51 protein-coding genes, 1 tRNA gene and 1 pseudogene (2 of these 53 running past the window's edge) are annotated in these 57,671 nt (G+C 29.2%); 27 read left to right on the forward strand and 26 right to left on the reverse strand.

All coding sequences use genetic code 11. The annotated features are described in order from the left end of the window. The 6 genes from AWN65_RS06405 to AWN65_RS06430 form a co-directional block, all read left to right on the forward strand. Nucleotides 1-2 carry a 2-nt sliver of an SPOR domain-containing protein gene (locus AWN65_RS06405; protein ID WP_060382407.1) on the forward strand. It extends 1,825 nt beyond the left edge of the window, so just 2 of its 1,827 coding nucleotides fall inside the window; its start codon lies off the left edge, out of view; the stop codon is cut by the window's left edge — 2 of its three bases fall inside, at nucleotides 1-2. A gap of 68 nt (nucleotides 3-70) precedes the next feature. Then, the gene (gene hemN / locus AWN65_RS06410) at nucleotides 71-1,435 is read left to right on the forward strand and encodes an oxygen-independent coproporphyrinogen III oxidase (RefSeq protein WP_060382408.1); all 1,365 of its coding nucleotides are present in this window, start codon (nucleotides 71-73) and stop codon (nucleotides 1,433-1,435) included. Between the two features lie 118 nt (nucleotides 1,436-1,553). Beyond that, the gene (locus tag AWN65_RS06415) at nucleotides 1,554-2,213 is read left to right on the forward strand and encodes a hypothetical protein (RefSeq protein ID WP_060382409.1); all 660 of its coding nucleotides are present in this window, start codon (nucleotides 1,554-1,556) and stop codon (nucleotides 2,211-2,213) included. A gap of 340 nt (nucleotides 2,214-2,553) precedes the next feature. Continuing rightward, nucleotides 2,554-3,564 carry a DHH family phosphoesterase gene (locus AWN65_RS06420; RefSeq protein WP_060382410.1) on the forward strand — a complete coding sequence of 337 codons (1,011 nt, stop codon included), beginning with the start codon at nucleotides 2,554-2,556 and terminating at the stop codon, nucleotides 3,562-3,564. Continuing rightward, a complete protein-coding gene (gene gldI / locus AWN65_RS06425) occupies nucleotides 3,561-4,157 on the forward strand; it encodes a gliding motility-associated peptidyl-prolyl isomerase GldI (protein WP_060382411.1) in 597 nt (198 codons plus the stop codon). Before AWN65_RS06420 ends, gldI begins: the two co-directional genes overlap by 4 nt. Nucleotides 4,158-4,176: 19 nt before the next feature. Next, on the forward strand, nucleotides 4,177-5,292 hold the full coding sequence (locus tag AWN65_RS06430) for a peptidylprolyl isomerase (protein ID WP_060382412.1): 1,116 nt from the start codon (nucleotides 4,177-4,179) through the stop codon (nucleotides 5,290-5,292). 397 nt (nucleotides 5,293-5,689) lie between these two features. On the opposite strand, the gene AWN65_RS06435 is transcribed toward AWN65_RS06430, so the two are convergent. After that, complete coding sequence (locus tag AWN65_RS06435; RefSeq protein ID WP_060382413.1) at nucleotides 5,690-7,858, reverse strand: S9 family peptidase; 2,169 nt, start codon at nucleotides 7,856-7,858, stop codon at nucleotides 5,690-5,692. Nucleotides 7,859-7,987: 129 nt separating this feature from the next. On the opposite strand from AWN65_RS06435, the gene AWN65_RS06440 reads away from it, so the two are divergent. The 4 genes from AWN65_RS06440 (at nucleotide 7,988) to AWN65_RS06455 (ending at nucleotide 10,845) form a co-directional block, all read left to right on the forward strand. Continuing rightward, nucleotides 7,988-8,440, forward strand: a complete 453-nt coding sequence (locus AWN65_RS06440; RefSeq protein WP_060382414.1) for an Lrp/AsnC family transcriptional regulator — start codon at nucleotides 7,988-7,990, stop codon at nucleotides 8,438-8,440. After that, nucleotides 8,430-8,870 carry an META domain-containing protein gene (locus tag AWN65_RS06445; protein ID WP_060382415.1) on the forward strand — a complete coding sequence of 147 codons (441 nt, stop codon included), beginning with the start codon at nucleotides 8,430-8,432 and terminating at the stop codon, nucleotides 8,868-8,870. The genes AWN65_RS06440 and AWN65_RS06445 overlap by 11 nt, the downstream gene beginning before the upstream one ends. Before the next feature lie 86 nt (nucleotides 8,871-8,956). Continuing rightward, nucleotides 8,957-10,360 carry a dihydrolipoyl dehydrogenase gene (lpdA, locus tag AWN65_RS06450; RefSeq protein ID WP_060382416.1) on the forward strand — a complete coding sequence of 468 codons (1,404 nt, stop codon included), beginning with the start codon at nucleotides 8,957-8,959 and terminating at the stop codon, nucleotides 10,358-10,360. A 404-nt stretch (nucleotides 10,361-10,764) separates the two neighbouring features. Next, a tRNA-Tyr gene (locus tag AWN65_RS06455) sits at nucleotides 10,765-10,845 on the forward strand. Nucleotides 10,846-11,235: 390 nt separating this feature from the next. On the opposite strand, the gene AWN65_RS06460 is transcribed toward AWN65_RS06455, so the two are convergent. The 4 genes from AWN65_RS06460 to prfB form a co-directional block, all read right to left on the reverse strand. Continuing rightward, nucleotides 11,236-12,195: a hypothetical protein gene (locus tag AWN65_RS06460; protein WP_060382417.1), complete on the reverse strand. Its 960-nt coding sequence runs from the start codon at nucleotides 12,193-12,195 to the stop codon at nucleotides 11,236-11,238. A gap of 246 nt (nucleotides 12,196-12,441) precedes the next feature. Next, nucleotides 12,442-13,242: a pyrroline-5-carboxylate reductase gene (gene proC, locus AWN65_RS06465; RefSeq protein ID WP_060382418.1), complete on the reverse strand. Its 801-nt coding sequence runs from the start codon at nucleotides 13,240-13,242 to the stop codon at nucleotides 12,442-12,444. A 164-nt stretch (nucleotides 13,243-13,406) separates the two neighbouring features. After that, nucleotides 13,407-14,027 carry an L-threonylcarbamoyladenylate synthase gene (locus AWN65_RS06470; protein WP_060382419.1) on the reverse strand — a complete coding sequence of 207 codons (621 nt, stop codon included), beginning with the start codon at nucleotides 14,025-14,027 and terminating at the stop codon, nucleotides 13,407-13,409. 257 nt (nucleotides 14,028-14,284) lie between these two features. Next, nucleotides 14,285-15,380, reverse strand: a protein-coding gene (prfB, locus tag AWN65_RS06475) for a peptide chain release factor 2 (RefSeq protein WP_123862016.1) whose coding sequence is annotated in 2 segments (ribosomal slippage) — nucleotides 14,285-15,316 and nucleotides 15,318-15,380 — 1,095 coding nt in all. Because the reading frame shifts where the segments join, the coding sequence is not laid out codon by codon here. A 123-nt stretch (nucleotides 15,381-15,503) separates the two neighbouring features. On the opposite strand from prfB, the gene AWN65_RS06480 reads away from it, so the two are divergent. Next, nucleotides 15,504-16,529, forward strand: coding sequence for a threonine aldolase family protein (locus AWN65_RS06480; RefSeq protein ID WP_060382421.1), 1,026 nt, complete (start codon nucleotides 15,504-15,506; stop codon nucleotides 16,527-16,529). A 23-nt stretch (nucleotides 16,530-16,552) separates the two neighbouring features. Here the strand turns inward: AWN65_RS06480 and AWN65_RS15430 are convergent, their stop codons facing one another. The 10 genes from AWN65_RS15430 to AWN65_RS06530 form a co-directional block, all read right to left on the reverse strand. Further along, nucleotides 16,553-17,167, reverse strand: a complete 615-nt coding sequence (locus tag AWN65_RS15430) for an acyltransferase family protein (RefSeq protein ID WP_060382422.1) — start codon at nucleotides 17,165-17,167, stop codon at nucleotides 16,553-16,555. Nucleotides 17,168-17,171: 4 nt separating this feature from the next. Continuing rightward, the gene (locus tag AWN65_RS06490; protein WP_060382423.1) at nucleotides 17,172-18,002 is read right to left on the reverse strand and encodes an IS982 family transposase; all 831 of its coding nucleotides are present in this window, start codon (nucleotides 18,000-18,002) and stop codon (nucleotides 17,172-17,174) included. 63 nt (nucleotides 18,003-18,065) lie between these two features. Then, nucleotides 18,066-18,503: an acyltransferase family protein gene (locus tag AWN65_RS06495; protein WP_060382424.1), complete on the reverse strand. Its 438-nt coding sequence runs from the start codon at nucleotides 18,501-18,503 to the stop codon at nucleotides 18,066-18,068. Between the two features lie 211 nt (nucleotides 18,504-18,714). Next, on the reverse strand, nucleotides 18,715-20,187 hold the full coding sequence (guaB, locus tag AWN65_RS06500; RefSeq protein WP_060382425.1) for an IMP dehydrogenase: 1,473 nt from the start codon (nucleotides 20,185-20,187) through the stop codon (nucleotides 18,715-18,717). 393 nt (nucleotides 20,188-20,580) lie between these two features. Then, entirely contained in the window at nucleotides 20,581-20,769 is a 189-nt protein-coding gene (locus AWN65_RS06505; RefSeq protein ID WP_060382426.1) for a hypothetical protein, read from the reverse strand. Between the two features lie 207 nt (nucleotides 20,770-20,976). Beyond that, nucleotides 20,977-21,279 carry a thioredoxin gene (gene trxA, locus AWN65_RS06510; RefSeq protein WP_060382427.1) on the reverse strand — a complete coding sequence of 101 codons (303 nt, stop codon included), beginning with the start codon at nucleotides 21,277-21,279 and terminating at the stop codon, nucleotides 20,977-20,979. Next, complete coding sequence (locus AWN65_RS06515; protein WP_060382428.1) at nucleotides 21,272-21,472, reverse strand: hypothetical protein; 201 nt, start codon at nucleotides 21,470-21,472, stop codon at nucleotides 21,272-21,274. The genes trxA and AWN65_RS06515 overlap by 8 nt, the downstream gene beginning before the upstream one ends. A gap of 8 nt (nucleotides 21,473-21,480) precedes the next feature. Then, complete coding sequence (locus AWN65_RS06520; RefSeq protein WP_060382429.1) at nucleotides 21,481-22,893, reverse strand: MBL fold metallo-hydrolase; 1,413 nt, start codon at nucleotides 22,891-22,893, stop codon at nucleotides 21,481-21,483. A gap of 86 nt (nucleotides 22,894-22,979) precedes the next feature. Further along, nucleotides 22,980-24,401 carry an MBL fold metallo-hydrolase gene (locus AWN65_RS06525; RefSeq protein ID WP_060382430.1) on the reverse strand — a complete coding sequence of 474 codons (1,422 nt, stop codon included), beginning with the start codon at nucleotides 24,399-24,401 and terminating at the stop codon, nucleotides 22,980-22,982. 66 nt (nucleotides 24,402-24,467) lie between these two features. Further along, nucleotides 24,468-25,094, reverse strand: a complete 627-nt coding sequence (locus AWN65_RS06530) for a Crp/Fnr family transcriptional regulator (RefSeq protein ID WP_060382431.1) — start codon at nucleotides 25,092-25,094, stop codon at nucleotides 24,468-24,470. 108 nt (nucleotides 25,095-25,202) lie between these two features. On the opposite strand from AWN65_RS06530, the gene AWN65_RS06535 reads away from it, so the two are divergent. The 3 genes from AWN65_RS06535 (at nucleotide 25,203) to AWN65_RS15185 (ending at nucleotide 28,760) form a co-directional block, all read left to right on the forward strand. Beyond that, nucleotides 25,203-26,804 (forward strand): class I SAM-dependent methyltransferase, encoded by a 1,602-nt coding sequence (locus AWN65_RS06535; RefSeq protein ID WP_060382432.1) that lies wholly within the window; start codon nucleotides 25,203-25,205, stop codon nucleotides 26,802-26,804. Between the two features lie 73 nt (nucleotides 26,805-26,877). Further along, nucleotides 26,878-27,252: a YchJ family protein gene (locus AWN65_RS06540; protein ID WP_060382433.1), complete on the forward strand. Its 375-nt coding sequence runs from the start codon at nucleotides 26,878-26,880 to the stop codon at nucleotides 27,250-27,252. Nucleotides 27,253-27,398: 146 nt separating this feature from the next. Continuing rightward, nucleotides 27,399-28,760 carry a hypothetical protein gene (locus tag AWN65_RS15185; protein ID WP_063744209.1) on the forward strand — a complete coding sequence of 454 codons (1,362 nt, stop codon included), beginning with the start codon at nucleotides 27,399-27,401 and terminating at the stop codon, nucleotides 28,758-28,760. Between the two features lie 265 nt (nucleotides 28,761-29,025). On the opposite strand, the gene AWN65_RS06550 is transcribed toward AWN65_RS15185, so the two are convergent. Both AWN65_RS06550 and AWN65_RS06555 read right to left on the reverse strand, forming a co-directional pair. Further along, complete coding sequence (locus AWN65_RS06550; protein ID WP_060382434.1) at nucleotides 29,026-30,285, reverse strand: mechanosensitive ion channel family protein; 1,260 nt, start codon at nucleotides 30,283-30,285, stop codon at nucleotides 29,026-29,028. Between the two features lies 1 nt (nucleotide 30,286). After that, complete coding sequence (locus AWN65_RS06555; protein ID WP_060382435.1) at nucleotides 30,287-30,565, reverse strand: DUF3817 domain-containing protein; 279 nt, start codon at nucleotides 30,563-30,565, stop codon at nucleotides 30,287-30,289. Between the two features lie 193 nt (nucleotides 30,566-30,758). Between AWN65_RS06555 and AWN65_RS06560 the strand changes: the two genes are divergently transcribed. From AWN65_RS06560 to AWN65_RS06590, 7 genes are all read left to right on the forward strand, one after another. Continuing rightward, nucleotides 30,759-32,297: a DEAD/DEAH box helicase gene (locus tag AWN65_RS06560; protein ID WP_060382436.1), complete on the forward strand. Its 1,539-nt coding sequence runs from the start codon at nucleotides 30,759-30,761 to the stop codon at nucleotides 32,295-32,297. A gap of 681 nt (nucleotides 32,298-32,978) precedes the next feature. Then, nucleotides 32,979-33,431 carry a nuclear transport factor 2 family protein gene (locus AWN65_RS06565; protein WP_060382437.1) on the forward strand — a complete coding sequence of 151 codons (453 nt, stop codon included), beginning with the start codon at nucleotides 32,979-32,981 and terminating at the stop codon, nucleotides 33,429-33,431. A 182-nt stretch (nucleotides 33,432-33,613) separates the two neighbouring features. Further along, nucleotides 33,614-34,342, forward strand: a complete 729-nt coding sequence (locus AWN65_RS06570; protein ID WP_060382438.1) for a DUF4184 family protein — start codon at nucleotides 33,614-33,616, stop codon at nucleotides 34,340-34,342. A gap of 316 nt (nucleotides 34,343-34,658) precedes the next feature. Beyond that, nucleotides 34,659-35,951: a TIGR00341 family protein gene (locus AWN65_RS06575; RefSeq protein WP_060382439.1), complete on the forward strand. Its 1,293-nt coding sequence runs from the start codon at nucleotides 34,659-34,661 to the stop codon at nucleotides 35,949-35,951. Nucleotides 35,952-36,166: 215 nt separating this feature from the next. Next, the gene (locus AWN65_RS06580; protein WP_060382440.1) at nucleotides 36,167-37,567 is read left to right on the forward strand and encodes a tetratricopeptide repeat protein; all 1,401 of its coding nucleotides are present in this window, start codon (nucleotides 36,167-36,169) and stop codon (nucleotides 37,565-37,567) included. A gap of 12 nt (nucleotides 37,568-37,579) precedes the next feature. Next, nucleotides 37,580-38,317, forward strand: a complete 738-nt coding sequence (locus AWN65_RS06585) for a shikimate dehydrogenase family protein (protein WP_060382441.1) — start codon at nucleotides 37,580-37,582, stop codon at nucleotides 38,315-38,317. Between the two features lie 112 nt (nucleotides 38,318-38,429). Beyond that, nucleotides 38,430-38,993 (forward strand): DUF4494 domain-containing protein, encoded by a 564-nt coding sequence (locus AWN65_RS06590; protein ID WP_060382442.1) that lies wholly within the window; start codon nucleotides 38,430-38,432, stop codon nucleotides 38,991-38,993. Between the two features lie 185 nt (nucleotides 38,994-39,178). Here the strand turns inward: AWN65_RS06590 and msrA are convergent, their stop codons facing one another. The 4 genes from msrA to AWN65_RS06610 all read right to left on the reverse strand — a co-directional run bounded on the left by msrA (nucleotide 39,179) and on the right by AWN65_RS06610 (nucleotide 42,770). Beyond that, nucleotides 39,179-39,787, reverse strand: a complete 609-nt coding sequence (gene msrA / locus AWN65_RS06595; RefSeq protein ID WP_060382443.1) for a peptide-methionine (S)-S-oxide reductase MsrA — start codon at nucleotides 39,785-39,787, stop codon at nucleotides 39,179-39,181. A 4-nt stretch (nucleotides 39,788-39,791) separates the two neighbouring features. After that, nucleotides 39,792-40,307, reverse strand: a complete 516-nt coding sequence (msrB, locus tag AWN65_RS06600; RefSeq protein WP_060382444.1) for a peptide-methionine (R)-S-oxide reductase MsrB — start codon at nucleotides 40,305-40,307, stop codon at nucleotides 39,792-39,794. Nucleotides 40,308-40,477: 170 nt separating this feature from the next. Further along, nucleotides 40,478-41,860: a hypothetical protein gene (locus AWN65_RS06605; protein ID WP_060382445.1), complete on the reverse strand. Its 1,383-nt coding sequence runs from the start codon at nucleotides 41,858-41,860 to the stop codon at nucleotides 40,478-40,480. Between the two features lie 4 nt (nucleotides 41,861-41,864). After that, entirely contained in the window at nucleotides 41,865-42,770 is a 906-nt protein-coding gene (locus tag AWN65_RS06610; RefSeq protein ID WP_060382446.1) for a hypothetical protein, read from the reverse strand. Nucleotides 42,771-42,978: 208 nt separating this feature from the next. Here AWN65_RS06610 and AWN65_RS06615 point away from each other — a divergent pair, with 208 nt between their 5' ends. Continuing rightward, nucleotides 42,979-44,181, forward strand: coding sequence for an LETM1-related biofilm-associated protein (locus AWN65_RS06615; protein WP_060382447.1), 1,203 nt, complete (start codon nucleotides 42,979-42,981; stop codon nucleotides 44,179-44,181). Here AWN65_RS06615 and AWN65_RS06620 read toward each other — a convergent pair. Further along, entirely contained in the window at nucleotides 44,178-44,660 is a 483-nt protein-coding gene (locus AWN65_RS06620) for a Dps family protein (protein WP_060382448.1), read from the reverse strand. The genes AWN65_RS06615 and AWN65_RS06620 overlap by 4 nt on opposite strands. A gap of 386 nt (nucleotides 44,661-45,046) precedes the next feature. On the opposite strand from AWN65_RS06620, the gene AWN65_RS06625 reads away from it, so the two are divergent. Beyond that, nucleotides 45,047-45,988, forward strand: a complete 942-nt coding sequence (locus AWN65_RS06625; RefSeq protein WP_060382449.1) for a LysR substrate-binding domain-containing protein — start codon at nucleotides 45,047-45,049, stop codon at nucleotides 45,986-45,988. A 619-nt stretch (nucleotides 45,989-46,607) separates the two neighbouring features. Here AWN65_RS06625 and AWN65_RS06630 read toward each other — a convergent pair. After that, nucleotides 46,608-47,645 carry a PLP-dependent cysteine synthase family protein gene (locus AWN65_RS06630; RefSeq protein WP_060382450.1) on the reverse strand — a complete coding sequence of 346 codons (1,038 nt, stop codon included), beginning with the start codon at nucleotides 47,643-47,645 and terminating at the stop codon, nucleotides 46,608-46,610. A gap of 49 nt (nucleotides 47,646-47,694) precedes the next feature. Next, nucleotides 47,695-49,755, reverse strand: a complete 2,061-nt coding sequence (locus AWN65_RS06635) for a S9 family peptidase (RefSeq protein ID WP_060382451.1) — start codon at nucleotides 49,753-49,755, stop codon at nucleotides 47,695-47,697. An 81-nt stretch (nucleotides 49,756-49,836) separates the two neighbouring features. Between AWN65_RS06635 and AWN65_RS06640 the strand changes: the two genes are divergently transcribed. The 4 genes and pseudogenes from AWN65_RS06640 to AWN65_RS15190 all read left to right on the forward strand — a co-directional run bounded on the left by AWN65_RS06640 (nucleotide 49,837) and on the right by AWN65_RS15190 (nucleotide 55,675). Further along, nucleotides 49,837-50,163 carry a YbaB/EbfC family nucleoid-associated protein gene (locus tag AWN65_RS06640; protein ID WP_060382452.1) on the forward strand — a complete coding sequence of 109 codons (327 nt, stop codon included), beginning with the start codon at nucleotides 49,837-49,839 and terminating at the stop codon, nucleotides 50,161-50,163. Between the two features lie 391 nt (nucleotides 50,164-50,554). Further along, on the forward strand, nucleotides 50,555-52,243 hold the full coding sequence (gene recJ, locus AWN65_RS06645) for a single-stranded-DNA-specific exonuclease RecJ (RefSeq protein WP_060382453.1): 1,689 nt from the start codon (nucleotides 50,555-50,557) through the stop codon (nucleotides 52,241-52,243). Nucleotides 52,244-52,617: 374 nt separating this feature from the next. Next, nucleotides 52,618-53,858: pseudogene (locus tag AWN65_RS06655) on the forward strand (MFS transporter). A 455-nt stretch (nucleotides 53,859-54,313) separates the two neighbouring features. After that, nucleotides 54,314-55,675, forward strand: a complete 1,362-nt coding sequence (locus tag AWN65_RS15190; RefSeq protein ID WP_063744209.1) for a hypothetical protein — start codon at nucleotides 54,314-54,316, stop codon at nucleotides 55,673-55,675. A 515-nt stretch (nucleotides 55,676-56,190) separates the two neighbouring features. On the opposite strand, the gene AWN65_RS06665 is transcribed toward AWN65_RS15190, so the two are convergent. Further along, a complete protein-coding gene (locus tag AWN65_RS06665) occupies nucleotides 56,191-57,228 on the reverse strand; it encodes a S66 family peptidase (RefSeq protein WP_060382455.1) in 1,038 nt (345 codons plus the stop codon). Between the two features lie 331 nt (nucleotides 57,229-57,559). Continuing rightward, nucleotides 57,560-57,671 carry the 3' portion of a HopJ type III effector protein gene (locus AWN65_RS06670; protein ID WP_060382456.1) on the reverse strand. Its footprint extends 221 nt past the window's final position, so only the last 112 of its 333 coding nucleotides appear in the window; its start codon lies beyond the right edge, outside the window; its stop codon occupies nucleotides 57,560-57,562.

A 57,671-nucleotide genomic window follows, 5' to 3' on the forward strand; every position in this document is an offset into this window, starting at 1 on the left:
AATAAAACTGACAAATATCATTTTACTTAGCTTTACTGTAGACTACCTTTGATAATGTAATTTATTAGGTATGTCAACATCATTAATACAAAAATATAATGTACCTGGTCCTCGATACACCAGTTATCCAACCGTTCCTTATTGGGAAAATCATGAATTTACTGCTACAGAATGGACAAAAACAGTATTGAAATCATTTCACGAAAGCAATAAGAAAGAAGGCATCAGCCTGTATATTCATCTTCCCTTTTGCGAAAGTCTTTGTACTTTTTGTGGTTGTCACAAACGTATTACTAAACGTCACGAAGTAGAAAAACCTTATATAGAAGCCCTATTAAAAGAATGGGATTTATACTGCTCTCTTTTTAGAGAAACCCCAATCGTAAAAGAAATTCACTTAGGTGGTGGCACGCCTACTTTTTTCTCTAATGAAAATCTCACTTTACTTATTAATGGAATTTTATCAAAAGCTCAAATAGCTCCTGATCATGAATTTAGTTTTGAAGGACACCCTAATAACACAACACGAGCTCACTTACAAACTCTTTATAATCTAGGATTTCGTAGAGTAAGCTTTGGCGTTCAGGATTATAGTGAAAAAGTTCAAAAAGCTATTAATAGGACTCAACCTTTTCAAAATGTAGCCAAAGTAACTTTATGGGCAAGAGAAATAGGATATACCTCTATATCACACGATTTAGTATTTGGGCTTCCCTTTCAAGGAATAGAAAATATAGTAGACACTATTGAAAAAACCAAATCACTTTTACCTGAACGATTAGCCTTTTATAGCTATGCTCATACTCCTTGGATAAAAGGCAGTGGACAAAGAGGCTTTAATGACGAAGACGTACCTAAAGACGAAGAAAAAAGAAAATTATATGAGGTAGGCAAACAACTCTTATATAAAAAAGGATACCACGAGATTGGAATGGATCATTTTTCACGAAAAAAAGATTCACTCTATATCGCTTCACAAGAAGGAAAATTACATCGTAATTTTATGGGATATACGGCATCTAAAACCCAATTAATGATAGGTCTAGGAGTTTCTTCTATTAGCGATAGTTGGTATAGTTTTGCTCAAAACGAAAAAACGATTGAAGACTACTATAACGCTTTAGCAAATAATACACTTCCTATCTCTAAAGGTCATATCCTATCAAAAGAAGATTTAGTAATCCGCAAACACATACTTAATCTAATGTGTCAATTTACTACCTCATGGGATACCAATCATTTATATCTAGATGATATGCCTCAAATTCTTATTCAATTAAAAGAAATGGAGTTAGATGGACTAGTTGTTCTTCAATCCAATGCTATAACCGTAACAGAAAAAGGAAAACCTTTTGTTCGTAATATCTGTATGGCATTTGATTTAAGATTAAAAAGAAAAGCACCTCAAACCCAATTATTTTCTATGACTATTTAATATCATTAAACAAACAAATTTTTCAGTATTAAATTTTTCTACATTTAATTATTCATTTTTAGAAATCATAAAATAATTAAAAAGGCTTAAATTTGTAATAACTATAGATAACAAAAATATGAAAAAACTAACATTGAGCTTAGGCCTTTTATTATGCCTTTTAAATTGTAAAAAAGAAATTACTCCTGAAACAAATAATACTAGTAAAAATGATACACTCTCAAAAGTAGATACTACAAACACTGAAAAAACAGCTACCAATAATGAAATTATCGAAAAAGCTAGTAATACTTATATTTACAAAGCTCTTGATGGCAAAAACTACTCCATCTATCATACTGAAGAAGAAGGCAAAAGAGTGGCTATTATATCATTAGACGAAAAAGAATTAGTTATTCTACCACAAAAAGAAGCATGGTCTAAAGGAGCCATTTACCAAGACAACAAATATAACTTAGAATGTAATGGAGATAATGCTATTCTAAAAATAGATAATAAAGATCAAAAACTTGTTTTAATAAGTCCTATAAACACAATAGCAATTAACGGAAAAGACAAAAATGATCAAATTGAATTAAGTTATATAAATACAGAAAAAATAAATTTATTACGTATTACAAAATCTGGAAAAACAACCATATATAATCAAATTGAAGCTTGGTCAAAAGGCGCAAACTATACAAATGGAATCGATACCATATCCTGTCAAGGAAATAAAACCCCAACCCTCATTAAAATAAAATCTAATGGAATAGAAACTGATTATTTTCAAAAATAATTCGAAATAAAAAATCTTTAACAATTAATTAAAATAGGGGATCTAAAAAACAGTAACTTAACGTCAGTCTCTCACCTAGACGAAAGGAAAAATCTCTTGATCAGTATCATATTTTTTTTCTATTCACTTCGTTCGAGTTTTCCTCAAATCAAGATGAAATTACGCTCTTTTATCCCCTTTTTTCACATAGAAAATATACTCCAATAAATGTAAAAAATACCAAAAATAAGATCAAAAAAAATGATTTTATGATTGCACTTCAAAATAAAATTATAAAAACTCTATAATCTTTATAAATCCATAGTACATATTTGAATAAAAAAATACTATTTTTGGCATTATGATGAATGCAAATGAAATTATAGCTTTAAAAGATTTATTAGCTAGCCCAAAAAATATTACAATTATACCTCATCGCAACCCAGATGGTGATGCTATGGGCTCAACTTTAGGATTATATCACTTCCTAAAACAGTTAGGACACAAAGCTACAGTAATAGCGCCTAATGATTTTCCAAGCTTTTTAGCTTGGCTTCCTAACTCTGAAAATGTTTTGATATACGAAAAAGAAACACAATTTTGTCAAGAACAACTTAATTCTTCTGATTTAGTTTTTACACTCGATTTTAATGCCTTACATAGAACAGGTGATCTAATGGAACGTTTTTTATCTACCCTTGATAAAACATTTGTCATGATTGATCATCATCAATTACCTGATTCTTATGCTTTTTATAAATATTCTGATACTTCTATGAGTTCTACCTGTGAAATGGTATATCATTTTATACATCACATGGGATATGAAAAATTAATAGATAGTACAATTGCCACCTGTATTTATACAGGATTAGTAACAGATACTGGTTCTTTTAGATTTTCATCTACTACAAGTACTACACATGAAGTAGCTTCTAATTTAATAAAAAGAGGAATTAAAAATGCTGAAATACACAACAATCTCTTCGATACTAGTTCCTATAACCGATTACAATTATTAGGAAAAGCTCTGCAGAATATGCAGATAATGCAAGATTATAAAACTTCTTACATCACTTTAACTCAAGAAGAATTAAACCTTTTTTCACATCAAAAAGGTGATACAGAAGGATTTGTAAATTACGGTCTCAGTATAAAAGGAATTGATTTTACTGCTATTTTTATCGAAAATAAAGAAGAAGGAATCATTAAAATCTCATTCCGCTCCCAAGGTGATTTTGACGTTAATCAGTTTGCTCGAAAATATTTCAATGGCGGAGGACATTTAAACGCAGCAGGTGGAAAATCAACTTTAAATTTAGAAGAAACCGTAAATCAATTTATTAGCATTGTTAAAGACACAAGAAAATGAAAACACTAAAAATCATTCCCCTTATAATCCTTAACATGAATTTAGTTACTTGTTGTACACAGAAACAAGAAGCTAGAAAACCTATATCACACAAAACAGGGGAATTCATGAAACAATCTATTGATCGTAATAAAAAGTTAAACAAAAATGAAGAAGAAACGATCCTTAATATGATCAAAAAAGATACTGCTCATCAGTATACCGCTTCTACAAAAGGCTATTGGTATTTTTATAATATCAAAAATACAACCGAAGCCCCCAAACCCATCAAAGGTGATCTTACATTTTTTGATTATGAAATTAAAGATATAAAAGGAAAAATAATTTATACCCAAGCCGAGCTAAAACCCCAAATATATAAAGTAGATCAACAAGATTTTATAAAAGGGCTTCAAGATGGAATAAAGTTAATGCAAAAAGGTGAAAAAGTAACCTTCTTATTGCCTTCTCACCTAGCATTTGGATACCACGGAGACAATAATAAAATAGGCATCAACCAACCTTTAATCTGTACAATTACACTAAACGATATTAAAAAGGAAAAAAACAATAAAACTATTGTTCCTTCGGATATAGAAAAAAATAATAACTAAAAATCAATTATTAACTAAAATGAGAAAAATGATAAGTTTAATTTTAAGTCTTTTTACTTTTTTATTTTCTTTTTCATCTTGTAATTCAAAAGGTGAAAATCAAACAGGCGAAGGATTATTTGCAGAAATAGAAACAAATAAAGGTAAAATAGTCGTACAACTAGAATTTGAAAAAACACCTATTACAGTAGCTAACTTTGTTTCTTTAGCAGAGGGTAAAAATCCTATGGTAGATACAAAATATAGTGGAAAACCTTTTTATGATGGACTAAAATTTCATCGTGTAATTGCCGACTTTATGATTCAAGGAGGAGATCCCGATGGTAACGGAAGCGGAGGTCCTGGATATAAATTTAAAGATGAAATCGTACAAGATCTAAAACACACAGGTCCTGGAATCCTTTCTATGGCTAACGCAGGACCAGGTACTAATGGAAGCCAATTTTTTATTACACATAAAGCAACTCCTTGGTTAGATGGTCGTCATACAGTTTTTGGTCATGTTATAACAGGACAAGAAATAGTAAATAAAATTGCTCAAGATGATAAAATCAATAAAATAACTATCATTAGAAAAGGTAGTAAAGCTAAAAAATTTGATGCAGCAAAAGTATTCAAAGAAAGTGTTGATAAAGAAATAAAAGCACAAAAAGAAATAGAAGCTAAATTACTAAAAGTAAAAGCTAATAAAACTGCTTATTTTGCTCAAACAAAAACAAACGCTACCAAATCAGATACAGGCTTATTATACCAAATAGTTTCTAAAGGAACAGGCAAAAAACCAGAAACAGGATCTACTGTATACGTTCATTATGCAGGTTATTTTGAAGATGGAACTCTATTTGATACTAGTTACGAACAAGTAGCAAAAGATTTTGGTAAACTAGACGAACGTAGAGCAGCAGCTAAAGCTTATCAACCCTTCCCTTTTCAAGCTGGTAAAAAAGAAGGGTTAATTCCAGGCTTTTTAGAAGGATTAGAAAAGATGAACCTCGGAGATAAAGCTATTTTATTTATTCCTTCTAACTTAGGTTATGGAGCACAAGGAGCAGGTGGTGTAATTCCTCCTAACACAAACTTAGTTTTCGAACTTGAATTATTAGAGAAAATGCCAGAAGCAACTCCTAGTAAATAGATAAATATAAATCATACACAAGCGGGTGTCTAAAAAGTAGGTAGTAACTTAGTGCTTAAAACGACAGGAGAAGCCTATTATAAAATAGTCATTTCTCCTTTTAGAAATAAGACTGCAAACTTTTAAGACACCCTTTCCATATTATAATCCTTATTTTTATTAGATAAATTTCTATCTATACTACTGATTCTCCAAAAGTGATTTTGAATTAAAAACCATTTCCTTTTCACCTTTTAGATCTTAAAATCTTATCATTTTATTTTAAAATTGAATAACATACTAGGGAATTTAGGAAATTCACTTCTCATAACATAATCTAAAATCATAAAAAAATCCGTTTAAAATAAAACGGATTTTAGAATTTTACTCAAAAAAATATTTGCATAAAACTTATATGTTATTTCTTTAAATGTGTATCAAAATAATCAGCAATTTTAGCATATAAATGAATTCTATCCTTTCCTCCTACATTATGCTCGTGATTAGGATATAAGAAATAATCTACCTGTTTACCTGCCTTAATACAAGCTTCAATAAAATTCATACTGTTTTGCTGTACCACTACAGGATCTTGAGCTCCATGAATGATTAACAAACGTCCTTTTAAATTTTTAGCTTTATCTAACAAAGAGGTTTTACTATAACCTTCTGGATTTTCTTGTGGCGTGTCCATATAACGCTCTCCATACATGATCTCATAGTATTTCCAATCAATTACTGGACCACCAGCAACACCTACCTTAAAAGTATCAACTTGACTTGTCATTAAGCTAGTCGTCATAAACCCACCGAAACTCCATCCAAAAACACCAACTTTATCTTGATCTACAAATGATTTTGTCTTTAAGAATTTTATACCTTCCATTTGGTCTGCCATCTCATTCACTCCTAACTGGCGATGATTTACATCACAGAATTTTTTACCACGCGAATCACTACCACGATTATCTATAGTAAATACCACATATCCTTTTTGAGCCATATATAAATCAAAATAACTAGCTCCTCCTAACCAACGATTATTAACCAATTGAGCATGAGAACCTCCGTAAACATATAACATTACAGGATATTTTTTAGTAGCATCAAAATTAACTGGATAAATAATTCTTCCGTTTAAAGGCGTTTTCCCATCAGCAGAAGTTATAGTTACCAATTCTATTTTAGGCATATCAATCTTTCCTACAAAAGGATTATCAGCTTTTAACAATTGCGTTGTTTTTTTTGATTTAATATCAACTACTGAAATTTCATTTGGCGTTGTAATATTATTATATTGATCTAATACCAGCGTTCCATCTGAAGAAACGGAAGCTGTATGAGTTCCTGAAATAATTGTTAATTGTGTTGTCTTTCCAGATTGTAAATCAACTTGGTATAACTGGCGATCTAAACCATTATTAGCTGTTCCTATATAATTCACTTTTAGTCCTTTTTCATCAAAGCCTAAAAATTCTTTCACTACTACATCATTATACCCTAAATTCTTTAATAATTTACCATCCGTATTATATAAATACATTTGATTAAATCCATTAAAATCTGTTTGGTAAATAAATTGAGAAAAATTGTTAGGTACAAAAGTCAATGCGTGCTGTGGTTCAACCCAAGTAGAGGCTTTTTCTTCAAACAGAGTTTTTACAAAAGCACCTGTTTTTGCATCATATTTATTAAATTTTAAATGATTTTGCTCTCTATTTAAAATACCTATAAAAATATGTTTTCCAGTTGGTTCCCAAGAAACCATTGTCAAATATTGATCATTTGATTCTCCTGTTTGCATTGTTACTTTTTTACCAGAAGCCAAATCAAAAATAACTAAAGAAACTTTTTCGTTATTCATTCCAACCATTGGATACTTAATATCTTTATTAACCGCCTCTGGCTCATTCCAGTTTGTTAACGGATAATTACCCACCATGGTTTCGTCTTTACGATAATAAGCTAATTGTGTTCCTGCTTCATTCCACCACATTCCTCTATCAATACCAAACTCTTGACGGTGTACGTAATCAGAGCCATTTACAATGTTTTTATCTGCATCATTTGTTACCTCTATTACATTTCCAGAAAAAGATGTAACTTTTATATTATTATCTTTTAGCCAAGCTACATTTCCATTGGATGCAAATTTTACTTGATTCCCTTCATTACTATAAGTTATAACATTTATAATTTCCTTATTAACAACATCATACGTTACCTTATAATTATTTTTTTTACCGGATATTTCTGTTTCAAATGTATCAATAGATTTCCATTCTATAGACATTGGAAAACTTCTTAACAAAAAATCATCTGAATTTATTTTAGTCTTTAAAGCTGTTTCAAAATCATGCTTTGTAGTCAAAATTGTCTCTTTCCAACCATTAGAAGCACTTTTTTCTAATAAATTTGAAAAATCTGAACTTAAATAAGTAATTGCTTTTGAATTTTTACGCCATTGTTGCGCTAATTGTGTACTGGGAGCAAACTTTCTTCCTCCTGTAACTGTCTCCTCAATAGTCAACTTTTGTGCAAATGTCATACCCCCAATCAAAAGCAAACTAAAAGTGTATTTTTTCATTAATTATTTTTTTGTAAATTATTTCCAAAAATAAGAATACTTGATAAGTTAAAATATTAATCAAAAGTTTTAGTTTTTTTTTCTAAATATAAATATAAAAGAATACTTTTAACGAAAATTTTTAAACAAATGGACATCATAGATAAAAAATTATTGAAATTACTTCAAGAAGATAGTAAACAAACCACAAAAGAACTTTCTGGAAAACTCAATTTATCCGTTACCGCAGTTTACGAACGCATAAAAAAATTAGAAAAAGACGGTACCATAAAAAAATATGTAGCATTAGTAGACCGAAAAAAAATAAACAAAAGTTATGTCGTTTTTTGTCATATTAAACTAATACAACATAATCATGAGTTTATTGCTGATTTTGAAAATGCTATTCTAAAACTAAATGAAGTTTTAGAATGTTTTCACGTCAGCGGTGATTATGATTATATCTTAAAAATTTGTGTGGCAGATATGGAAGAATATAGAGAGTTTATGGTTACCAAACTAACATCTATTAAACACATTGGAAGTACTCATTCTTCATTTATGATTGGAGAAGTAAAAAGCACAACTGTTTATGATATTTAAAGAACTAATAAAAAAAAGTATCATTTTAACTTTTATCGTTTTCTTTTTTTCTTGCTACTCCAAAGTAATTAATGAAAAAGAAAGACATCTTAATAGAAAATGGATGCTTGTAGAAATGGATTCAATCCCTTCTGAAATACTTATAAAAAATAATGCGTATATTGATATGACTATAAAAAAAGGAGAAGCATCAGCCTACTTAGGTTGTAATAAATTTAGTTTTAGTTATCGTCTTAAAAACTCTAATACATTTTCTACCACTAATATTATTTCAACCAAAATGTTTTGTAAAGAAACTATAGAAATAGAAGAAATTTTTATAAAATTAATATCAAAGGTTAATAGTTTTAACACTACAAAAGCACATCAATTAGAACTTTTTATAAATGGGGAAAAAAAAATGCGTTTTGTTGCCGCTGATTGGGATTAAATATCACAAATTATCCTAATTTTTTATATTATAAATTACTAATTTTGCAATTAATTTTTTTTAAAACAACATAAAAATAAATATTTATGAGCTCATTTGACGTAGTTGTAATAGGTTCAGGTCCTGGTGGATACGTAGCAGCAATTCGTTGCGCACAACTAGGAATGAAAACGGCTATTATTGAAAAATATACCACTCTTGGAGGTACTTGTTTAAATGTAGGATGTATACCTTCAAAAGCATTATTAGCTTCTTCTCATCATTATGAAGAATTACAACACTTTGCAGATCACGGAATTGAAGTTTCAGGTGATGTAAAAATCAACCTTCAAAAAATGATTGAACGCAAACAATCTGTAGTAGATCAAACTTGTGGTGGCGTTAAATTTTTAATGGACAAAAACAATATTACCGTATTTCAAGGTGTTGGATCATTCGAAAACGCAACTACTTTAAACATAACAAAAGAAGATGGTTCTATCGAAAAAATTGAAGCAAAAAATACGATTATTGCTACAGGTTCAAAACCATCTAGTTTACCTTTCATCAAAATTGATAAAGAAAGAATTATTACTTCTACTGAAGCTCTAAAACTACCCGAAGTCCCTAAACACTTAATCATCATTGGTGGAGGAGTAATTGGTTTAGAATTAGGTCAAGTATACTTACGCTTAGGAGCTCAAGTATCAGTAGTTGAATTCATGGACAGAATCATTCCAGGCATGGACGGTGCTTTATCTAAAGAATTAACTAAAGTATTAAAAAAACAAGGCATGAAATTCTATACTTCGCACAAAGTAAAAGAAGTGTCTCGTAATGGAAATGAAGTAATTGTAAAAGCTGATAATACAAAAGGACAAGAAATTATTTTGGAAGGCGATTATGCCTTAGTAGCCGTAGGTCGTCGTCCTTATACAGATGGTTTAAATGCTGATAAAGCTGGTGTAAAACTCACAGAAAGAGGACAAATAGAGGTAAATAATCATTTACAAACATCCACTGCTAATATTTATGCCATTGGTGATGTAATTAGAGGAGCCATGTTAGCACACAAAGCAGAAGAAGAAGGTGTTATGGTAGCTGAATATTTAGCTGGACAAAAACCTCATATTGATTACAACCTAATCCCAGGAGTAGTATATACTTGGCCAGAAGTTTCAGCTGTAGGAAAAACAGAAGAACAACTAAAAACCGAAGGTAAAAACTATAAAGTTGGCAACTTTCCTTTCAAAGCACTAGGACGTGCTCGCGCAAGTGCCGACACTGATGGTTTTATAAAAATATTAGCGGATTCTACTACTGATGAAGTATTAGGAATACACATCATTGGTGCTCGTGCTGCTGATTTAATTGCAGAAGCTGTTACGGCTATGGAATTCCGTGCTAGTGCAGAAGACATCTCAAGAATGTCACATGCTCACCCTACTTTTGCAGAAGCAATCAAAGAAGCTGCTTTAGACGCTACTGGAAAAAGAGCATTACACATCTAATCTTATCATTATTACATAAAAATATCAAGATGGGTGTCTAAAAAGTACAACTTAAATACTTCGACAATATGTGATTTTTCCCTTAGAATCGAAATAATAAAATTCTGTACTTTTAAGACACCTCATTCTTATCATCAAAAGCCTAAATAACTTATACGAAGATCGTTTTACTGTATACAGTTCTAAATAAAATCAATTCAATTTTTATCAGTAAATTTTGAATAAACACTTATAAAATTCTGTTTATTTACAAAAAATACAAAACAGATTAAAAGCTCCCTAAACAATACCTCTTAAAAATCAATAACTTACAAAAAAAACAAAAAAAAAGCCACAAAAAAGCTTGTTTATCTAAAAAACAGTCGTATTTTTGCACTGCAATTAAGCAATCACGGTCAAGTGATGGGGAGATACTCAAGCGGCCAACGAGGACGGACTGTAAATCCGTTGGGAAACCTTCGCAGGTTCGAATCCTGCTCTCCCCACTAAATATTAAAAAAGCTGTTATAAAGACAGCTTTTTTTATGCAGCAAAGAATCAAGAACAAAAGTTTTAAAGAATCAAGTGGATCAAGTCCAAAACCTGTGGATTTGACAAATTAGGCATATAAATTTGCAAGTCTAAAAAAAGATTGGACAATCTGAATAAGAAGAATTTCTGAAGGCTTTTATTTTTGCATTAAAAAGATTTCTCATTATATATTTATGTTTATAAGGAGTTCTTGAATTTTATTTCTGCCGAAGCATTAAATACTCCTATTATCTCGAAATAATTGAAGACTGATTGACAATTAGAATCTATAATAAAAAAGGATAGATAAAAACCCATCCTTCTATTTTTTTACAGCTAAAAACATTATTAATCATGCGTTTATTTTATTTAATCAACTTAGATTCTAAAAATTCTATCCGTTTTTGTTGTTCTATCATATAAAGTGTTAATTCTTCTATTTTTTGTAATAACAAATTGGTCATTTCCCCTATTTGAAGGCCTTTTTCTTGAATTTCTTTAGCAGATGGGATATTAGGTAAATGGTTGTTTTCTTTAGTATATTTTTCAATTTCTGCCAGAGTAGGCATTTTATAATCAGCTTTTAAAATAGATTTTCCGTTATAATATTTTTCAAAAACATAATCTGCAGGTATTTTTTGATCAATACGTACCTCTTGTGCATGAATACTCCCTTTTACCGCAAGCATTTCATCTGGATTATTGGTACCAATTCCTATCTTTTTAAAAATTGCTGTCCCATTAACATCTAATTTTGCTGTAGGAATATTTGTTCCAATACCAATATTTCCATCAGAAGTTACTCGCATTCTTTCCTGATTAAATAAAGTATGAAATATTAAGTTCCCATCATTTCCATGAGTATACATTTCTACATCATTAGAAGTTCTTTTTAAACCATGAGAACTATTTCCTAAAAATAAACTTCCCCCTGTTCCATTTTCATTTCCAGACATAATCCCTCCTATAACCTGTAATCTTTCAGTAGGAGAATTGGTACCAATTCCTATTTTTTTATTAGGTAAAAAGGTCATATACGTATTATCCCAATCTTTACCTATAAAAGTATACGACAAGTCTAAATTTCCATTTAAAACATTTCCATACGAACCAAATGCCATTGATATAGGTTTTCCATATTCACCAATCCAAAATGCCCTAGCCCATCCTCCTGTATAATTTTTAGCATACGTATCTACATCTAAGACAACTCCATATACAGGGTCTTCTAGTCCTATCTTAACATTATTAATAGTTTGTTGTCCTCTTATATTTTCAAATCCTGACAACAAAATGCCCACTATTAAAATCTTAAATCCTTTCATTTTATTTTTTACAATTTAATTATGCAACCGTTATTGTTTATAATTATTAAAATCTTTATACTCTTTATTTATATTGATTAAGCCATAAAAATCATATTGAATAAATTCACTTAGTTTTAAACCATTCAAGTACAGTGCTTGTTAGAATTATTAAACCATATTCTCTAACATTCTTTTATCATCATTTTTTATTTTATCATCTACATTATTTCTTATAGAATTTTACAACTACAAAAACCATAAAAGTTAATCTCCTAATTCTATTGATTTTAAATTAGCTTTTTCAATAGCTTTACTGATAATGCTACTCAAACTATTTTTATTAAAAATTAGAATAGCTTGTTCTGTAGTTCCTCCTTTTGAAGCTACTTTTTTAATTAATTCATCATTAGACAATCCAAGAGATGCTTTTAGACTTACTGCTCCTAAAAAAGTTTGATGCACTAACAATTCTGCCTCTGCATCAGAAAAACCTAATTCTTTTGCCGCTTGTATCATAGCATTCATAAAATAAAAAACATAAGCGGGTCCGCTACCTGACACGGCTGTTGCTGGATTTAACATTCCTTCATTTTCTACATAAATAGATTTTCCTGTAGTATTGATTAAATTTTGAATGATAAATAACTCTTTTCTATCTATTGTATCTGATGCTGAAAATACAGTCATCCCCTGCCCTATCTGAGTTCCTAAATTAGGCATAGAACGAACAATCTTGTTTACTTGTAATAAATTAGCTATTTTTTGAATTGAAACACCTGCCATTACAGATAGGACAATTATTTCTTTATTTAACTTATCACGTAAAACCTTTGCTACTTTCTCAAATTCTTGTGGTTTTACAGCTAATATAAGAATATCTATTTCTTCAGTAAAAGGAAAATGATCTGTAGAAAAATTATTTAAAGGAATTAAAAAACAATCTTCTCTTTTTGGCAATGTACGTGTATAAACAAAAATGTCTTCTTTTCTTATAAAATGAGATTTAACAAAACTTCCTGCAAAAGTTTTCCCTAAATTCCCATAGCCTACTATTGCTATTTTCATTTTTATTATTTTTAAAATGGATATCTAAAAAGCAGTTACTTAACATTTAATTTATCTCTTCGACGACAGAAAAATCACGTTATGCAACTTGCTTCATTCATTTAATTCATTCGAGCTTCTCTTTTATTTAAATAAAAAATTTGTTAACTTTTAGGATATTTTATTTAAAAAATATCCAAACTTCCTTTTCCTTCTCGAATGATTTCGGGTTCTGAACCTGATAAATCTATTACAGTAGAAGCATAATTATCTCCATAACCACCATCAATAACTAAATCAACAATATTTTGCCATTTTTCAAAAATTAATTCAGGATCTGTCGTATATTCAATAATTTCATCTTCGTCATGAATTGATGTAGAAACAATGGGATTTCCTAATTGTTTTACAATTTCAATAGCTATTGTATTATCAGGTACCCGAATACCAACTGTAGTTCTTTTTTTAAATTCTTTTGGCAAATTATTGTTTCCAGGTAAAATAAAAGTATAAGGACCTGGTAAAGCTCTTTTTAAAATTTTAAAGGTAGTGGTATCTATTTGTTTGATATAATCAGATATATGACTTAAATCACTACAAACGAATGAAAAATTTGCTTTTTCAAGTTTAATTCCTTTTATTTTAGCTATTCGTTCTAGAGCTTTGGTATTAGTTATATCACATCCTAAACCATAAACAGTATCTGTAGGATAAATAATAAGTCCTCCTTCTCGTAGTACCTTAATAACTTTTGCTATTTCTTTTTCATTTGGATTTTGAGGATAAATTTTTAGAAATTGAGCCATATCGTTTTTATTAGCATTGTCAATTTAGTAAACTTATAAAATATAAGTTAGTCTAAATTTACTTTTTTTAGTTTCTATAAAAAAATAGAATATTAATTTGTTTAAATTTTTATTTTAAAAAAAGGCTTTCCTAAAGCTTCTTTTATCTAAGAATCGTTTATAGAAAATGATTTCCCATGGGTATTATAAATATTTCAGCAGTAAAAAGGTTGTCTTAAAATGTTCAGGACAACCTCTTTATTAATTATGAATTTATACTATTCTTCTTTTTGCCCCATCATCATCAAGTAAGCTTTTAAAAACGAATCTAAATTACCGTTCATAACACCTTCTACATCACTGGTTTCATATTGTGTTCGAACGTCTTTAATTAATTTATAAGGGTGCATAACATAATTTCTGATTTGTGACCCCCATTCAATTTTCATTTTACTGGCTTCAATATCTGCTCTTTGTTCAAGACGTTTTTTTAATTCAATTTCATATAATTGTGATCGTAACATTTGCATAGCTCTTTCACGGTTATCATGTTGTGAACGAGTTTCAGAGCATTGAATTTGAATACCCGTAGGTTTATGCAATAATTGAACTTTTGTTTCTACTTTATTTACATTTTGTCCTCCTGCACCACTTGAACGTGCGGTAGTAATTTCAATATCTGAAGGACTTATTTCAATTTCAATAGTGTCATCTACGAGAGGATATACATAAACTGACGCAAAAGAGGTATGCCGTTTCGCATTACTATCAAATGGAGAGATACGAACCAAACGATGAACACCATTTTCACCTTTGAGGTATCCAAATGCAAACTCTCCTTCAAATTCTAAAGTAACCGTCTTAATTCCTGCTACATCACCTTCCTGAAAATTCAATTCTTTTACTTTGTATCCGTTTTTTTCTCCCCACATTAAGTACATACGCATAAGCATACTAGCCCAATCACAACTTTCTGTTCCTCCAGCTCCAGCTGTAATTTGTAATACAGCACTCATTATATCTCCTTCGTCAGAAAGCATATTACGAAATTCTATATGCTCTATGTGTTCTATAGTTTGAAAGTAAAGATCATCTAATTCTTCTTCTGTAAATTCACCTTCTTTATAAAAGTCAAATGCTATTTGAAGTTCATCTGTAAAATCAACAGCTTTATTATAATCTTCAACCCATTTCTTTTTAGAACGCAAATTTCTTACAATGGCTTCTGCTTCTTTGGCATTGTTCCAAAAATCTGGTGCAAATGTTTTTTCTTCTTCATTTGTAATCTCAATCATTTTAGCATCTATGTCAAAGATACCTCCTCAACGCACCTAGGCGTTCTATAATACCTTTAATTTGATCGGCATTTGTCATAATAAATTTCTATTTTTGGAGTTTTAAAAAAAAATTAAAATACTATTTTTGTATTTACTTGGAACATTATCTGTAAACATACAGAGTCATTTCCTCAACAAAAGTACCAATCCTTTTATAATTATGGAAATAAATTTGGTAAGTGATACCGTTACAAAACCTACACAAGAAATGTTACATGCTATGTATAATGCGAAAGTAGGTGATGATGTATACAAACAAGATCCAACAGTTAATGCTCTTGAAAGTAAGGTTGCTAATTTATTTGGAATGGAAACGGCTTTATTTTTCCCTTCTGGAACCATGGCTAATCAAACCGCAATTAAATTAAACACACAACCAGGAGACGAAATTATTTGTGATCGTTGGTCTCATATTTATTTATATGAAGGAGGAGGAACTGCTTTTAACAGTGGTTGTTCTCTAAACTTGGTTGAAGGATGTAGAGGAATGATAAATGCAGATCAAGTACGAAAAGCCATTAATGATCCTGAGTTTTATCATGCTCCAAAAACCAGTCTTGTAAGTATAGAAAATACAACTAATAAAGGAGGTGGTGCTTGTTATGACATTCAAACGTTAAAAGAAATAAAACAAGTTTGTATTCAAAATAATCTTAAATATCATTTAGATGGCGCTCGTATTTGGAATGCTTTAGTCGCTAAAGAACAATCACCTAGGCAATTTGGAGAATTGTTTGATACAATATCCGTATGTCTTTCAAAAGGTCTAGGAGCTCCTATAGGATCTTTATTAATTTCAGACGAAAAAACAATTCAAAGAGCATTTCGCATTCGTAAAATACTGGGTGGTGGTATGCGTCAATCAGGTTATCTAGCCGCTGCTGGTATTTATGCCTTAGATAATCATCTTGAACGATTAAAAATAGATCATAAAAGAGCACAAGAGCTGGCCTTAATGTTAAAACAATTACCTTGGGTAGCTTCTGTGGAACCTGTAGAAACAAATATTGTTATTTTCTCTATACAATCTTACTTAGACGAAAGAATGATCCTTGAAAAACTAAAAAGCAGAGCCATACATATAAGCTCAATGGGACAAGGAAAATTAAGAATGGTAACTCATTTGGATTATCGTCAAGTCATGCATGAGTATGTTTTAGATATACTTCCAAAAGTTGCTATGTAATTTTCTTAAAAAGATTTATAAACTTAGGTACTTAAGATTCGTTTTATTAGATTATTAAACAAATTTTCAATTTTACTATAGAATAATATTGATATAAAATTTATAAGTATAAAAACCGTCCAATAATTAAAGTATTTATGAAAAAAATCATAAAAGAGGCCTAAATGAATCAAATAAAAGGCATAGGAACTCTTTCCTAAAATTTGTACTATTTGAGTTGAAAGAAAGTTTCTAATAATAGTTTTTTCTTTTATTAAACCTATAAAAAGTGGTGTAAAGGCAAATAATGGGAAAAAAATAGTATTTATAATTTTACCAAGTAAAAGATCATTACCATACAATCCCTCTCCCGGTTTTAAATATACTAATCCCAAAAGGCCAATAGAAGTAAATAGAATTCCAATATAAGTTATATTAATCGTAAAAGAAACTTTATCATTCTTTTTTAAAAATAAGGCTAGATATATTCCCGAAAAAAATTCGAAAGATCGACCAAAAAAAGTAAAATCCAACATAAAGTTTATATCATTTCTATAAAATATTAGTCCTAAGATCATAAAAATAATAGGTAAAAAATAAATAGAAAATCCTTTTTTCTTAATAAAGATAAAAAAGAAAGGTGCTAATAAATAATTCAAGTTGCTAGTTAATTGATTTATTTAATTGCAAGCCAAAGACAAATAATGTAAGTTTTATTAGAAAACCTTCTAAAGTTATTGCATGTATAGTTCTTGGAAACATTTTTTTAATATCGCTTATTGTTGTTTCTACCCTTTTTCTCATTTTTAGTTTTTCATTTTTTTGTTCTAAAGTATCCATTCTTTTAGCATTTGATTTACGCTGAATTTTTAATGAAATACATCTTCTCTTATATACAGCATCCTCTAAACTATAATCAGTATAAGCACTATCTCCATATATTGAAGCCTCTACTGGTAATTTATCAATCATTTTTCCTAGTGCTTTTGCATCTGCTGTTTTTCCTGGTGTAAAATGAAAAGCTATTGGGATTCCATTTTTTGTGGTAGGTAATTGTACTTTAACTCCATAAAAATAATTTCGCATACTTGCTGTGTAACCTCGCCATTTTTCTTCTTTGAGGATTTTGCAGTTCGAAATCCTCATATTATTGCAAACAGCAACTGGAAATGAATCTATGATATACTGCATCTCACAGCATAAATCTTTAAAATATGAACTTATTATTTCAAATAACTCATAAAGCAAACTTCCAATCTTATGTAATCTTCTATTAAATCTACTCTTGTCAAGCATCTTTGGTATAAATCCATATTGTTTCATAAACTTTATAGCTGAACTATGATTTCCATAAAAGCTTGTTGATGACACAATCGCAGTTAAAATAATTTCACTATCGCTAACCTGTCTTCTTATATCTTCTGGATGTTCGATTCCTTTTAAAATATCATCAATTAAACAAAAAATTGATATAATTTTGTCTTTGCAAAGCATTGGTGTTGTTTTTTTGGTTCACAAAACAAAATTACTTAACCTTTGCTTTGTTTTTTATAAATATCAACTAGCAACTTGAATTAAATAAAAAAATTCCTCTACTGTTAACGACCAAGTCTGAGCAATTCCTGTAAATTTTAAATTATTAAAAAAACCCTTTATAAAGGTTATATTCAGCAAATATAATTTTATATTAAATGTATTCGTTTTATAGTAGATGTATAAAAAAGTAAACGTAGTTAAAATAAAAAAACTTGGATAAATTCTTGCGAATCTATTAATAAAATAAATTTTCCAATTTATTTTTTGATCATAATATCTATCTGCAATTAAAAATCCACTTAGAAAAAAAAATAATGTAACACCAATGTGCATTTCAGTAAAACAATCGTATAAAAAAGGGAATGATGTTCTTGTTGAAACAGGATTAAAATGATGAAAAAAAACCATACTGGCAGCTATAAAGCGTATTCCAGTTAAACTAGGATAATACTCTTTCATTTAGTTAGTCTTATTTGTTTTTATTTTAGTCAAAAAGAGTATCCCAAAAAAATCAACCCATTCATTTACAAAAGAGTATAAATTAGACAACAAAATAGTTGAAACAAATTACACAATACTAAAATATTCTACCATTATCGAAATAATAAACTAGACGTTGAATTGGTACTTTTTGGGACACTCTTCCCTTTTTATTTTAAATAACTCTTTATTAGCGTGAGTAATTAGGAGCTTCTTTTGTAATGGTTACATTATGGGGATGACTTTCACTTATACCACTTGAAGTAATTCGGACAAATCTTCCTTTTTCTTGTAATTCTTCTATAGTAGCTGCACCACAATATCCCATTCCTGCACGTAATCCTCCTATAAATTGAAGCATACTTTCATTTAGTTCTCCTTTATAAGGTACTCTCCCTACAATTCCTTCTGGAACTAATTTTTTTACGTCGTCTTCAACATCTTGAAAATAACGATCTTTAGAGCCTTCTTTCATAGCTTCTACTGATCCCATACCTCTATAAGATTTGAATTTTCTACCTTCAAAAATAATAGTTTCTCCAGGAGATTCTTTGGTACCTGCCAATAAAGATCCCAACATAACTGTAGAAGCTCCTGCTGCTATTGCTTTAGGAATATCTCCTGTATAACGAACTCCTCCATCCGCTATAACAGGAATCCCAGTTCCTTTTAGTGCAGCTGCCACTTCTAGAACAGCAGAAAATTGAGGAAAACCGACACCTGCTACTACTCTAGTGGTACAAATAGAACCTGGTCCAATACCTACTTTAACGGCATCAGCTCCATTCTCAACTAAATACAATGCTGCTTCTGGTGTTGCAATATTTCCAACTACTACATCAAGTTCTGGAAATTTATTTTTTACTTGTTTTAAGACTTCTACAACTCCTTTTGTATGACCATGTGCTGTATCTATAATAACGGCATCAACACCCGCATTTACTAAGGCTTCTGCTCTTTCTACAGCATCTACTGTAACACCTAAAGCTGCAGCTACTCGTAAACGTCCGTACTTGTCTTTATTAGCATTTGGTTTTTGAGTAAGTTTTGTAATATCTCTGAAAGTGATTAGACCTACTAATTTATTTTCAGCATTTACAACTGGTAATTTTTCTATTTTATTACCTTGTAAGATTTCTTCTGCTTTTTCTAAGGTTGTTCCTTCTGGAGCTGTAACCAAATTAGTTGAAGTCATCACTTCTACGATACTTCTTTGGTTATTCTTTTCAAAACGTAAATCTCTATTTGTAACAATTCCTTCTAGCTTTCCATTTTGATCTACTATTGGAATCCCTCCTATGCCATATTCTCTCATAGCATTTTTAGCATCTCCTACATTTGCTGTAAGGTTTAATATTACAGGATCAAGAATCATTCCGCTTTCTGCTCTTTTTACTTTACGAACTTCTGCTGCTTGTTGCTGAATTGACATGTTTTTATGCAAAACTCCTATTCCTCCTTCTCGCGCCATAGCTATAGCCATTGCACTTTCCGTAACGGTATCCATTGCAGCGGAAACAACTGGTAGGTTTAGGCTAATGTTTCTAGTAAATTTTGTTTGAATACTTACTTCTCTAGGAAGTACTTGTGAGTAGTTAGGAATAAGCAATACATCATCGTAAGTTAGTCCTTCACCGATAATTTTAGTTGTGTGTGCGTTCATTGCAATTTACGATTAAATTGCGAACAAATATAAGAATTTAAGTGTAACTTTTATCAATTATTTTTTTTCCTCTAAACAGTAAGAAAATATTTCTAAAATTATTACAAAAAAAGAAGTATGGATATGTAAAATAACCGCCTAGCATTCAACTTATTCTTTTATCATCTTCAAGACCAGAAGATTGTAAAATTTCAAGATGAACTTCCATTAAAATATTTTCAAAGTAAAAAAAGAGGATGTCTAAAAAAAATAATCTATAATTCGTTTATTCATTCGATTTTAATAAGAGTATACTTTTTTTTCGAATAAAATAAAGTTAAATAACAAGATTCTTAATTTTTAGAGAACATCCTCTTTAGGTTAATCAACTTAATAATTTAAGAACTTAAATTATTAAGCTTTTTTTTCTGCTTTTTTCGTGCAACATGCTTTTTTATCAGTACATGCTTTTTTATCTCCTTTAGAACAAGTTTTTTCCATTTTTTCTTTCTTGTCTTTTTTCTCTTCTTTTACTTCTTGTGCAAATACGCTAGAAGAAAATACAAATGCTACTAATGCTACTGATGAAATTAGTTTTTTCATAATAAAAATTTTAAAAGTTATTTTTTTTGTTTTAAATAAATTTACCTGCTAAAACTCTTAATTAAAATATTACATAAATTTAGTTTTAAAGCCTAGAGGTAATATAACAAGTTTCCGATGTCCTACTTATAATAGTAGTAATAGTAACTTGCTACAAGATCAAATATACTATCTAAAATAGTAGAAAAATGCTTCTTTAACATAACTTTATAAGATTTTATCTTTTATCATTTTTATAATTTCATTTTTTTGAAGTAATCCTGATTGACGGCATATAGGTTGTCCTCTTTGAAAGAGTATTAGAGTTGGAACTCCTCTTATTTGATATTTTCTTGCTAATTCTTGGTTTTTATCTACGTCTATTTTTATTATATCAATTTCATTTCCTAATATTTCTTTTACTTCTTTTAAAATGGGAGCTAACATTTGGCAAGGGCCACACCAAGTAGCAAAAAAGTCAATTAATACAGGTTTATCTTTATTAATAATATTTAAAAATGAATCATTCATCTTTTTTATCTTCTAATTGAATTTGACAAGTGTTTGAGGTACATCCCAAATTAAAAACTGCTTGAAATAAAAAGAATATTGCAAATCCTAAAAAAATCCACTGATGAGTTTCGAATGCTTGGAATATTAAAAAAACTCCTAATGCTAAACGAAAAAAACGGATTATATTCCAATTTAAAAAAAATCGTTTCATATCTAAATTTAGTAGGTTTTACTCTTACAGACAAAATCAGTTCTTGGAAGATCAGTTTTGGAAATAGCTGTGAAACCTCCTTCTATTTCTGTAAAATTTCGATAGCCTCGGGCTTGTAGTATTGATGCTGCAATCATACTACGATAGCCTCCTGCACAATGTATATAAAAATGTTCATTAGGATTAATACTACTTATCCAATCATTAATATAAGCAAGTGGTTTGTTGTAAGAGTCTTCTAGATGTTCTGCTTGGTATTCGTTTTCTTTACGAACATCAATGATTTTATCTGTTTTAAGATTTACTTTTTGAGCAAATTCTTCTGCTTTTATTCTATTAATCTGGTCTGTTTCTTTTTCTGATTCTTTCCACGCATTAATTCCTCCTTTTAAATACCCTAAAAGATTATCAAAACCTACTCTACTAAGTCTTATTATTGTTTCTTCTTCTTTTCCTTCTTCACAAACTATAAGAATAGGTTGATTTACATCTGCAATAAGTGTGCCTACCCAAGGAGCAAAATCTCCTGTTATACTTATATTAATGGACTGAGGTATATGACCTAAACAAAATATGGAAGGAGGTCTTGTATCTAGAACAATTGCTGCTTTTCTATCTGCTAAATCGTTAAATTCTTGGGCAGACAAAGATCTCAAACCATTATTTAGTACTTTTTCAAATGCTGTATATCCTTTCTTATTCATTGCTACATTCATTCCAAAATATGCAGGAGGAGGAGTTAATCCATCTAAAACCTCAGCAACAAATTCAGACTCTTTCATATCAAAACGAAGAGCGTAATTATTATGTTTTTGTTGTCCTATTGTAGAAATAGTTTCTTTACTCATATTTTTACCACAGGCACTACCAGCTCCATGGGCTGGATATACTATTACATCATCAGCAAGTGGCATAATTTTACTTCTTAATGAATGAAATAATGTTGCTGCTAATTTTTCTTGTGTCATATTAGCTGCTTTTTGTGCTAAATCAGGTCGTCCCACATCTCCAATAAAGAGAGTATCTCCTGAAAAAATAGCATGATCTTTTCCATTTTCATCTATTAATAAATAAGTTGTACTCTCCATAGTATGACCTGGGGTATGTAAAACCTTAATAGTAATATTACCTACTAAAAATGTTTGTTCATCTTGCGCGATGATTGCGTCAAACTCTGGTTTCGCAGTGGGACCATATATTATAGGCGCTCCTGTAGCTTTACTCAAATCTAAATGTCCTGAAACGAAATCAGCATGAAAATGAGTTTCAAAAATATATTTTAAAACAACATTATCTCTTTTAAGACGATCTAAATAGGGTTGTACTTCTCTCAAAGGATCCACAATTAAGGCTTCACCATTTGAAGTAATATAATAGGCACCTTGGGCTAGGCAACCTGTATAAATTTGTTCTATCTGCATTATTATCAATTTGGTTTACAAAAGTACTATTTATTTTTATAACAAATAGTGATAATAGTTACAAACCTTTCCCTTATATATATTAGTTAAAGCATACATGTTTGAGTATAATAATCAGATAATGTAATTTTTGTATTTTTTATTCCGTTAAAACCATCTTCAATTTCTATAAAATTTGTAATTCCTATTTTATATAGTATAGAGGCTGCGATCATGCTACGGTATCCTCCTACACAATGTATAAAAAACGTATTATTTCGTGGAATTTTATCTAATTTTATTTCTAATTGATGTAGTGGAATATTTATACTATTTATTATGTGTTGAGAATTATATTCATTTATCTTACGGACATCTATTATATATGAATTTTTATTTAGGATTGTACTTAACTCAATTGCTTTTATCCTTTGAATCGTATGAAATGGTTTATTACAACTCACCCATCTTTTAAATCCATCTTTTAAATAACCAATCGTTTGATCAAAACCTATTCTAGATAAGCGAATGATTGCTTCTAAAGATTGTTCTTTATTCTCTGTTATTAGTAGTATTTTTTGTTCTATATTAGGTATTAGCTCTCCTACCCATTGTGCAAAATTTCCATTTAATCCAATATTAATACTGTTAGGAATGAATCCTTTCGCGAATTGATCAGAATTTCGAACATCTAATAGTAGAATTGTAGGATCTTCTTCTATATATTTTTCGAATTGTATTATATCTATTTCTTTATGACTTCTGTCTATTACTGAGTATAAACTTTCGTATCCTTTTATATTTAGTAATACATTTTTAGGAAAATAAGGCGGTGGTGGCATTAACCCATCTAAAACGGTTTGTACAAACGTTTCTTCTGTTAAATTAGGATTTAAGGCGTAATTTACTTTTTTTTGATTACCTAATGTATCTGTGGTTTCTTTACTCATATTTTTTCCACAAGCACTACCTGCCCCGTGATTAGGATATACAATTAAATGATCAGGAAGAGGAAGAATTTTATTTCGTAATGAATAATATAATAGACGAGCCAGTTTATCTTGTGTTAACTCTGTCATAACATGTTGAGCTAAATCAGGTCTTCCTACATCTCCAATAAAAAGAGTATCTCCTGTTAAAATTCCTTTTTCTAACTGATTTTCATCTATTAACAACAAACAAGAACTTTCTAAAGTATGTCCTGGTGTGTGAATTAGTTTAATTGATGATTTACCAAATAAAAACATCTCATTATCAAATGCTATGTGGCATGGGTATCCTGTTTTTGTGGTGGTAGGACCAATTACTATAGTTGCACCTGTAGCACGAGCTAATTCTAAATGTCCAGAAACGAAATCAGCATGAAAATGAGTTTCAAAAATATATTTCAAAACAACTTTATCTTTTTCTAAACGATCTAAATAGGGTTGTATATCTCTTAAGGGGTCTATGATAACGGCTTCACCTTCTGAAACTATATAATAGCAAGCTTCAGCTAAACATTTGGTGTAGATTTGTTCTATTTTCATTGTGCTTCTATCAAAAAAGCAAAGGTAAAATACGATTTTAAAAAAAAGGCTGACAAAAGTCAGCTCTTAGAAATTGATTTCAATATGGCTTCGATATAGCTTAACTAAACCTCGTTGTTCCATTTTTTTTAACAAACGCGACACCACTTCTCTGGAAGTATTTAGTTCGGATGCTATTTCTTGGTGTGAGAGTTTTATGTCGTTACAATTACAAGCATCTCGATGTCTTTTTAAATAAAACTCTAAGCGTTCATCCATTGCTTTAAAAGCTATGTTATCTATCACCGTTAACACTTCTTCGAAGCGACTTCTGTAAGTTTCAATAACAAATTCATACCAAGAACGGTGTTTACTCATCCATTTTTCCATTAATGCAAGAGGAATCATAATAAGTTCTGCATCTTCAACCACTTTAGCCATTAAAGCACTCGTTTCTTCTTTAGTAGCACAAATCATAGAAATAGCACAGGCTTGTCCTGGCTGGAGATAGTACATAAAATATTCATTTCCTTCATCATCTTCACGGTATAATTTTATCTTCCCTTTTACAACTAAAACGGTATGTCGAATAAACTGACCTGAACGCATTATTGTTTCACCTGCTTTCATATTCTGTATATACGCGTTTTCTTCTATTTCTTCTATTAACTGAGGATTAAAATTGGGAAAATTTAGCTTGATTATATCTTTCATAAAAAATTAAAAAAACACAATACAAATATAGGTTACTTATCTCATCTTTTAAATTTAAAAATTCATTAAAATTTACTACTTTGTGCAAGTAACCTTAATAAACTAATAATGAACACAACAGAATTAAGAGAATCTATTTTTAGGCATTTAGATGGTATTGTAATTTTACCTATAGCGGCTCTATTAAAAGAAAAAAATATAACAAATTATATCATTGAAAAAAAAGACATTACATTAAATCAATTAAAGGAAGATTTTAATTTAAATGAAGGCTATTTAAATGTTGGGTTAAGAGCTTTAGCTTCACAAGGTTTTATAGATTATTTTGTGGATAACGTTCAAAATGAAGTATATATTAAAACAAATAATGCAACAGAGTTAGCTTTTTCTTTCTTTTATTTATACGAAGATATAGCTCATACATTATTTTTAACTGATGTTTTCACTTCCAATAGTATTAACGAGCATACTATTTCTATATTAGCCCCTTTATTTGAAAAGTTTCAAAAAATAGACATTCATTCTCTTGATCTAAATTCTGAAGCAGGTAAAATACAATATCAGATTATAAAACATTTAGAAGGATTTTTAGTAGGTCCTTTAATTGTAAATCTAGGCATGACAGGTATGTTTCACAAATATTTTATGGAAACTTCATTTAGTGCTGATGAATTTCACAAAGAACCCGAAGCGTTCAATATTATGCTTGATTTCTTCACTTCATTAGGATGGTTCATAGAACGAAAAGGAAAATATCAATTTACTGAATCAGGTCTTTTTTATGCTAAAAGAGCCTCTGCCTATGGAGTAACTGTTTCTTATCTACCTATGTTAAAGAATATTGAAATGTTATTATTTGGGAATCCTAACAAATTACGAGATATTGCTATTAACGATGCTGAAATACATGTAAATAGAGAAATGAATGTTTGGGGTAGCGGAGGTGCACATAGCACGTATTTTAAAGTAATTGATGAAATTATAATAGAACTTTTTAATCGTCCTATTTCTGAACAACCTAAAGGCATTTTAGATATGGGATGCGGTAACGGTGCTTTTTTACAGCACATTTTTAATGTTATAGAAAGACAAACAATGCGTGGTAAAATATTAGAAGAATATCCTCTTTTCTTAGTAGGAGCTGATTATAATCAAATTGCTTTAAAGGTTACTAGGGCAAATCTAATTAAGGCTGATATTTGGGCTAAAGTAATTTGGGGAGATATTGGCAATCCTGACCTATTAGCAGAAGATTTAAAAGAAAATTACAATATTGAGTTAAATGAACTATTAAACGTTCGTACATTCTTAGATCATAATAGAATTTGGAATGATCCTAAAAAAGATTACGACATAATCAGCACTTCATCAGGAGCTTTTTCTTATAGAGGAAGACAATTATCAAATAACCTTGTAGAAGCAAATCTTTATGAACATCTTGATAAATGGGCTCAATACGTTCAAAAATTCGGATTATTACTAATTGAACTTCATACTGTAAACCCAAATATTGTTTCTAAAAATATAGGAAAAACACCAGCAACTGCTTATGATGTAACACATGGATTATCTGATCAATATATACTAGAAATTGAAGAATTTATTAAAATAGCTCAAAAAGTAGGGTTGTATTCTGATAAACGTTTTACACAACGTTTTCCCGATACAGATTATGCTACAGTAAGTATTCATTTATTAAAGGGTAAATAATTATTTCAAACCTAGACATCATAACAAAACATAACGCGTAATCTAGGTTAAAAACATATAATTTTAAAACAAAATGAAAAATTGTTTTTGTGGATCAAAAAAAACATATTCTGAATGCTGTGAACTTTTTATATTAGGTACTAAAAAACCCAATACAGCTGAAGAATTAATGCGATCTCGCTATAGTGCTTACTGTACCCATCAAGTAGATTATTTGCTTAATACTACTCATCTTAGTACTCGAAAATTTTATAACCGAAAGAACATTATGACTTGGGCTACTGAAAATAACTGGTTAAAATTAGAAATTCTAAAAGTAAGTGAACAAAATGTTGAGTTCAAAGCGTACTATACAGATGATAAGCTTGAATCACATTGTCATCATGAAAAATCTACTTTTAAAAAGCAAGGAGGAATCTGGTATTATGTAGAAGGAAAAATAGGTTAGTTTTTAAATAAAGTAAATTAAGGCTATCTAGGCACATTCATAATTACCCAAACACTTGCATATCAACAAAATAAGTGTTATTTTAGAAGAAACAAACCCCGAAATTGCTCAAAAAGAGTCAAAAACGGGGTTTTTCTTTAAATGCTATGCCAAAAATAATACGTTTAAGCGAATTTCAATACCAAATTCCATTTTTTACTATCAATAAAGATTTTGATGGTTTTTACGCCCAATTTTTAAAAACAGATTTGGGTAAAATTTATCTTTCGATGCCTTTTTCAGAGCTTGCTCAAGCCTTCAAACTGAAAGATTCTCAAAAAGGGACTCATTGTTATTTTAGTCCTAAAGGCAAAATTGCTCTGATGATGCTTAAAAACTACTACGGTTGTTCGGATAAAAAGTTGATTGAACTTCTCAATGGAAATATCTTTATGCAATTTTTTTGTGATATTCTGATTCCGATTGATAAACCTTTGAAAAACTTTAAAATCGTGAGTCAAATCAGAATGGAGCTATCCAAGACTTTAACCATTGGCAAAGCTCAAGAAGTACTAGCTAAGAACTGGATTCCTTATATGGGAGATTTAGATAAAATGCTTACGGATGCTACTTGTTACGAGAGTGAAGTACGCTTTCCTACGAACCAGAAATTGCTTTGGGAGTGTGTACAGTGGAATTATAAGCAAATGGAAGCTTTGTGTCATTTGTTTAAAATAAAACTACCAAGAACTAAATATTTAGATTGGTGTAAGCGATACAATCAATATTCAAAAAAGAGAAAAAAACAATCAAAACATCGCACAAAAGTTACCCGAGGTTTACTTAAATTATTATACAAACTCAATGGCGAACTTAGCCGTATTGAAGCACAAAATCCGTTTGAAGCCACTACAAAATATAGCAAACAGCGCCTGATTATCAAACAAGTATACAAACAACAAATTCAGATATTTAAAACTGGTAAAAGTGTTCCAGACAGGATTGTAAGTATTAGCAAAAGTTATATCCGCCCAATTGTTCGCGGGAAAGAAGTAAAGCAAGTTGAATTTGGAGCCAAAGTAAACAAAATTCAAATCGATGGCATTAACTTCATCGAACACATTCAATATCGAGCTTTCAACGAAGGAACTCGTCTGCAAAGCAGTGTTTTTTGCGCTCAGAATTTAACTAAAACAAAAGTAAAAATACTTGGAGCCGATGCCATTTATGCTACCAATAAAAATCGAACCTTCACGTCTACCAATACTATCCAAACCGATTTTGTACGTAAAGGAAAAGCTGGAAAAAATGAAGAACAACGCAAAATTTTAGCGCAACACATCAAGAAAGAACGAGCTACTCGACTAGAAGGAAGTTTTGGCAAGGAGAAGGAACATTACCATCTCAAGAAAATCAAAGCCAAAACCCAAAAAAGTGAGATCCTTTGGATTTTCTTTGGCATTCACACAGCCAATGCATTAGAAATAGGGAGACGGATTTATCTACAACAGCAAACTTTAGTAGCATAAAAAAAATGTAAGACCAGCATCATAGGGGAACGTGCGTCGTGTTGCGACCCAAAAACCTATTTTTAAACATTTGAATCCTTTAAAAAACAAAAATGACCCAAATTTGTAAATCAAAATGGGTCATTGTTTTATTTTTTTACAAAAGTGAGGTTACTTCTGAATGTGCCTATCTAAAGATGTTTATAAAAACACTATTCTTTAGATAGCCCTTTTTGATTCATAATAGTAAATTAGAAATTTAAGATTACAACAAAACTCTAGTTTGTTATGTTCCTAAATTATTTTTTCCTGCAGGTAATTCAAAAATTTGTAAATCAAAATAAATTACAGAAGCTAAAATATGATCAAATATATCACTCATGATATATTCATAGTTTTCAAAACGTTTATCATTAGAAAATGCGTAAATTTCTAAAGGAATACCTTGATGCGTAGGCTGTAATTGTCTACAAAGAAGAATCATCTCTTTATTTAATCCTGGATAATTTTCTAAATATTTAGTTAAATATTTCCTAAACAAACCAAAATTAGTCAAATTTCTTCCATTAATAGATAAAGTTTTATCTATTTCATGCAATGAATTATGTCGTTTAATATCCGTTTGCTTTCTTTCTATATAATCTTTAAGTAATTGTATTCTTTTAAATTCTTCCAATTCTTCTTCTCGTATAAATCGGATAGAATTAGCTTTTATTAAAATATGTCTTTTGATTCTTCTCCCTTCAGAATTAATCATACCACGCCAATTCCTAAAACTATCAGAAGTAAGACTATAAGTAGGAATAGTTGTAATAGTATGATCAAAGTTTCTAACTTTTAATGTGGTTAGATTTATTTCAACAACATCACCATCAGCACCAAATTTATCCATTGTAATCCAATCTCCTATCCGAATCAAATCATTAGCTGAAACTTGAACAGACGCTACAAAACCTAAAATAGTATCTCTAAATATTAATATTATCAAAGCTGATACAGCTCCTAGAGTTTTGACTAACGTATCAGTACTAACATTAAAAATTTTAGCTACTATTATGATGATTCCTAACCCCCAAAGCATAATCATAATAACTTGAACATAACTATCTATAGGTTTATCTACATATTCCGCTTTTGTTTTCAGATGATCTCTTATTGCTTTTAATGTAGAATTTGTAATCCATAGAGTTAATAAAACAATATAAACCCCTACTAATCGACCAAAAATAGTTTCCCATGAGGTAAAATCATTCAATATAATGGGAACTGTTTTATAAATGTAAATCAGAGGAATTAAATGCGACATATACTTTGCTGTTTCATTAGAAATCAGCAAATCATCAAATTTTGTCTTAGTTTTTTTAGCTACTACTGCCATCCCTGTAACTAAAACGAATCGACAAAATAGATATATTATATAAACAATAAAACTGAGTATTACAATATTAATGGCTAATCCTAAATAGGATGCCAGTGTATCATTAAAATCTAATTTTTTAAAAAATTTATAACACCAGCCAAATATTTTTTCAGTTTTTTCAAACATATTATTTCAGATATTTTTTTTCTATATAAAATGTCCCAAAAGGAATTAAAGAAGCTAATAAAATTATTATTGTTGTTTTAAAATTCCATTTTAATTGCCTTTGCAAAAAAAATGCCAAAAGTACATACAAAATAAAAAGAACTCCATGACTCATACCTACAGGAAATAAAAGAAATTTATATAAGGCTAAATTAAATGGTTTTATCATTAACATATTCAACATTATAACGATGTAAGATACCCCTTCTAGCAAGGCAATATTTCGAAAGAATTTAAACATTTAAATTTATTTTAATTAAAAAAATCATTTCTAGTAAACTAGTATTCTTTTGCAAAGAAAAGCAAAGTTTATCAGCTAAACTATATTCCATACTTTTTTTTGGAAAGTTAAAATTTATATAAAATTAATTTCTAAAAAAAAATATCTATAAACAGTTTTTTAAATGTAATTTTGCAAAAATTTCAAAAAAGGTATGATGCAAAGCGATATAGAAACAGTATTTGAGAATAAAAAAACACTCTATGATTATCAATCACGCGATATCAATACTATTTTTGATAGAATGGATAATACTTCTCCCAATTATCGCCTTTTATATCAATTACCTACAGGCGGAGGGAAAACGGTTATATTTTCTGAAATTGTACGTCGTTACATAGAAACCCATCAAAAAAAGGTAGTAGTACTCACACATCGCATTGAGTTATGTAAACAAACCTCTAAAATGTTAAGTAACTTTGGAGTACAAAATAAAATCATCAATTCAAAAGTAAAAGACCTACCCGATCAAGATGATTTTTCTTGCTTTGTAGCCATGGTTGAAACTTTAAAAAATCGTTTAAATGATGATTTATTACAAATTGATAATGTAGGATTGGTTATTATAGATGAAGCACACTATAACTCTTTCCGAAAATTATTAAATCGTTTTAAAAATTCTTTCATTCTAGGTGTTACTGCTACTCCATTGAGTTCTAATATAGAACTCCCTATGTATGAAAATTATAAAGAGCTCATTGTGGGGGATCCTATTAAAAAATTAATTGAAAATGGATTCCTTGCAAAAGCCACTACCTATAGTTATGATGTAACATTATCAAGCTTAAAAGTAGGTATTAATGGTGATTATACCGTAAAGTCTTCTGATGAACTTTACTCTCAATTAGATATGCAATCTAAATTATTGAGTGCTTATGAAGAAAAATCAAAAGGCAAAAAAACCTTAATTTTTAATAATGGAATCAATACCTCTTTATATGTTTATGAAACATTTAAAAAAGCTGGTTACGATATACGCCATCTAGATAATACAACTAGTAACGAAGAACGAAAAGATATTTTAAAATGGTTTAAATATACTCCTAATGCTGTACTTACTTCTGTAGGTATCTTGACTACTGGTTTTGATGAACCAACTGTTGAATCAATCATCATTAACCGAGCTACTAAATCTCTGACCCTTTATTTTCAAATGATCGGTCGTGGTTCTAGACGTTTACCTAACAAATATGAATTTAGTATCATAGACTTAGGTAATAATGCTGCGCGATTTGGTTTATGGGATGATCCTATAGATTGGCAACATATTTTTAAAACCCCAGAATATTATATTGAAAATTTACGTAGTGACGCTGAAATTGAACGCTATTTTAAATACGAAATGCCTGCTGATGTACGCGAACGTTTTAAAAACACTTTAAATGTCGAATTTGATATAGAAGAAGAGTTCAATAAAGCAATTGCTAAAAATTTACGCCCAAAAGTAGTCATAGATGATTCTATTCTAAATCATGCAAGTATGTGCGTAGATAATGCCGAAGAACTAAATGAAGCCAAACAATTAGCCAAATATCTTATAGAAGATATTGAATATAGAGTAAAAATATTTTGTCGATGCTTAGCTAACTCTACTAAAAACTATCGAGAATGGTTAGTAGATGATTATAAAACACGATTACAAGTTGCCATTGGTAAGTTATATCGCGAACGCCTGTTTGCTATGGAAGATTAGTTTTACTTACTAGAATCTTAAAAAAATAATATTTTTATATTAGTTTGCCTTTTTTTTACGACAGAAGAAGTCACATTTTCAACCTTATGTAACTTCTTCTTGTCATTAAAGGTACTTTATGTAAATCCCCTACTCCTTTTAACTTAATTTTACCCCATCTTTAATTAGGCTATTTTTATTCAAATTAGCCTCATTTGACATATACAATTCCTTATAAAACCATTTTTTATCCTTGAGACTGTCCAAAAAGTTCGCAATCCTGTCATCTTCTACCAAAGGAAGAAACCACATAATGTTGATTATGTCACTCCTCCTTACGTAGGAGTGACAAACTGTATGTTGCATAAAAACAATTTCTTTCCCTCATCTTAATTTTTTAAGCATTGCTTATTCAAATAACCGCCCTTATTTATTAGACCTTTTATTATTTCATCATTTTTATTTGCTTTAACAAAAGCAAGTATATTTTCTCAAAACGTATTTTATTATATCTTTAACACAAATTAAGTGTTAAAGTTTATTGCAGATAAAAAATGACTTTGAATTTAGAAAAGTCCTTATTTTTTTGCATCCAATGTAGTAAAATTACATCTGTGCTTTTCTCTTCATTCTATCTATCTTCATCATAAAACCTAACATATAATCTTGATTTAATTAAATACAACTTAATTCAATATTCTTATGAAACTTCTACACCCCTTTATTTACTATTCTTTTTTATTTATGTCAACTCTATGCTGTACACAAACCAAGCAAGACAGTTTAGATATAAAAAAAGTAGCTTTAGATTATATAGAAGCACAACACAATCCAAATCCTTTACAAATGGAAAATGCACTACATCCCAGAATGGTAAAAAGAACTTTTTGGAAAGACAAATCTACAGGAAAAGATTTTTTAAGAGAAACCACTACTGAGTCTATGATATTAATTGCAGAATCATATAACAAAAAAGGAGATCAATTTCCCGAAAAACCAAAAAAAGAAATTCTTTTCCTAGACGTTTCAAATCGTACTGCTTCTATAAAACTAATTGCAGACGAATGGATTGATTATATGCACATCGTAAAGTTAAATGGAAAATGGACGTTGGTAAATGTTTTATGGCAATATCATAATATTAATAAACATTAAGACCTATATTTAGAACTCAAGAAATAGTTTCATTTAAAATAGATAAAAGTTTAAAAATCAAAATATAGCATTCTTTTATCTAAACTTTAACTTTTCTTTTATTTTTGTAATTTTTCTTGTTTTCTATTATAGAAAATGAACTAATATTTAACCAACAAAAAAATTGATATTAAAAAGAAAATATGCCTTTTACTTTTTCGCATCCCGCAATAATTTTACCTCTAAACTATTTACCAAAAAAATGGATTTCATTAACAGGCTTGATTATTGGTAGTTTGACACCCGATTTTGAATACTTCCTAAGAATGAGGATTAAAAGTAACTTTAGTCATACTCTTCTTGGCATATTTTGGTTTGATTTACCCTTAGGAATTTTACTCACTTTTATTTTTCATAATCAAGTAAAAAATCAGTTGTACAAAAATTTACCTAAAATATTAAGTGAAAGATTTTTAAATATAAAAGAGGTTAATTGGAATAAACACTTTTTACAAAATTGGAAAATCATAGTAATTTCAATTCTCGTAGGAGCTATTTCTCACATCTTTTGGGATGGTTTTACACATCACGATGGTTTTTTTGTAAAAACCATTCCTCAATTATCAAAAGCAATAGAAATTAATAAATCCTCCATTAAAACATTTAAAATATTACAACATCTGAGTACGTTAATTGGAGCAACAACCATTGTCATTAGCATTTGTAAACTGCCAAAAATCAAAAATTTTAAAAACAAAATAAATCCAAAGTATTGGATTATGGTTATATTAATTACTTTCTCAATTTTTACGCTAAACACAATCACTAGCGAAAACTCAAAATTAATTGGAAATATAATTGTAAGTCTGATTACATCAGGAATGATTGGAATAATAATCGCTCCGTTCTTTTTTAATAAAGAAAAAGGCTAGGATATGTAAATTGTATTTTGTCATAGGCTTTAACTTCCCAATATTGAATATTAATTCTTTTTAAATACCTTGCTCATAACAAAACTCATATTTTCTAAAAAATACTTTTTTTTGAAGCCTACATTCTTTTACAAAATTTTAAATTTTAGCGTTTTATACGAACTTACTCAAAGTCTTTATTAAGTATTTTTAGTAAATTAAGGTTCTAAAGCTAAATTTAAAAGCATTTTTATATATTTGACTTTCATCCTAATGTAGTATTTAAAAACAAAACATTAACTTCATAAAACTAATAGGAAATTATAATAAATAGCAGATGATTGAGAAAAAAATTTACGACTTTATCAATTTAAATAAAGGTGAAGAAAAGCAAGAAAAAGTTTTAGAAACTGTAAAATCTAATATTTCTTTTAGAGGATCTAACCTATGGACATTGGCCTGTGCAATAGTAATTGCCTGTGTTGGCTTAAATGTAAATTCTACAGCTGTAATCATAGGTGCAATGCTTATTTCCCCCTTAATGGGACCTATTGTAGGAGCTGGCTTTTCATTAGCTATTTATGATTTCGAACTATTAAAAAAATCTTCCAAAAATTTATTAATTGCTACCATATTAAGTTTAACTGTTGCAACTATTTATTTTTACTTTAGTCCTTTTAAGGATACAAACTCCGAATTACTTGCTAGAACATCTCCAAATATTTACGATGTTCTCATTGCTTTTTTTGGAGGTTTAGTTGGCGTTATTGCAATAACTCGAGTAGAAAAAGGCAATCCAATACCAGGGGTAGCTATTGCTACTGCATTAATGCCTCCTCTTTGTACTGCAGGACACGGACTTGCTATTGGTAATTTTTCTTATTTTTTAGGAGCCATTTATTTATATTCTATCAACTGCTTTTTTATCTGTATCTCAACCTTTTTAGTACTTAAATACCTGAATTACAACCCCATAAAAACACTCAATCAGAAATTTGAAAAACAAATACGTTACGGTATTTCAATTCTTATTTTGATTATGATCATTCCTAGTTTTTATATGGCATATAGCTTACTTCAAGAAAATAAGTATAACCAAAAAATAGAAGAATTTTTAACGCAAGAATTAACAAATAAAGGCTATACAATTATTTATAAAAAAACAAAACATAATACCACTCCTAAAACAATAGAACTGGCTTTTTTAAGTAAAAAATTTAATGAAAATGAAACTAAATTACTAAATGAAAGACTTTCTAAATACGATATTAAGAATACTATAATAGAAATAAAACAAGATCCAAAAGATTTAAAAGATGAAATTTTGAATGAAATTGGAATTCAAAATAAAACATCTGGTCAAAAAGATCTTTTAATAAATAAATTACAAAAAGAATTAAATGAGTATAAAATTTCAAATAACGAAACTCTAGAAGAAATTGCTATCTTATTTCCTGAACTAAAAAATGTATCATTAGGAAAACATATAATGGATACAAATACGAATGAACAAAAAACATTTACTGTTTTACTGTATGAATGTGATGATAATACAATTGACACAAATAAAATAAAAAAATGGTTGAGTCAAAAATTACAAACACAAGATATTGAATTAGTAAAAAAATAACATCTCTTTTTATTTTTCACATTCAAAAACATAAAAAAATATGGCACTATTATTGATGCTAATGAAATAGCCCCAATTAACAATCAAAATTAAAGGCATAGAATAAGCAAAAACCTATTTGTTTTGTTGACTAAATTGTTCAAAACAAATCGTTTTTTAACCCATTATAAACGCTAACTTTACTATTTTAGTAAGGATAATAAAAACTTAGGAGTATGGATTTGAGTCACGATGAAGAAGATTACAGTTTATCCTTATCAAAATTTGAATCAATGTTAAAAACCAATAAAATTTTATTTTTTGATTCAGAAGAATTTGAGGATATCATCCTCCATTATATGGATATTGGCAAACCTATTCTAGCCAAAAAAGCCCTAAAACTAGGACTAGAACAACATCCTAAATCCTTTGGATTAAAGTTAGTCCAAGTAGAAATGTTGTTATTTGAAGACAAACTAGAACAAGCCGAAAAGCTACTTAATGATTTATACGCTATAGAACCCACAAATGAAGAAATTTTTATACAAAAAGCAAACATTTGTTCTAAACGAGACGATCATAAACAAGCCGTTGAGTTTCTAAAAATAGCCTTACAATACACAGATGACTATGCTGATGTTCATAACCTTTTAGGCATGGAATATTTATTCATGGATGAACTAGAACTAGCCAAAACACACTTTATAGCTTGTTTAGAAGAAGAACCCGAAGAACAATCCGGACTCTACAACGTCATCTATTGTTTTGAATTTCTAGAACAATATCAAGAAGCCATTACCTTTTTACAAAACTATATAGACACAAATCCTTATAGCGAAATTGCATGGCACCAACTAGGTAGATTAAACTCAACTATAAAACACTACCAAGAAGCCTACATAGCATTTGATTATGCAACCGTTATTGACGATCAATTTATGGGAGCCTATATGGAAAAAGCCAAAGCACTTGAACGTTTAGAACGCTATGAAGAAGCCATCTGGAACTATCAAGAAACCATTCGATTAGAAGATCCAACCTCCTATGCATTATTACGGATAGGTAAATGTTTTGAAAAAATGGGCAATGATTCAGAAGCCCTAAATTATTACAACAAAACAGTACATGAAGATCCTTTATTAGATAAAGGATGGATTGCCATAACAGATTTCTATATACGCCAAGAAAACTTTCAAAAAGCACTCTATTATGTAAACAAAGCCCTTGGTATAGATGCAGAAAATCCTTTATACTGGAAACGATACGCCTCTATAAATAAAGAATTAGAACTATTTGAAGAAGCAGAAGAAGGATATAGAAAAACAGTAGAATTAGGAGATACCCAATTAGAAACCATTCTATTTTGGGCTGACACACAACTATTTATTGGTGATCTTCAAGCTTCTGTAGAAACCTTAATAAAAGCAAATGTTTTATTTTTAGATCATTACGAAATAGAATACCGTTTAGCAGGCTTATATTATACTTTAAACAATCCTACTAAAGGATTATATCACTTAACAAATGCTTTACATCATAATCTTAAAATGAAGAGTATTTTACAAGAATTATTTCCTGTGGTATTTGATTTAGATATAGTTCAAAAAACAATAGCCAAATATGACGAGTTACAGTAAAAAAACTATTCTATGAAAAAATTAGGATTACTAGGTAAAAATATTTCTTATTCTTTTTCTAGAAATTATTTTACAAATAAATTTCAAAATGAATTTTTAACCTCCATATTTTCGTATGATAATTATGATATTCAAAAAATTGATGAATTTAAAGAGATAATTATCAATGAACCTAATTTAATAGGTTTAAATGTAACGATTCCTTATAAAGAAGAAATCATACCTTATTTAGATGAACTTTCAGAAATAGCAAAAAACATTGAAGCTGTAAATACTATTAAAATTACTTCTGATAAAAAATTGATTGGACATAATACTGATTTTTATGGTTTTCAAAAATCACTTACTCCTCTACTTCAAAATCATCATAAAAAAGCCTTAATATTAGGTACAGGAGGTGCTTCAAAAGCCATTGCTTATGTTTTAAAAAGCCTAGAAATTGATTTTTTATTTGTTTCAAGAAAACAATTTAATGATACAATCACTTATGATCAATTAAATAATTCTATACTGACAGAATACACTATAATAATTAATTGCACCCCGTTAGGAACATATCCTAATATTCAAGACTGCCCTACGATTCCCTATGAGTTCATAACTTCTAATCATCTAGTGTACGACTTAATTTACAATCCTGAAAAAACTACTTTTCTTGCAAAAGCTGAAGAAAAGGGCGCTATCATTAAAAATGGTTATGAGATGTTAGTGTTACAAGCTGAAAAAGCTTGGAAAATTTGGAATACATAAAAAATTATAAATACTATAAAATTTTGTTTATAAACCAGTAGTATATATCATCTCAAACATCTTATTATTTAGAATTAAAAAAGTACATTTGCCCTCCTTAAAATATAAAATTATGAGCGCAACTTGGTACGAATGCAAAGTAAAATTTAGAAAAATAGACGAAAATGGCATCCAAAAAGTCACAACAGAACCTTATTTAATCGATGCTCTATCTTATACCGAAGCGGAATCTAGAATTACACAAGAAATGATGTCTTATCTTAATGAGGAATTTAAAATAACAAATATTAAAGTAGCCAATTACGCTGAAATTCATCCTTTTGAAAATACAGATAGATGGTTTCGTTCAAAAGTTTCTTTAATAGTCTATGATGAAGAAAGCGGAAAAGAAAGAAAGACTAATTTATACTTATTAGTACAAGCAAATGATGTACGTGAAGCGTATGATAATACACAAATAGCTATGAAAAATACGATGGGAGATTATACTATTCCTGCTATTTCAGAATCTCCTATTGTAGATGTATTCCCTTATTTTAGTGGTGATGAAAATGACCTAGAAGCAGTAGAACGATTTAATAAACTTAAAACTTCTAGATCTGAAGTTGAAACACATTCAGAAACAACGGATCACATGGAATTTGATAATGAAATTATATCAGCGTATCAGGAATAATATTTATTACAAGAAAAATACTGATTAATCTTCTTTAGTTTTTTTACTCTTTTTTCAGACATATTGGTATATATGGAGTACAAAGTGTTTGTCATTTAAATTCATTGAAATCGCTTCGCTTTAGTCGATCAAAGAACAAAAATAACCTTAAGGTCTTCATTCGAATAAGCGAAGCAAATGACATATTACTTTTTTTTCTTTAAACGCTCTTTAAAAACTTTTTCAAATTTTTCTAATTTGGGTTGAATAACGTATTGACAATAACTTTTTGATTTATTATTTTCATAATAATTTTGATGATAATTTTCAGCCTTAGTAAAACCTTTAAATGGTTCTAGAGTAGTTAGAATTTTAGACCTGTAAGCTTTTGATTTTTCTAGTGCTGTAATAAGATCTTTAGCTGTATTTTTTTGTTTTTCGTTGGTATAAAAAATAACTGAACGGTATTGAGATCCTACATCAGCTCCTTGACGGTTTAGCGTCGTTGGATCATGCACTGTAAAAAATATTTTAAAAATTTCGTCTAAATTAGTTTTAGTAGTATCATATTTTATTTGAACTACTTCTGCAAAACCTGTTTCTCCTGTAGATACTTCTTCATAAGTTGGGTTTAAAATATTTCCTCCTGAATAGCCTGATTCAGCCGAAATAACACCATCTAGGTTATCAAAAACGGCTTCTATACACCAAAAACAACCACCTCCTAGCGTAATGGTTTCAATCTGTGATTTTGTTTTTTGAGCTGAACCTATCGTACTAAAAAAACTTATAATTATAATTGCTATTTTTCTCATTTTCTTATTTTTTATTTTTAGAATCAGGTTCAAAATCTAGGGCTATTGAATTCATACAATAACGTTTTCCTGTGGGTTCAGGACCATCATCAAACAAATGACCTAAATGTCCTTCACAACGACCACACAGTGCTTCTATCCTATCCATTCCGTGTGATTTATCACTTCTAAAAACAATGCTCTTTTTATTAACTTGTTCAAAAAAGCTAGGCCATCCGCATGAACTTGCAAATTTAGCATCTGACCGAAATAATGTATTTCCACAAGCAGCACAATAATAAGTGCCTTTTCCAGTATAATTCCAATATTTACCCGTAAAGGACGCTTCTGTATCAGCTTTTCTAGAGACTAGGTACAAATTTTCTGGTAAAATATCTTTCCATTCTTTATCCGTTAGTTTTAATTTATTAGTAGCTGTATGGGAATAATATGGATTTTTAATTTTTCCGTTTTGAGCATTTGTATAATTTAATGCAATTAGAAATAAAAACAAAACTCCTTTTTTTAGAATCCTAACCATAATTATTTTTCTTTTATATTATAAACTAAAGGTAGTTGTATTTTAATGAATTAAATGTTAACTAAATTACATCTGATTAATTTTTAACAGAATATTTTTGCTTTTTATTTAAAGTAAGCTCTTTATTAAAAATGAAAAGGTGTCCAAAAGGACACCTAATCTAAACAAACTTAACTAAAAAATAACACTCTACTATAAGAAGCATTATCCGTTTCTATTAGCCAAAAGCCTTTTTTGGAAATATAGCTTTTGAAAAATAATGATTTTGTTTTATCTAGTGAATTAAAATATTTTTGTAACGAATCAGAAGTATTCAAAAAATAAAGGGTTTCTTTATCTATTCTAAATTGTTTAAACTGATCTATTATTAAATTAGATTTAATCCCGTATTCGTAAACAACACTTTCATCAGAAGTAAATTTTAATAATTGATCTGATTTTTTTTGTCCTGTATCATTTTGAATGACAATTACATCTGAATAATTTAATTCTTTGGAATTGACAGTACATAATACCTCATCTTTACGAACTCTTAAGGACAAATTAATTTTAGATATATCTTGTTTTTGATTAAATCCTGTTATATCTATAATTTCTTGTACTGATTCCCAAATTAGTTTTCCTTTGGCATCAAATTTAAATACATATACTCCTAATGGAATATTAATGCTTTCTCCTAATTCTTTAGGTTCATTTCCAAAAATACCAAACACATATACGTTTCCTGTATCTTTATCGACTAGATAATTATTAATTGCTAATTCAGAAAGTTTTTTGTTGGCTTTAGCATCTAATATGGTTCCTCCTCCGTTATCAGCAAATAACAAATAATATTTAGGTACATCTATTAAATACGAAAAATCACCTATTTTTGTTCCGTTAAGGTTGTATAAACTCCTATAAATAGTGGCTGATTTATAATTTTTATTTATTGATTTGGTAATAAAACTAATATTATCTTCATTTATACGAACATCAAAATTTACTCCTTCTGAATAAACGGTTGTTGTTTTATTTTCAATTTTATTTAAATCAGGTTTTACTAACTTATTTTGAGTTGATTGTCCTGAAAACAGATCGACTACTTTTAAAAATAACTCATCATTTTTGAGATCTACTTTATCATTATTTTTTTGATTCACTATGGAAAGTCCGTAAATATCATTAAAATATCTAAAGTTTTCGTTAATCTTAAAAAAATTACTTGAAGAACCGTCTAAATTCAGTTTATATTCTTTTGGGAATTCATTTTTATCTGAAATTTTACCAATCAAAAAAGCTGTTTCTATTGGTGAAAAAACACAGTTAGTTAATTTCTCGTTTGAAATTAATTTTTGTGTAAATCCATCTTTATCAAAAGACCAAATGTCTTGTATCTCGTTTTTGTATATTTTATTTACGGGCTTCCCTTGAATTAAAACAACTTTATCTTGATTAGGTAGATAAACATACTCTAAAGGTTGTTTTTCTTCTTTATAGGAAATTTCAGAAATTACTTTTTGACCAAAACTGGCACTGGTTATACCACAGGCTAAAACAATTAAATTTCGCATTTTATTAAAATCCTTGTTTAAACGTTACACCAAAAGTAAGAGCTCTCGTTAATCCATCAGGGCGAACTTTACGTATTATAAAAGGTGCTGCTAAAGAAGTTTCTATACTGCTATTAGCTCCTAATTTATAATTTGCAATAATATTTCCATTAAGTGTTAATCCGTTTGAATTAGCTATTTCTATTTTTTGATTTAATTGATCTATATAAGAATCATTTCCTAAATGATAAATAAATAGTAAATTAGGTTTTAGTGTTAATTGTTCATTTGCCAATAAAATCTTATAAGTTGATCTAAACAACACATCAGGTTTTCTATGCAATAAATTAGAGGATACAAATTCTTGATTAGAAGATAAATTACTCAAATAAGAGTTTTTATTATCACTTAATGGAATTTGAGTTGCTAAATTAAAATCCCATTTTTTTAATCCTACTTCAAGACCTCCTATAATATCATAAGTACCTAAACTTGACTGATAAGGCATAGGTAGAGAAATAGTATTAATCTTATCATTTCCTTTTGTAAATGGAATTTTAAGACCTAATAATCCTGACCATTTTAATTTATCTGAATCATTTAATTTATAATTAGCTGTTATAAATAAATCTCCTACATTTGTTTTGGTTCCTAAATTACCATTAGCAGATAAACCTGTAACCTTAACATTCATGGCCAATCTATCTGTAAACAAACGTGTATAAGCTATGTGAGAGGATATAATACCTGTATTTTTCTCTCCTAAACCATAACCTGCATTAACCTCTATATAATTTTTTATATCTTTATTAACTGTTTTAAAAGGATTTCCTACAGAGCAAAATCCAGCATCACTACATCCTTGTGCTGCTAAAGGTTGACTTACAATACCTGATAGTAATAATAATGCAATTTTTAACTTAATATTCATTTTTTTGTGTTATTGGTTATTTTTTTAGTTACTAAAATTTATCTTTTTATATATTCTTTTTTATTTTAGGCAATTCAGTCTATTATTTACAGTATTCCTAAAATTTAATTTATGATTACAAAGATAATTTTGAAATTCCTAATTAAATGTTAACTAGATTACATTATTTAAATTTGTTTGAATTTCTTTTTTTCTATTAATTTGTTGTATGATAAATCCATCAGCACACGGTTGGGTCCAGAAATTTTTCTTTGAGCAATCCTCACAAGAACAATTTAATATATTTGATTTTGAAAGTTTTTATCTAGCTACAAGAAATACAGGCTTCTTAGTTGGCTATACCACTCATTTTGTAACCTCTACTCCTATTGAAATTCATTCACTTACTATAGAAGAGATTTCAAAAATTGCTTTATTAAATTCTTTATTTGGTGTTTATCAAATTGTAAAAAAAAACAATGACTGTATTCTTTTTACAAAAGAAATTGTTACTTTTTATCAAGAACTACATCCAAAAGATTCTGGTCTTTTTGATTTTTTTCTACCAAATGATAGCCTTGAAAGTAAATTAGAAAAAATTATTTCTAATCGCATTAAAACTAATGACAACATTATTAGTAAAAATTTCTCTCACATAGTAACTAATGCTTTGTTATTCATTGATGTATTAGCATTTAAAAAATATATTGAAAATGGTTTTTTTCCTAAAAAATATCTAAAAAAAATTGAAGAAATAATTGTCAATGTTATTTCATTAGCTTTAACTACTAAAACTACGAAATCAGTATACGATGACCTTCTACAAAAATTATTTGATTCATCTGTACGTTATTCTAAATTTAACAGAATAAATACTAAAACAACCTTAGAAAATATTGACTTTTCTTATTTAGTAGATGATTATGAAAAATTTTACCTCATGGATCTTACTAATATGGCATTATGGAATGATGGTAAGATGGATGAGTCAGAATATCAATTTTTAAAGCTTTTAAATCATCAATTAAATCTTTCAGAATCTTTTATTAGTAAAAGTATAAAGGATATGGATCTTTTCCTACGCCTTAATAAGCAAAATATTCCTTATTTTAATTATTCAAACCCTGTCAAACATTTTTACGATCAAACTAGTTTAAATATTCAAACTTTGATACAAAGAAATAAAAAACGACTTTTAATCGAACTTTCACAAAGCAAAGAACTTGTTGTTTTATTATCACAATCTACTGTGCGTGAATTAAATCCTGAAGAAAAGAAAAAAGTTAAAACGCAAATTTTAGACATTTGTAAAACAATCCCTTCTCTTACTATTTTCTTAGTTCCTGGAGGTAGTCTACTATTACCTATACTAATCAAGTTTATTCCTCAGCTTCTTCCTTCAGCTTTCAATGAAAACTTAGACAAAAACTAATCCATCGTTTCTTCTAACCAAGCACTCATCATCCAAATAGTCTTCTCTTGTTCTTTTATAAAATCGCTCATCATTGAACTGGTACCTTCATCATCTATAACATCTGAGTCTTTTAAGATTTTACGTTCAATTACTAACAAAGTAGTAATAGATTCTACAATAAGTCTAATTGCCTTTTCGTCATTTGAAATTTTTTTACCTACTGTAAGTTCACTATTTTTTAAATAGTCTTCAAAAGTATGATAAGGAACTCCATCTAAAGTTAAAATACGCTCTGCTATCATATCTATTTTAAGTTGTGCATCATTATAGAGTTCTTCAAATTTTAGATGCAAGTCAAAAAATCGCTTTCCACGTATATTCCAGTGTAAACCTCTCAAATTTTGATAATAAATTTGAAAGTTAGACAACAACTTATTTAGTTGCACAACTAATTCTTTTGTTTCTTCTACTGGTAATCCTAAATTATTTATTTTCATTTTAATGCTTTTTAATTAATATTATTTAAATCTTAAAAATGTTATGATTTAAATTTTTATAAATTATTTTTATGAATAAAATAGCTAACTCTTTTTCTAAATTTATAAAATATCCCAATTTTAGTTCTATTAAAAAAGTACTTTACTTTTAAATAAACTTATTATTTTAAAGCTATAAAATACTTATTAAAAAATAAAAATAATTTACTTCATTTTACTTTTATAAAATAACCCCATCGTTTTATTAACTTTTCTATGACTAGAAGGCTCTTCCTTATTAAACAAAGCAGATCGTTATTTCACTTTACAAAAGTATTTTTATTTAACTACTTTTTGTTATAAAACAAATTGATTATACTTATATTTGTATAAAAGAACTTTATAAAATGACTATTACACAATTACAATATGTATTAGCGGTTGCTGAACATAAAAATTTCACACAAGCAGCTGAAAAATGTTTTGTAACACAGCCTACACTAAGTATGCAAATTCAGAAAATTGAAGAAGAACTGGATATTATCATTTTTGATCGAACAAAAAAACCTATTCAACTTACCGAAGTTGGAAGAAAAATTGTGGAACAAGCTAAAAATATAGTGAATGAAGCGGATCGAATTCAGGATATTGTAGACCAAGAAAAAGGGTTTATAGGAGGTGAGTTTAGAATAGGGATAATCCCAACAGTAATGCCTACCTTACTACCTATGTTTTTAAATAATTTCATAAAAAAATATCCAAAAGTAAAGCTTATTATAGAAGAATTAAACACCTCTGAAATAATAACTAAGTTAAAAAATGGTCATTTAGATGCTGCTATTGCAGCCACACCTTTAGAAGAAGAAAAAATAAAAGAAATCGTATTGTATTATGAACCTTTTATGGTTTATGTTCCTGAAAGTCATAGTAAGTTTAACAAAAATGAGTTAGAAATTGAAGATCTAAATGTCGAAGAAATTTTATTGCTACAAGATGGACATTGTTTTAGAGATGGAATATTAAATCTTTGTAAAAACAGAAACCTATCTAAAGAAAACAAATTTCAATTAGAAAGTGGTAGTTTTGAAACACTAATACGATTAGCTAACGAAGGCTTAGGCGTTACGCTACTTCCTTATTTACATACTTTAGAATTATCTGATAAAGAAAAATTAAAACTACGTCATTTTAAAGATCCAAAACCATCTAGAGAAATCAGTTTATTAATTCCTAAAAATGAATTAAAAATCCATATCATAGATGCTTTGCGCAATGTAATTTCAGGAATTTTAAGAGGTGCCATTGCTTTTCAAAATGTTGAAATCATTAGTCCCCTTTCAAAAAAATAAGTCCAATAAATATTTATTTACATAAACAAATTTTAGAAAATCTTTTTTTAAATTAAGATAATGTAGTTAAAAAAGTGGGCATTTTTCATTTTAAATTGCTTATATTCCAACATCAAATTCAAGAGGAAGTTGGCTCTGCTGAGGAGCAACCAACCAGCAATAAGTTTGATGATTATACGATAATTGAAAGGATAGTTTTTTAGCTATCCTTTTTTATTAATAGATGATTTTTTATATCTATCATCGGGATATGATTCTCTTATTTTAATTTCTAGAATGCCATAAATTTGGTAAATTTTTTCAAAATGTTATCCTTTCATTTTACCCTTAAATCGTTGTTTGTTTTTCCTTATTGTTCATCTAATTATTTGAATATTTTATACGTTAGGTAACGTTTTTTGAGTTTTCATAAATAAAAAAGAGACTGTCCAAAAAGTCCGCAATCTTGTCATTTGAACCAGAGAGAGAAACCACATAATATGTTGATTATAAAATTTCTCCTTACGTCAGATTGACAAACTGCATATTGATTTATCACTTTTTTGACAGCCCCTTTCTGCAATATTCTATTTTATAATGCTTCACAGCATTTTAGACGATTATATTTAAATATTAATCTTTATTTTATAAATTCTACTTTTTGATCTTCTGCGTTTACACTATCAAAAAAGCCTTGAGATCGCATCCATTCATCATTATATACTTTACTCATATAACGAGATCCGTGATCGGGTAATATTGCCACTACTACACTCTTTTCATTAAATTCAGCTTCTTCATCATATAACCTAATAGCTTCTAAAACGGCTCCTGAAGTGTACCCTGCAAAAATTCCTTCTGTTTTAGCTAATTTTCGAGACATGTGAGCACTTTCTTCGTCTGTAACTTTAATAAAACGGTCTATAATATCAAAATCGGTAGCGGTAGGAATCAAGTTTTTCCCTAATCCTTCTATTTGATAAGGATAAATTTCATCTGAATCAAACTCTTTTGTTTCATGGTATTTTTTTAGCACTGAACCATAAGCATCTACTCCTAAAATTCTAATATTAGGATTTTGTCCTTTTAAAAATTTTGCTGTACCTGATAATGTTCCACCTGTACCTGAGCAAGCAATAATATGCGTTATCTGACCACCTGTTTGTTCCCAAATTTCAGGACCTGTTGTTTTATAATGTGCTTCAACATTTAATTCATTAAAATATTGATTTATATAAATAGATCCTTTTGTTTCTTCATGTAACCGTTTTGCTACATTATAATAAGAACGTTCATCATCTGCAGAAACGTGGGCTGGGCAAACATATACTTTTGCTCCCATACTTTTGAGCATATCTATTTTATCAGGTGAAGATTTTGAACTCACGGCCAAAACACAATTATACCCTTTAATGATACTCACCATAGCAAGACTAAAACCCGTATTACCAGAAGTTGTTTCTACTATTGTATCACCTGGTTTTAAAATCCCTCTGCGCTCAGCCTCTTCAATGATGTATAAAGCAATTCTATCTTTTGTAGAATGTCCTGGATTAAAAGCTTCTACCTTAGCATAAAAATTTCCTTTAAAGGAATCCGTTATCTTATTTAATTTAATTAAAGGCGTGTTTCCTATTAATTCTAAAATAGAGCTATAAGCCTTAATTTCTGTCTTCATACAGTTTATTAATTTTTTCTGGATAATGAACTACAAAGCTATTAATTTTTTATCGTTTGATTCCTTCTAGTTGAAACAAAAACGAAAATTCTTTTGCTATTTCTTTTAAAGCTTCAAATCTGCCTGAAGCTCCACCATGTCCTGTATCCATATTTGTGTCTAAAAATAATAATTTTTTGTCAGTTTTAGAAGCTCTTAACTTAGCAACCCATTTAGCAGGTTCCCAATATTGAACTTGTGAATCATGTAAACCTGTTGTTACTAACATATTGGGATATTCTTTTGCTTCTACATTATCATAAGGCGAATAGGATTTCATGTAATCATAATATTCTTTATGATTTGGATTACCCCATTCATCATATTCTCCTGTGGTTAATGGAATCGAATCATCTAACATAGTTGTTACGACATCTACAAATGGTACTGCAGAAATAATTCCGTTATACAACTCAGGATTCATGTTTATAATTGCTCCCATCAATAAACCGCCTGCTGATCCTCCTTCTGCATATAAATGTTGAGCTGAAGTATATTTATTTTCAATTAAAAACTTAGAACAATCTATAAAATCGGTAAAAGTATTTTTCTTTTTTAGTAATTTACCTTCTTCATACCAAGGACGACCTAAATCTTCTCCTCCTCGAATATGAGCAATTGCATAAATAAATCCACGGTCTAAAAGGCTCAAACGGGTGGTTGAAAAAGTACAATCCATAGAATAACCATACGAACCGTAGGCATATTGCAACAAAGGTCTTTGTGCATTAAGTTCAATTCCTTTTTTGTATACTAATGAAATAGGTACTTTTACACCATCTCGAGCTGTTGCCCATACTCGGTTTTCTTCGTAATTATCTTTAACAAACGCACCTCCTAAAACTTCTTGTTCTTTTTTGATTTCTTTTTCTTGTGTACGCATGTTGAAATCTATAATTGAAGAAGGTGTTTTTAGTGATTGATACCCATAACGAAGAATTTCTGTATCAAAATCAACATTCGTAGATGTATAAGCTGTATAAGTTTCACTTTCAAAAGGAAGATAATATGCTTCTGCTCCACTCCATGGTATGATTCGTAATTGGGTTAACCCATTAGAACGCTCTTCAACTACCAAATAATCTTTAAAAATTTCAATATCTTCTAATAAAACATCTTCACGGTGTGGTAAAACATCTACCCAATTTTCCTTTGAAGTAGTTGTTTCAGAAGTTTTCATTAGTTTAAAATTAGTGGCATTATCTTTATTTGTTAATATATAAAAGTTGTCACCAAAATGTGAAATTGTATATTCTAAACCTCGGGTTCGTTTTTGGAAAATCAAGAAAGATTCATCTGGTGTATCAGCATTCAAATACTGATATTCAGTGGTCATGGTACTTTGAGAACCAATTACTAAATATTTTTTTGATTTTTCTTTGTAGATGTACACACTAAAAGTTTCATCTTTTTCTTCGAAAACTAATATATCTTCTGAAACATCTGTTCCTATTTTATGTTTATACACTTTATTTGAACGAAGTGTTACTGGATCTTTAGTAGTGTAAAAGATGGTTTTATTATCATTGGCCCAAATTGACGCTCCTGTACAATTTTCTATTTTATCAGTGAGGATTTCACCCGTTTCTAAGTTTTTAATTTGAATCGTGTATATACGACGACTTACTGTATCTGTACCAAAAGTAGCAAACTTATTATTTGGGCTTACACTTACTCCTCCTAATTGAAAGTATGCTAAGTTTTTTGCCATTTCGTTACAGTTAAACAAAATTTCTTCTGGAGCTTCTAAACTTTCTTTTTTACGGGAATAAATAGGATAATCCCCCCCTTTTTCAAAACGCGTAATATACCAATATCCATTATATAGATAAGGTACAGATGATTCGTCTTCTTTTATACGCGCTTTCATTTCTTGAAATAATTCTTTTTGAAAATCCTTCGTATGCGCAGTCATTTGCTGATAGTATGTGTTCTCAGCATTCAAATAATCAATTACGTCTTGATTTTCTCGATCATTTAACCAATAATAATTATCTATACGTACATCATTATGTATTTCTAATTTTTGTGGTATAATCTTAGCCACAGGAGGTATAAAGGTATCTGACATTTTATTATTTTTTGAATTACAAATTTACACTTTCATAAATGAAATTAGTAAGTTTGCGGCTAAATTAAAACTAAAAAAATTATGTTTGGAGATATTATAGGCATGATGGGCAAATTAAAAGAAACCCAACAGAAAATTGAAGATACTAAAAAACGTTTAGATACTGTTTTAGTAGATGAAAAAAGTAGTGATGGATTATTGCATGTAACCTTAACTGCTAATCGCCAAATAAGGAGTATCACCATTGAGGATACTTTACTAGAGGATAAAGAGCAATTAGAAGATTACTTAGTAACCGTATTAAACAAAGCTATTGAAAAAGCAACAGCTGTAAACGAAGCTGAATTAGGTGCTGTTGCTAAAGATGGGATGCCTAATATTCCTGGAATGGATGGATTGTTTAAATAATTTTTTAAGAGCTAAAATATTTAAAAAAATATTATCCTAATAACTGCTCCAGAATGAGATTTTTTGAGAGCAGTTTTATATTAAAGAAGTAGTGATAAATAACATTCTATTTCATAAAAATTGTTTTGGTTCTGATTTTTACTAAAAGGCATATCATGTATATTTAAACTGAGAGCTTTAACTAATACTTTTTTCTTATAAAATGATATTAAATATGATTCTTTTTCAAAATGTAGTATACAAAATATTTTATATTTTTTAAAATTATCTATATTTGAATGAAAAGGAATATTAAAGATCTTAGTACTTTATGTAATAAAAATATTTATTATAATTCTTTTTAAACACAAAAGAAATGATATAATTTTAACAATATTATCATCTATAGTTTATGCGCTGGACATTAAAAGCTAAGCCAAATCAAGAAAAAATACAAGCCTTACAAGATGCTCTTCAAGTGGATCTTATAATCTCTACTCTATTAATACAAAGAGGAATAGAGACATTTGATGAAGCTAAAAAGTTTTTTAGACCATCTTTATCTGATTTGCATGATCCTTATCTCATGAAAGATATGGATAAAGCGGTAGATAGAATTGAAAAGGCTATTTCAAGTCGTGAAAATATCTTAGTTTTTGGTGATTATGACGTAGATGGTACAACTGCTGTATCCTTAGTTTCCTCTTATTTAAAAAGTTTTTATCCTAATGTGGCTACTTACATTCCTGATCGTTATACAGAAGGATACGGCGTTTCTTTCAAAGGAATTGATTTTGCTGAGGATCATGATTTTACTTTAATTATTGCTTTAGACTGCGGTATTAAATCTGTAGACCATGTAAAATATGCTTCTCAAAAAGGAATTGATTTTATTATTTGCGATCATCACAGACCTGGATCTGTTTTACCAGACGCTGTAGCTATATTAGATCCTAAAAGAGAAGATTGTTTTTATCCTTATAAGGAATTATGTGGTTGTGGAGTAGGCTTCAAATTAATACAAGCATTAGCCTCTAAAAGAAATCAAACAATTCAAGAATTAATTCCTTATTTAGATTTAGTAGCTACGGCTATAGGAGCTGATATAGTACCTATAACGGGAGAAAACAGAGTTTTAGCTAAATTTGGATTAGAAGTAATTAATACGTCACCTAGACCAGGAATACAAGCTTTAATATTAAATTTAAAGAAAAAACAGCTAACCATTTCAGATGTGGTATTTGTTATAGCACCACGAATAAATGCAGCAGGAAGGATAAAACATGGAAATTATGCAGTATCATTATTAACAGAATTTGATTTATTACAAGCCTCTCAATGTGCCGCTGATATTGAAATTTTTAATTCAGATAGAAAAGATCTAGACAAACAAATAACAGAAGAAGCTCTCGAACAAATCATAGAAAACCAAGAAATAAATCGTTTTTCTACCGTAGTTTATCAAGAAAACTGGCATAAAGGAGTTATAGGAATCGTAGCTTCTCGTTTAGTAGAAAATTACTATCGTCCAACTATTGTTTTTACAAAAAGTGGCGATAAATTAGCTGCATCTGCTCGTTCTGTAAAAGATTTTGATATTTATAATGCCCTTGAATCCTGTGCGGAACATTTAGAACAATTCGGAGGACACATGTATGCTGCAGGTATGACACTAAAAGAAGAAAATTATATTCCTTTCAAAAAAGCATTCGAACAAACAGTAAAAGAATCTATCCATCCTGATTTATTGACACCAGAAATCAGTATAGATGCAGAAATCCAGTTAGAAGATATTACACCTAAATTAATGCGTATTTTAAAACAATTTGAACCTTTTGGACCAGAAAATATGCCCCCTATTTTTATATCAAAATCAATACATGATACAGGTTATGGCAAAACAGTAGGTCAAAACGAAGAACACCTCCGTCTTTTTGTAAAGCAAAATATGAGTGCTAGCTATAGCGCGATAGGATTTGGTATTGGAAAAAAACAAATCCTTACGTCTAATTTACGAAGATTTGATGCAGTATATTCCATTGAAGAAAATGAATGGAATGGAAACATTTCACTACAACTTAGATTGAGAGATATAAGATGATAAAAATAGTATATTTTAAATTTCAATTTAAGTTATTCAACAGACAACTAAAAGAGTTTGGAATTTCACCTCAATTAACATATACTCTTTTAATAGTAGGGTTTGGACTCATATCTAATTATTTGTTTAAAATAACAACCTATTCTCCTTTAATCTATTTGCTTTTTAGTTTTAACATTTACTTGTCTGAAAAACAAAAAATATTATACCATTAAATCACTTGAAAACGGTATTCTTAATTTCGTTATATTATTCTTATTGTTCTTAAAAGAATACTATTTAGAATCTTTATTTGTACTATTGCGTATAAAAACATCTGGCTAGATGTAATTTGATAAAAAGTAAAACGATTAAATAACAATAAAGTGTCAAAAATAAAACATAAAGATCCTTATTCATCATTAAGAATTGAAGAATTTAGATGGTTTTTAGCTATGCGATTAGCAGTTGTACTGGCTTGGTCTATGCAATTCATAATTATAGAATGGGAAGTATATAGGATTACCCAAGATCCATGGTCATTAGGGTTAATAGGTTTGATGGAAGTAATTCCAGCTATTGCTTTAGCATTATTTGCTGGGCATATAGTAGATAAAAATGAAAAGCGAAAAATGTTGATAAGGTGTTATATTACTTTATTTGTACTTTCATTTGTTTTAACAAATCTAGTCAATCCATTTTATTCCTCTTTTTTTACAGGTAAAGAGGTCCTTTATAGTATATACGTATTGGTTTTTTTAGGAGGTATAGCCCGAGTTTTTATTTTTCCTTCGGTGTTTAGCTTATTGGGTTTAATAGTACCTCATTCAGAAAAATCAAATGCTGCCGCTTGGAGTAGTTCCACTTGCAAATTTCAGCTACTATAGGTCCTGCATTAGCGGGTTTTCTAATAAGTTGGATGAGTGTTTTTGGGGCTATGTGTATGGTACTAGTGTTTGTGTTAGTAGGATTATTTGCTCTTTTCCAAATTACACCTAAACCCGTTTTAAACACACAAAAGACAGAATCAATATATGAAAGTCTAAAGGAAGGATTGTTTTTTGTTTTTAATAATAAGACTATCTTAAACGCTATATCATTAGATATGTTTGCTGTTCTTTTTGGTGGTGCAGTAGCATTGTTACCAGTTTTTGCAACAGATATTTTAAAAGTCGGTTCTGAAGGTTTTGGTATTTTAAGAGCAGCACCTGCTATAGGCGGATTAATAACAATGTTAGTGGCAACACATCTTGATCTTAATCATAAGGCCGGTAAAAAACTATTATGGGCTGTTTTTGGTTTTGGTATTTGTATTATTATGTTTGGTTTATCTACAAATTTTTGGATTTCAGTTCTGGCTTTATTTTTAAGTGGTGTTACTGATGGAATTTCGGTAGTAATTCGATCTACTATACTCCAACTTTATACACCTGATAATATGCGTGGAAGAGTTTCCTCTGTTAACTCTATATTTGTAGGTTCATCTAATGAATTAGGTGCTTTTGAGAGTGGGTTTACTTCAAAACTTATGGGTACTGTAAATGCTGTCCTTTTTGGAGGAATCATGACACTGATAGTAGTAGGCAGCATGACTATAGCTTCACCAAAATTCAGAAGCTTAAATATTGACAAATAAAAATATTTATTGTTTTCCCCTAACTATATATAATAAACTTAAAATAAAGTGAGATGTAAGCTAACTTCTCTTCGTTTAAATATACTTTCAAACTTCATTAATAAAAAGGTAAGTATTATTTTTCAGTGATTAATTTGATCTCTGAACGATATATGTATATCTTAATTAATATTAATACCATTTAAACTTAAAATATACTGGATTAAAAAGTAAAGTTCTCGATATGTTTTTTTTATTTTAAAACAACTCAAACAAACGGTTGAGTATATAATTGAAATCATCATTAGTTAGAGCGCGAAGCGCATCGAGAACCAACACTCATTTTTATTGCTTTTAATAGGCACATTCATAATTACCCAAACACTTGCATATCAACAAAATAAGTGTTATTTTAGAAGAAACAAACCCCGAAATTGCTCAAAAAGAGTCAAAAACGGGGTTTTTCTTTAAATGCTATGCCAAAAATAATACGTTTAAGCGAATTTCAATACCAAATTCCATTTTTTACTATCAATAAAGATTTTGATGGTTTTTACGCCCAATTTTTAAAAACAGATTTGGGTAAAATTTATCTTTCGATGCCTTTTTCAGAGCTTGCTCAAGCCTTCAAACTGAAAGATTCTCAAAAAGGGACTCATTGTTATTTTAGTCCTAAAGGCAAAATTGCTCTGATGATGCTTAAAAACTACTACGGTTGTTCGGATAAAAAGTTGATTGAACTTCTCAATGGAAATATCTTTATGCAATTTTTTTGTGATATTCTGATTCCGATTGATAAACCTTTGAAAAACTTTAAAATCGTGAGTCAAATCAGAATGGAGCTATCCAAGACTTTAACCATTGGCAAAGCTCAAGAAGTACTAGCTAAGAACTGGATTCCTTATATGGGAGATTTAGATAAAATGCTTACGGATGCTACTTGTTACGAGAGTGAAGTGCGCTTTCCTACGAACCAGAAATTGCTTTGGGAGTGTGTACAGTGGAATTATAAGCAAATGGAAGCTTTGTGTCATTTGTTTAAAATAAAACTACCAAGAACTAAATATTTAGATTGGTGTAAGCGATACAATCAATATTCAAAAAAGAGAAAAAAACAATCAAAACATCGCACAAAAGTTACCCGAGGTTTACTTAAATTATTATACAAACTCAATGGCGAACTTAGCCGTATTGAAGCACAAAATCCGTTTGAAGCCACTACAAAATATAGCAAACAGCGCCTGATTATCAAACAAGTATACAAACAACAAATTCAGATATTTAAAACTGGTAAAAGTGTTCCAGACAGGATTGTAAGTATTAGCAAAAGTTATATCCGCCCAATTGTTCGCGGGAAAGAAGTAAAGCAAGTTGAATTTGGAGCCAAAGTAAACAAAATTCAAATCGATGGCATTAACTTCATCGAACACATTCAATATCGAGCTTTCAACGAAGGAACTCGTCTGCAAAGCAGTGTTTTTTGCGCTCAGAATTTAACTAAAACAAAAGTAAAAATACTTGGAGCCGATGCCATTTATGCTACCAATAAAAATCGAACCTTCACGTCTACCAATACTATCCAAACCGATTTTGTACGTAAAGGAAAAGCTGGAAAAAATGAAGAACAACGCAAAATTTTAGCGCAACACATCAAGAAAGAACGAGCTACTCGACTAGAAGGAAGTTTTGGCAAGGAGAAGGAACATTACCATCTCAAGAAAATCAAAGCCAAAACCCAAAAAAGTGAGATCCTTTGGATTTTCTTTGGCATTCACACAGCCAATGCATTAGAAATAGGGAGACGGATTTATCTACAACAGCAAACTTTAGTAGCATAAAAAAAATGTAAGACCAGCATCATAGGGGAACGTGCGTCGTGTTGCGACCCAAAAACCTATTTTTAAACATTTGAATCCTTTAAAAAACAAAAATGACCCAAATTTGTAAATCAAAATGGGTCATTGTTTTATTTTTTTACAAAAGTGAGGTTACTTCTGAATGTGCCTTAATAGGATAGTGTCTAAATCAACATGCAATTTGTCTTTCCTGCGTAAGGAGGAATCTCATAATCAATATTATGTTATTTCTCCCTTTGGTAGAAATAACAAGATTGTGAACTTTTTGGACAGTCTCAAGGTTAAAAAAATAGTGTTATGAGAGAAATTTCAAAGTTTAAATGGTATACCCCTAAATCATGTGTTTTATTTTGTAATGAAAGAATATACACGGATTTTTTTTAGACTTAATATTTCTAATGTGTAATTTGGGTTAAATCCTATTTTTTATATATTGAAATTACCTGTTTTTTTCAGAATAAAATTTCTTTAAGAATGTTTTTATTATTCTTGTTTTTTTATTCAATTACTCCACTTTCTAATATTTTAAATTTTTTATTTACACAATCTATCTCTGCTTCTACACCAAAGGGAATAGTAAAGGTTGGACAAGTATGACCAAAGTCCATTTGAGTTATTACAGGTAGATCCGTTAGTTTTTCTTCAAGCAATATTTTTTTTATTTCATTATCATACTCGCTTACAAACTCATTATGATAAGGTCTCCCTACAATAATCCCTTTTAAAGCTTTAAGAATACCTAGTTCTGCATAGTTTCTTAATGAATATCTTATATATTCAGGTCTCGGCATAACTTCTGAAGTTTCTAGAAATAAAATAGCATTTTCAAATTTATCTAATTCCGGCCAATAAACAGTTCCTTTAAGTCTTTCTAGTACTTCTAGGCATCCACCAATTAATTTTCCTCTTACTATCCCTTTCCCTTGTAAAAAATTCCAGCCTAAATTTTGTTCTAACTTTCTTTTAGTGTGTAATAAAGATTGATCAAACCATTCAAGTCGTTCTGAAGTCCAACCTTCTTTATTTGGTAAAATTTCTCCTATTGGATTTTTACTAAATAATGTTTTTTTTAAATCATCTATTTGATATTGATGCATTCCTCCATTTTCTGCAAAACCCACTAAAGTTGAAGTTCCGTAAAATGATGATAAACCTGCTTTTAAACATAAAAAATGTATGATTGTAGAATCTGAAAAACCAATAAAGATTTTTGGATTGTTTTTTATTATTTCAATATCTATGTATCGCAAAATACGAATACTATCTTCTCCTCCTATATTGGAAATAATAGCTTTAATAGAGGTATCTTTAAAAGCTTCCATTAAATCATTTGCTCTTTCTTGTGGATTTTCATAAATCCATTTTGCTGGTTTTAGAGCATTTTTTGTTTCAACAACCTCTAAACCAAATACTTCTTGAATTTGTCTTTTACCTTGTTCATATCTATATGGAATCTCTCCTGCTCCTCCCCAAGAAAGTGAAATAGTAGCTACTTTATCTCCTTTTTTAAGTAATTTTGGTTTAATTAAGTTCATTTTATAAAGGTTTATGTAAAATATTTTCAAATAGACTTTGGAGATAAGTATTTTTTACTCATAAAACTAAAATAATACAAACTATTAGTGTTTAAAATTAGATTCCACATTAGAAATTTATTACAGATAAAAAGTACTTTACGTCTATAAAAACATTCCATTTTTGTTCTCAATATTATAAAATAAAGTTTTGGTAAAAAATTTCTGTTATTTTTATGTACTTTGTTCTTTCTTCTTCATCACAAAATCTAACACATAATTTAATTTTAAATTAATTTCCTTAAATAATAAAACAAATAAGAAAATGTTTAAAGTAGCTCTATACGTATTTTTATTTTGGTAAAATAGCTTCTTTTTGGAATTTAATTCCATCCCAACCAAATGCAATAAAATTCCGTATATTTTGATGATCTTCTGCCTCTGGGGTTGCTATTACATCCTGA

The sequence above is a fragment of the Flavobacterium covae genome (assembly GCF_001534645.1).
Taxonomy (GTDB): Bacteria; Bacteroidota; Bacteroidia; order Flavobacteriales; family Flavobacteriaceae; genus Flavobacterium; species Flavobacterium covae.

Excerpts from the sequence above, each read along its gene's own strand:
- hemN (WP_060382408.1), top strand. The coding sequence starts at position 71 with ATGTCAACATCATTAATACAAAAATATAATGTACCTGGTCCTCGATAC.
- AWN65_RS06415 (WP_060382409.1), top strand. The coding sequence starts at position 1,554 with ATGAAAAAACTAACATTGAGCTTAGGCCTTTTATTATGCCTTTTAAAT.
- AWN65_RS06420 (WP_060382410.1), top strand. The coding sequence starts at position 2,554 with ATGATGAATGCAAATGAAATTATAGCTTTAAAAGATTTATTAGCTAGC.
- gldI (WP_060382411.1), top strand. The coding sequence starts at position 3,561 with ATGAAAACACTAAAAATCATTCCCCTTATAATCCTTAACATGAATTTA.
- AWN65_RS06430 (WP_060382412.1), top strand. The coding sequence starts at position 4,177 with ATGAGAAAAATGATAAGTTTAATTTTAAGTCTTTTTACTTTTTTATTT.
- AWN65_RS06435 (WP_060382413.1), bottom strand. The coding sequence starts at position 7,858 with ATGAAAAAATACACTTTTAGTTTGCTTTTGATTGGGGGTATGACATTT.
- AWN65_RS06440 (WP_060382414.1), top strand. The coding sequence starts at position 7,988 with ATGGACATCATAGATAAAAAATTATTGAAATTACTTCAAGAAGATAGT.
- AWN65_RS06445 (WP_060382415.1), top strand. The coding sequence starts at position 8,430 with ATGATATTTAAAGAACTAATAAAAAAAAGTATCATTTTAACTTTTATC.
- lpdA (WP_060382416.1), top strand. The coding sequence starts at position 8,957 with ATGAGCTCATTTGACGTAGTTGTAATAGGTTCAGGTCCTGGTGGATAC.
- AWN65_RS06460 (WP_060382417.1), bottom strand. The coding sequence starts at position 12,195 with ATGAAAGGATTTAAGATTTTAATAGTGGGCATTTTGTTGTCAGGATTT.
- proC (WP_060382418.1), bottom strand. The coding sequence starts at position 13,242 with ATGAAAATAGCAATAGTAGGCTATGGGAATTTAGGGAAAACTTTTGCA.
- AWN65_RS06470 (WP_060382419.1), bottom strand. The coding sequence starts at position 14,027 with ATGGCTCAATTTCTAAAAATTTATCCTCAAAATCCAAATGAAAAAGAA.
- AWN65_RS06480 (WP_060382421.1), top strand. The coding sequence starts at position 15,504 with ATGGAAATAAATTTGGTAAGTGATACCGTTACAAAACCTACACAAGAA.
- AWN65_RS06490 (WP_060382423.1), bottom strand. The coding sequence starts at position 18,002 with ATGCTTTGCAAAGACAAAATTATATCAATTTTTTGTTTAATTGATGAT.
- AWN65_RS06495 (WP_060382424.1), bottom strand. The coding sequence starts at position 18,503 with ATGAAAGAGTATTATCCTAGTTTAACTGGAATACGCTTTATAGCTGCC.
- guaB (WP_060382425.1), bottom strand. The coding sequence starts at position 20,187 with ATGAACGCACACACAACTAAAATTATCGGTGAAGGACTAACTTACGAT.
- AWN65_RS06505 (WP_060382426.1), bottom strand. The coding sequence starts at position 20,769 with ATGAAAAAACTAATTTCATCAGTAGCATTAGTAGCATTTGTATTTTCT.
- trxA (WP_060382427.1), bottom strand. The coding sequence starts at position 21,279 with ATGAATGATTCATTTTTAAATATTATTAATAAAGATAAACCTGTATTA.
- AWN65_RS06515 (WP_060382428.1), bottom strand. The coding sequence starts at position 21,472 with ATGAAACGATTTTTTTTAAATTGGAATATAATCCGTTTTTTTCGTTTA.
- AWN65_RS06520 (WP_060382429.1), bottom strand. The coding sequence starts at position 22,893 with ATGCAGATAGAACAAATTTATACAGGTTGCCTAGCCCAAGGTGCCTAT.
- AWN65_RS06525 (WP_060382430.1), bottom strand. The coding sequence starts at position 24,401 with ATGAAAATAGAACAAATCTACACCAAATGTTTAGCTGAAGCTTGCTAT.
- AWN65_RS06530 (WP_060382431.1), bottom strand. The coding sequence starts at position 25,094 with ATGAAAGATATAATCAAGCTAAATTTTCCCAATTTTAATCCTCAGTTA.
- AWN65_RS06535 (WP_060382432.1), top strand. The coding sequence starts at position 25,203 with ATGAACACAACAGAATTAAGAGAATCTATTTTTAGGCATTTAGATGGT.
- AWN65_RS06540 (WP_060382433.1), top strand. The coding sequence starts at position 26,878 with ATGAAAAATTGTTTTTGTGGATCAAAAAAAACATATTCTGAATGCTGT.
- AWN65_RS15185 (WP_063744209.1), top strand. The coding sequence starts at position 27,399 with ATGCCAAAAATAATACGTTTAAGCGAATTTCAATACCAAATTCCATTT.
- AWN65_RS06550 (WP_060382434.1), bottom strand. The coding sequence starts at position 30,285 with ATGTTTGAAAAAACTGAAAAAATATTTGGCTGGTGTTATAAATTTTTT.
- AWN65_RS06555 (WP_060382435.1), bottom strand. The coding sequence starts at position 30,565 with ATGTTTAAATTCTTTCGAAATATTGCCTTGCTAGAAGGGGTATCTTAC.
- AWN65_RS06560 (WP_060382436.1), top strand. The coding sequence starts at position 30,759 with ATGATGCAAAGCGATATAGAAACAGTATTTGAGAATAAAAAAACACTC.
- AWN65_RS06565 (WP_060382437.1), top strand. The coding sequence starts at position 32,979 with ATGAAACTTCTACACCCCTTTATTTACTATTCTTTTTTATTTATGTCA.
- AWN65_RS06570 (WP_060382438.1), top strand. The coding sequence starts at position 33,614 with ATGCCTTTTACTTTTTCGCATCCCGCAATAATTTTACCTCTAAACTAT.
- AWN65_RS06575 (WP_060382439.1), top strand. The coding sequence starts at position 34,659 with ATGATTGAGAAAAAAATTTACGACTTTATCAATTTAAATAAAGGTGAA.
- AWN65_RS06580 (WP_060382440.1), top strand. The coding sequence starts at position 36,167 with ATGGATTTGAGTCACGATGAAGAAGATTACAGTTTATCCTTATCAAAA.
- AWN65_RS06585 (WP_060382441.1), top strand. The coding sequence starts at position 37,580 with ATGAAAAAATTAGGATTACTAGGTAAAAATATTTCTTATTCTTTTTCT.
- AWN65_RS06590 (WP_060382442.1), top strand. The coding sequence starts at position 38,430 with ATGAGCGCAACTTGGTACGAATGCAAAGTAAAATTTAGAAAAATAGAC.
- msrA (WP_060382443.1), bottom strand. The coding sequence starts at position 39,787 with ATGAGAAAAATAGCAATTATAATTATAAGTTTTTTTAGTACGATAGGT.
- msrB (WP_060382444.1), bottom strand. The coding sequence starts at position 40,307 with ATGGTTAGGATTCTAAAAAAAGGAGTTTTGTTTTTATTTCTAATTGCA.
- AWN65_RS06605 (WP_060382445.1), bottom strand. The coding sequence starts at position 41,860 with ATGCGAAATTTAATTGTTTTAGCCTGTGGTATAACCAGTGCCAGTTTT.
- AWN65_RS06610 (WP_060382446.1), bottom strand. The coding sequence starts at position 42,770 with ATGAATATTAAGTTAAAAATTGCATTATTATTACTATCAGGTATTGTA.
- AWN65_RS06615 (WP_060382447.1), top strand. The coding sequence starts at position 42,979 with ATGATAAATCCATCAGCACACGGTTGGGTCCAGAAATTTTTCTTTGAG.
- AWN65_RS06620 (WP_060382448.1), bottom strand. The coding sequence starts at position 44,660 with ATGAAAATAAATAATTTAGGATTACCAGTAGAAGAAACAAAAGAATTA.
- AWN65_RS06625 (WP_060382449.1), top strand. The coding sequence starts at position 45,047 with ATGACTATTACACAATTACAATATGTATTAGCGGTTGCTGAACATAAA.
- AWN65_RS06630 (WP_060382450.1), bottom strand. The coding sequence starts at position 47,645 with ATGAAGACAGAAATTAAGGCTTATAGCTCTATTTTAGAATTAATAGGA.
- AWN65_RS06635 (WP_060382451.1), bottom strand. The coding sequence starts at position 49,755 with ATGTCAGATACCTTTATACCTCCTGTGGCTAAGATTATACCACAAAAA.
- AWN65_RS06640 (WP_060382452.1), top strand. The coding sequence starts at position 49,837 with ATGTTTGGAGATATTATAGGCATGATGGGCAAATTAAAAGAAACCCAA.
- recJ (WP_060382453.1), top strand. The coding sequence starts at position 50,555 with ATGCGCTGGACATTAAAAGCTAAGCCAAATCAAGAAAAAATACAAGCC.
- AWN65_RS15190 (WP_063744209.1), top strand. The coding sequence starts at position 54,314 with ATGCCAAAAATAATACGTTTAAGCGAATTTCAATACCAAATTCCATTT.
- AWN65_RS06665 (WP_060382455.1), bottom strand. The coding sequence starts at position 57,228 with ATGAACTTAATTAAACCAAAATTACTTAAAAAAGGAGATAAAGTAGCT.